General features: G+C 30.8%; 61 protein-coding genes and 1 other annotated feature (1 of these 62 running past the window's edge). Of the genes, 52 read left to right on the top strand and 9 right to left on the bottom strand.

The window, feature by feature from the left end; genetic code table 11:
• The 20 genes from ACZYT4_RS02625 to ACZYT4_RS02530 all read left to right on the top strand — a co-directional run.
• A protein-coding gene (locus ACZYT4_RS02625; RefSeq protein ID WP_463782102.1) for an ATP-dependent helicase crosses the window boundary here: on the top strand, window positions 1-1,958 show its 3' portion. The gene continues 190 nt to the left of window position 1, outside the view; only the last 1,958 of its 2,148 coding nucleotides appear in the window; the start codon falls outside the window, past its left edge; its stop codon occupies window positions 1,956-1,958.
• A gap of 138 nt (window positions 1,959-2,096) precedes the next feature.
• Complete coding sequence (gene ligA / locus ACZYT4_RS02620; RefSeq protein ID WP_463782101.1) at window positions 2,097-4,085, top strand: NAD-dependent DNA ligase LigA; 1,989 nt, start codon at window positions 2,097-2,099, stop codon at window positions 4,083-4,085.
• The gene (locus ACZYT4_RS02615; RefSeq protein ID WP_463782100.1) at window positions 4,082-5,152 is read left to right on the top strand and encodes a CamS family sex pheromone protein; all 1,071 of its coding nucleotides are present in this window, start codon (window positions 4,082-4,084) and stop codon (window positions 5,150-5,152) included. The genes ligA and ACZYT4_RS02615 overlap by 4 nt, the downstream gene beginning before the upstream one ends.
• Before the next feature lie 11 nt (window positions 5,153-5,163).
• Window positions 5,164-5,454 carry an Asp-tRNA(Asn)/Glu-tRNA(Gln) amidotransferase subunit GatC gene (gene gatC, locus ACZYT4_RS02610; RefSeq protein WP_463782099.1) on the top strand — a complete coding sequence of 97 codons (291 nt, stop codon included), beginning with the start codon at window positions 5,164-5,166 and terminating at the stop codon, window positions 5,452-5,454.
• Window positions 5,451-6,893, top strand: coding sequence for an amidase family protein (locus ACZYT4_RS02605; RefSeq protein ID WP_463782098.1), 1,443 nt, complete (start codon window positions 5,451-5,453; stop codon window positions 6,891-6,893). Before gatC ends, ACZYT4_RS02605 begins: the two co-directional genes overlap by 4 nt.
• Window positions 6,883-8,313, top strand: coding sequence for an Asp-tRNA(Asn)/Glu-tRNA(Gln) amidotransferase subunit GatB (gene gatB, locus ACZYT4_RS02600; RefSeq protein WP_463782097.1), 1,431 nt, complete (start codon window positions 6,883-6,885; stop codon window positions 8,311-8,313). The genes ACZYT4_RS02605 and gatB overlap by 11 nt, the downstream gene beginning before the upstream one ends.
• Before the next feature lie 57 nt (window positions 8,314-8,370).
• Window positions 8,371-9,081, top strand: coding sequence for a hypothetical protein (locus ACZYT4_RS02595; RefSeq protein WP_463782096.1), 711 nt, complete (start codon window positions 8,371-8,373; stop codon window positions 9,079-9,081).
• A gap of 35 nt (window positions 9,082-9,116) precedes the next feature.
• A complete protein-coding gene (gene rlmD, locus ACZYT4_RS02590; protein WP_463782095.1) occupies window positions 9,117-10,469 on the top strand; it encodes a 23S rRNA (uracil(1939)-C(5))-methyltransferase RlmD in 1,353 nt (450 codons plus the stop codon).
• A gap of 207 nt (window positions 10,470-10,676) precedes the next feature.
• Window positions 10,677-11,372, top strand: a complete 696-nt coding sequence (locus ACZYT4_RS02585) for a dihydrofolate reductase family protein (protein ID WP_463782094.1) — start codon at window positions 10,677-10,679, stop codon at window positions 11,370-11,372.
• 25 nt (window positions 11,373-11,397) lie between these two features.
• Complete coding sequence (locus ACZYT4_RS02580; protein ID WP_463782093.1) at window positions 11,398-11,820, top strand: VOC family protein; 423 nt, start codon at window positions 11,398-11,400, stop codon at window positions 11,818-11,820.
• Window positions 11,821-11,851: 31 nt separating this feature from the next.
• Window positions 11,852-12,409, top strand: coding sequence for a hypothetical protein (locus ACZYT4_RS02575; RefSeq protein WP_463782092.1), 558 nt, complete (start codon window positions 11,852-11,854; stop codon window positions 12,407-12,409).
• Between the two features lie 30 nt (window positions 12,410-12,439).
• A complete protein-coding gene (locus ACZYT4_RS02570; protein WP_463782091.1) occupies window positions 12,440-13,150 on the top strand; it encodes a YncE family protein in 711 nt (236 codons plus the stop codon).
• Window positions 13,151-13,189: 39 nt separating this feature from the next.
• Window positions 13,190-13,366, top strand: coding sequence for a hypothetical protein (locus ACZYT4_RS02565; protein WP_463782090.1), 177 nt, complete (start codon window positions 13,190-13,192; stop codon window positions 13,364-13,366).
• 21 nt (window positions 13,367-13,387) lie between these two features.
• The gene (locus tag ACZYT4_RS02560) at window positions 13,388-13,531 is read left to right on the top strand and encodes a hypothetical protein (protein ID WP_463782089.1); all 144 of its coding nucleotides are present in this window, start codon (window positions 13,388-13,390) and stop codon (window positions 13,529-13,531) included.
• A 755-nt stretch (window positions 13,532-14,286) separates the two neighbouring features.
• Window positions 14,287-15,687, top strand: a complete 1,401-nt coding sequence (locus tag ACZYT4_RS02555) for a TrkH family potassium uptake protein (RefSeq protein ID WP_463782088.1) — start codon at window positions 14,287-14,289, stop codon at window positions 15,685-15,687.
• Between the two features lie 6 nt (window positions 15,688-15,693).
• Window positions 15,694-16,359, top strand: coding sequence for a potassium channel family protein (locus ACZYT4_RS02550; RefSeq protein ID WP_463782087.1), 666 nt, complete (start codon window positions 15,694-15,696; stop codon window positions 16,357-16,359).
• A gap of 20 nt (window positions 16,360-16,379) precedes the next feature.
• Window positions 16,380-16,952, top strand: coding sequence for a TetR/AcrR family transcriptional regulator C-terminal domain-containing protein (locus ACZYT4_RS02545; RefSeq protein ID WP_463782086.1), 573 nt, complete (start codon window positions 16,380-16,382; stop codon window positions 16,950-16,952).
• Between the two features lie 105 nt (window positions 16,953-17,057).
• Complete coding sequence (locus tag ACZYT4_RS02540; RefSeq protein WP_463782085.1) at window positions 17,058-17,882, top strand: MBL fold metallo-hydrolase; 825 nt, start codon at window positions 17,058-17,060, stop codon at window positions 17,880-17,882.
• On the top strand, window positions 17,875-18,450 hold the full coding sequence (locus ACZYT4_RS02535) for a histidine phosphatase family protein (protein ID WP_463782084.1): 576 nt from the start codon (window positions 17,875-17,877) through the stop codon (window positions 18,448-18,450). Before ACZYT4_RS02540 ends, ACZYT4_RS02535 begins: the two co-directional genes overlap by 8 nt.
• Window position 18,451: 1 nt before the next feature.
• Complete coding sequence (locus tag ACZYT4_RS02530) at window positions 18,452-19,441, top strand: aldo/keto reductase (protein ID WP_463782083.1); 990 nt, start codon at window positions 18,452-18,454, stop codon at window positions 19,439-19,441.
• 66 nt (window positions 19,442-19,507) lie between these two features.
• Here the strand turns inward: ACZYT4_RS02530 and ACZYT4_RS02525 are convergent, their stop codons facing one another.
• Entirely contained in the window at window positions 19,508-20,203 is a 696-nt protein-coding gene (locus tag ACZYT4_RS02525) for a YoaK family protein (protein ID WP_463782082.1), read from the bottom strand.
• A 117-nt stretch (window positions 20,204-20,320) separates the two neighbouring features.
• On the opposite strand from ACZYT4_RS02525, the gene ACZYT4_RS02520 reads away from it, so the two are divergent.
• Window positions 20,321-20,629, top strand: a complete 309-nt coding sequence (locus ACZYT4_RS02520; protein WP_463782081.1) for a hypothetical protein — start codon at window positions 20,321-20,323, stop codon at window positions 20,627-20,629.
• 38 nt (window positions 20,630-20,667) lie between these two features.
• Here the strand turns inward: ACZYT4_RS02520 and ACZYT4_RS02515 are convergent, their stop codons facing one another.
• On the bottom strand, window positions 20,668-21,060 hold the full coding sequence (locus ACZYT4_RS02515; RefSeq protein ID WP_463782080.1) for a MerR family transcriptional regulator: 393 nt from the start codon (window positions 21,058-21,060) through the stop codon (window positions 20,668-20,670).
• A gap of 88 nt (window positions 21,061-21,148) precedes the next feature.
• Complete coding sequence (gene nrdI / locus ACZYT4_RS02510) at window positions 21,149-21,508, bottom strand: class Ib ribonucleoside-diphosphate reductase assembly flavoprotein NrdI (RefSeq protein WP_463782079.1); 360 nt, start codon at window positions 21,506-21,508, stop codon at window positions 21,149-21,151.
• A gap of 383 nt (window positions 21,509-21,891) precedes the next feature.
• Here nrdI and ACZYT4_RS02505 point away from each other — a divergent pair, with 383 nt between their 5' ends.
• A complete protein-coding gene (locus ACZYT4_RS02505; protein WP_463782078.1) occupies window positions 21,892-22,770 on the top strand; it encodes a LysR family transcriptional regulator in 879 nt (292 codons plus the stop codon).
• A gap of 98 nt (window positions 22,771-22,868) precedes the next feature.
• The gene (locus ACZYT4_RS02500; RefSeq protein ID WP_463782077.1) at window positions 22,869-23,615 is read left to right on the top strand and encodes a carboxymuconolactone decarboxylase family protein; all 747 of its coding nucleotides are present in this window, start codon (window positions 22,869-22,871) and stop codon (window positions 23,613-23,615) included.
• Window positions 23,616-23,620: 5 nt separating this feature from the next.
• Here ACZYT4_RS02500 and ACZYT4_RS02495 read toward each other — a convergent pair whose 3' ends face one another.
• Window positions 23,621-24,934 carry a replication-associated recombination protein A gene (locus ACZYT4_RS02495; protein ID WP_463782076.1) on the bottom strand — a complete coding sequence of 438 codons (1,314 nt, stop codon included), beginning with the start codon at window positions 24,932-24,934 and terminating at the stop codon, window positions 23,621-23,623.
• Window positions 24,935-25,050: 116 nt separating this feature from the next.
• On the opposite strand from ACZYT4_RS02495, the gene ACZYT4_RS02490 reads away from it, so the two are divergent.
• The 4 genes from ACZYT4_RS02490 to ACZYT4_RS02475 all read left to right on the top strand — a co-directional run bounded on the left by ACZYT4_RS02490 (window position 25,051) and on the right by ACZYT4_RS02475 (window position 29,251).
• Window positions 25,051-25,884, top strand: coding sequence for a DUF5685 family protein (locus ACZYT4_RS02490; protein WP_463782075.1), 834 nt, complete (start codon window positions 25,051-25,053; stop codon window positions 25,882-25,884).
• The gene (locus tag ACZYT4_RS02485) at window positions 25,885-26,487 is read left to right on the top strand and encodes a J domain-containing protein (protein WP_463782074.1); all 603 of its coding nucleotides are present in this window, start codon (window positions 25,885-25,887) and stop codon (window positions 26,485-26,487) included.
• Window positions 26,488-26,514: 27 nt separating this feature from the next.
• A complete protein-coding gene (dnaK, locus tag ACZYT4_RS02480) occupies window positions 26,515-28,278 on the top strand; it encodes a molecular chaperone DnaK (protein WP_463782073.1) in 1,764 nt (587 codons plus the stop codon).
• A 151-nt stretch (window positions 28,279-28,429) separates the two neighbouring features.
• Window positions 28,430-29,251, top strand: a complete 822-nt coding sequence (locus ACZYT4_RS02475; RefSeq protein ID WP_463782072.1) for a GNAT family N-acetyltransferase — start codon at window positions 28,430-28,432, stop codon at window positions 29,249-29,251.
• 81 nt (window positions 29,252-29,332) lie between these two features.
• Here ACZYT4_RS02475 and ACZYT4_RS02470 read toward each other — a convergent pair whose 3' ends face one another.
• Window positions 29,333-29,929 carry a LexA family protein gene (locus ACZYT4_RS02470; protein ID WP_463782071.1) on the bottom strand — a complete coding sequence of 199 codons (597 nt, stop codon included), beginning with the start codon at window positions 29,927-29,929 and terminating at the stop codon, window positions 29,333-29,335.
• Window positions 29,930-30,067: 138 nt separating this feature from the next.
• Between ACZYT4_RS02470 and ACZYT4_RS02465 the strand changes: the two genes are divergently transcribed.
• Together ACZYT4_RS02465 and ACZYT4_RS02460 are read left to right on the top strand one after the other, a co-directional pair.
• The gene (locus ACZYT4_RS02465) at window positions 30,068-30,964 is read left to right on the top strand and encodes a Y-family DNA polymerase (protein ID WP_463782070.1); all 897 of its coding nucleotides are present in this window, start codon (window positions 30,068-30,070) and stop codon (window positions 30,962-30,964) included.
• Window positions 30,965-30,995: 31 nt separating this feature from the next.
• On the top strand, window positions 30,996-31,268 hold the full coding sequence (locus ACZYT4_RS02460) for a hypothetical protein (RefSeq protein ID WP_463782069.1): 273 nt from the start codon (window positions 30,996-30,998) through the stop codon (window positions 31,266-31,268).
• Between the two features lie 88 nt (window positions 31,269-31,356).
• Here the strand turns inward: ACZYT4_RS02460 and ACZYT4_RS02455 are convergent, their stop codons facing one another.
• Complete coding sequence (locus tag ACZYT4_RS02455; RefSeq protein ID WP_463782068.1) at window positions 31,357-32,703, bottom strand: MATE family efflux transporter; 1,347 nt, start codon at window positions 32,701-32,703, stop codon at window positions 31,357-31,359.
• A gap of 213 nt (window positions 32,704-32,916) precedes the next feature.
• Here ACZYT4_RS02455 and ACZYT4_RS02450 point away from each other — a divergent pair, with 213 nt between their 5' ends.
• The 4 genes from ACZYT4_RS02450 to ACZYT4_RS02435 all read left to right on the top strand — a co-directional run bounded on the left by ACZYT4_RS02450 (window position 32,917) and on the right by ACZYT4_RS02435 (window position 36,758).
• Window positions 32,917-33,654: a prepilin peptidase gene (locus ACZYT4_RS02450; protein ID WP_463782067.1), complete on the top strand. Its 738-nt coding sequence runs from the start codon at window positions 32,917-32,919 to the stop codon at window positions 33,652-33,654.
• A gap of 89 nt (window positions 33,655-33,743) precedes the next feature.
• Window positions 33,744-33,979, top strand: a binding site (T-box leader).
• Window positions 33,980-34,107: 128 nt separating this feature from the next.
• A complete protein-coding gene (locus ACZYT4_RS02445) occupies window positions 34,108-35,085 on the top strand; it encodes an ABC transporter substrate-binding protein (protein ID WP_463782066.1) in 978 nt (325 codons plus the stop codon).
• A gap of 12 nt (window positions 35,086-35,097) precedes the next feature.
• On the top strand, window positions 35,098-35,964 hold the full coding sequence (locus ACZYT4_RS02440; protein ID WP_463782065.1) for an ABC transporter permease: 867 nt from the start codon (window positions 35,098-35,100) through the stop codon (window positions 35,962-35,964).
• On the top strand, window positions 35,958-36,758 hold the full coding sequence (locus ACZYT4_RS02435) for an ABC transporter ATP-binding protein (RefSeq protein ID WP_463782064.1): 801 nt from the start codon (window positions 35,958-35,960) through the stop codon (window positions 36,756-36,758). The genes ACZYT4_RS02440 and ACZYT4_RS02435 overlap by 7 nt, the downstream gene beginning before the upstream one ends.
• A gap of 52 nt (window positions 36,759-36,810) precedes the next feature.
• On the opposite strand, the gene ACZYT4_RS02430 is transcribed toward ACZYT4_RS02435, so the two are convergent.
• The gene (locus tag ACZYT4_RS02430; protein WP_463782063.1) at window positions 36,811-37,560 is read right to left on the bottom strand and encodes a MurR/RpiR family transcriptional regulator; all 750 of its coding nucleotides are present in this window, start codon (window positions 37,558-37,560) and stop codon (window positions 36,811-36,813) included.
• Between the two features lie 105 nt (window positions 37,561-37,665).
• Between ACZYT4_RS02430 and ACZYT4_RS02425 the strand changes: the two genes are divergently transcribed.
• From ACZYT4_RS02425 to trhA (ACZYT4_RS02390), 8 genes are all read left to right on the top strand, one after another.
• Window positions 37,666-37,950 (top strand): hypothetical protein, encoded by a 285-nt coding sequence (locus ACZYT4_RS02425; RefSeq protein ID WP_463782062.1) that lies wholly within the window; start codon window positions 37,666-37,668, stop codon window positions 37,948-37,950.
• On the top strand, window positions 37,919-38,641 hold the full coding sequence (locus ACZYT4_RS02420) for a 16S rRNA pseudouridine(516) synthase (RefSeq protein ID WP_463782061.1): 723 nt from the start codon (window positions 37,919-37,921) through the stop codon (window positions 38,639-38,641). Before ACZYT4_RS02425 ends, ACZYT4_RS02420 begins: the two co-directional genes overlap by 32 nt.
• 53 nt (window positions 38,642-38,694) lie before the next feature.
• On the top strand, window positions 38,695-40,128 hold the full coding sequence (gene pepD / locus ACZYT4_RS02415; RefSeq protein ID WP_463782060.1) for a beta-Ala-His dipeptidase: 1,434 nt from the start codon (window positions 38,695-38,697) through the stop codon (window positions 40,126-40,128).
• Between the two features lie 9 nt (window positions 40,129-40,137).
• A complete protein-coding gene (gene rlmD, locus ACZYT4_RS02410) occupies window positions 40,138-41,262 on the top strand; it encodes a 23S rRNA (uracil(1939)-C(5))-methyltransferase RlmD (protein ID WP_463782059.1) in 1,125 nt (374 codons plus the stop codon).
• 143 nt (window positions 41,263-41,405) lie between these two features.
• Window positions 41,406-42,257 carry an undecaprenyl-diphosphate phosphatase gene (locus ACZYT4_RS02405; RefSeq protein ID WP_463782058.1) on the top strand — a complete coding sequence of 284 codons (852 nt, stop codon included), beginning with the start codon at window positions 41,406-41,408 and terminating at the stop codon, window positions 42,255-42,257.
• Between the two features lie 40 nt (window positions 42,258-42,297).
• Window positions 42,298-42,786: a GNAT family N-acetyltransferase gene (locus tag ACZYT4_RS02400; protein ID WP_463782057.1), complete on the top strand. Its 489-nt coding sequence runs from the start codon at window positions 42,298-42,300 to the stop codon at window positions 42,784-42,786.
• Window positions 42,783-44,543 carry a MutS-related protein gene (locus ACZYT4_RS02395; RefSeq protein ID WP_463782056.1) on the top strand — a complete coding sequence of 587 codons (1,761 nt, stop codon included), beginning with the start codon at window positions 42,783-42,785 and terminating at the stop codon, window positions 44,541-44,543. Before ACZYT4_RS02400 ends, ACZYT4_RS02395 begins: the two co-directional genes overlap by 4 nt.
• Window positions 44,544-44,560: 17 nt before the next feature.
• Window positions 44,561-45,208, top strand: coding sequence for a PAQR family membrane homeostasis protein TrhA (gene trhA / locus ACZYT4_RS02390; protein ID WP_463782055.1), 648 nt, complete (start codon window positions 44,561-44,563; stop codon window positions 45,206-45,208).
• A gap of 38 nt (window positions 45,209-45,246) precedes the next feature.
• Here trhA (ACZYT4_RS02390) and ACZYT4_RS02385 read toward each other — a convergent pair whose 3' ends face one another.
• The gene (locus tag ACZYT4_RS02385; RefSeq protein ID WP_463782054.1) at window positions 45,247-45,801 is read right to left on the bottom strand and encodes a DUF1836 domain-containing protein; all 555 of its coding nucleotides are present in this window, start codon (window positions 45,799-45,801) and stop codon (window positions 45,247-45,249) included.
• A gap of 128 nt (window positions 45,802-45,929) precedes the next feature.
• On the opposite strand from ACZYT4_RS02385, the gene trhA (ACZYT4_RS02380) reads away from it, so the two are divergent.
• The 4 genes from trhA (ACZYT4_RS02380) to ACZYT4_RS02365 all read left to right on the top strand — a co-directional run bounded on the left by trhA (ACZYT4_RS02380) (window position 45,930) and on the right by ACZYT4_RS02365 (window position 48,523).
• Window positions 45,930-46,580, top strand: a complete 651-nt coding sequence (trhA, locus tag ACZYT4_RS02380) for a PAQR family membrane homeostasis protein TrhA (protein ID WP_463782053.1) — start codon at window positions 45,930-45,932, stop codon at window positions 46,578-46,580.
• A gap of 72 nt (window positions 46,581-46,652) precedes the next feature.
• The gene (gene lspA / locus ACZYT4_RS02375) at window positions 46,653-47,159 is read left to right on the top strand and encodes a signal peptidase II (RefSeq protein ID WP_463782052.1); all 507 of its coding nucleotides are present in this window, start codon (window positions 46,653-46,655) and stop codon (window positions 47,157-47,159) included.
• A complete protein-coding gene (locus tag ACZYT4_RS02370) occupies window positions 47,135-48,055 on the top strand; it encodes an RluA family pseudouridine synthase (protein WP_463782051.1) in 921 nt (306 codons plus the stop codon). Before lspA ends, ACZYT4_RS02370 begins: the two co-directional genes overlap by 25 nt.
• A gap of 3 nt (window positions 48,056-48,058) precedes the next feature.
• Window positions 48,059-48,523, top strand: a complete 465-nt coding sequence (locus ACZYT4_RS02365) for a deoxycytidylate deaminase (RefSeq protein ID WP_463782050.1) — start codon at window positions 48,059-48,061, stop codon at window positions 48,521-48,523.
• A gap of 56 nt (window positions 48,524-48,579) precedes the next feature.
• Here the strand turns inward: ACZYT4_RS02365 and rnhC are convergent, their stop codons facing one another.
• Window positions 48,580-49,488 carry a ribonuclease HIII gene (rnhC, locus tag ACZYT4_RS02360; protein WP_463782049.1) on the bottom strand — a complete coding sequence of 303 codons (909 nt, stop codon included), beginning with the start codon at window positions 49,486-49,488 and terminating at the stop codon, window positions 48,580-48,582.
• 96 nt (window positions 49,489-49,584) lie between these two features.
• Between rnhC and ACZYT4_RS02355 the strand changes: the two genes are divergently transcribed.
• The 7 genes from ACZYT4_RS02355 (at window position 49,585) to ACZYT4_RS02325 (ending at window position 57,647) form a co-directional block, all read left to right on the top strand.
• Complete coding sequence (locus ACZYT4_RS02355) at window positions 49,585-50,364, top strand: CvpA family protein (protein WP_463782048.1); 780 nt, start codon at window positions 49,585-49,587, stop codon at window positions 50,362-50,364.
• A gap of 9 nt (window positions 50,365-50,373) precedes the next feature.
• Window positions 50,374-52,683 carry an endonuclease MutS2 gene (locus ACZYT4_RS02350; protein WP_463782047.1) on the top strand — a complete coding sequence of 770 codons (2,310 nt, stop codon included), beginning with the start codon at window positions 50,374-50,376 and terminating at the stop codon, window positions 52,681-52,683.
• On the top strand, window positions 52,683-54,455 hold the full coding sequence (uvrC, locus tag ACZYT4_RS02345) for an excinuclease ABC subunit UvrC (RefSeq protein WP_463782046.1): 1,773 nt from the start codon (window positions 52,683-52,685) through the stop codon (window positions 54,453-54,455). Before ACZYT4_RS02350 ends, uvrC begins: the two co-directional genes overlap by 1 nt.
• A gap of 33 nt (window positions 54,456-54,488) precedes the next feature.
• Window positions 54,489-54,692, top strand: a complete 204-nt coding sequence (locus ACZYT4_RS02340) for a helix-turn-helix domain-containing protein (protein ID WP_463782045.1) — start codon at window positions 54,489-54,491, stop codon at window positions 54,690-54,692.
• A 65-nt stretch (window positions 54,693-54,757) separates the two neighbouring features.
• On the top strand, window positions 54,758-55,906 hold the full coding sequence (locus ACZYT4_RS02335; protein ID WP_463782044.1) for a M15 family metallopeptidase: 1,149 nt from the start codon (window positions 54,758-54,760) through the stop codon (window positions 55,904-55,906).
• 2 nt (window positions 55,907-55,908) lie between these two features.
• The gene (gene murI, locus ACZYT4_RS02330; protein ID WP_463782043.1) at window positions 55,909-56,709 is read left to right on the top strand and encodes a glutamate racemase; all 801 of its coding nucleotides are present in this window, start codon (window positions 55,909-55,911) and stop codon (window positions 56,707-56,709) included.
• Window positions 56,710-56,762: 53 nt separating this feature from the next.
• Entirely contained in the window at window positions 56,763-57,647 is an 885-nt protein-coding gene (locus ACZYT4_RS02325) for a GerMN domain-containing protein (RefSeq protein WP_463782042.1), read from the top strand.
• Window positions 57,648-57,671 lie beyond the last annotated feature (24 nt).

The raw sequence follows: 57,671 nt of genomic DNA, 5'->3' as shown, positions 1-57,671 counted from the left end.
CTAATGAAATGCGAGAAAGAGTTGTGGATTTATTAGGTGAGTATGCTTCAGGAGCGTTACTGTGCACAATCCATTCTCTATGTGTAAGGATATTAAGGCAGCATATTCATGCTCTTCATTATCCTCATCATTTTGTTATTATGGATGAAGAAGATCAAAAATCTTTATTGAAAAAGATTTTTAAAGAAAAAAATATCGATAGTAAAGCTGTTAGTGTTAAAAGTTGTATTCATTATATTTCAGCTTGTAAGATGGCTGAAGTTTCACCACAAAAAGCATATCAAATGGCTGATGGCTTTGTTGGTGAAGAAAAAAAAGCATTAGCTTATGGTGAATATGAAAAATATAAAGAAGAACATTTTATGCTGGATTTTGATGATCTTTTGTTGAAGACAGTAGAACTGTTTGAAAAATATCCTGATATTTTACAGATATGGCAACAGAAATTCCAATATATTCATGTTGATGAATTTCAGGATGTAGGAAGTATTGATTATAAACTTATTCATCTTTTATCACAACAGTCTCTTTTATGTGTGGTTGGTGATCCAGATCAAACAATTTATTCTTTTAGAGGATCAGATGTCAATTATATCATGAATTTTGATAAGGATTATCCTCATGTCAAAACTGTCATTTTGGATCAAAATTATCGTTCAACCAAAACGATTCTAGATATTTCAAATAATTTAATTAGAAAAAATAAAAATCGTTTAGAAAAAGATTTATTTACACAATTAGAAGAAGGAGATAAAGTTGTCCATTATTCGGCTGCTGATGAAGAATCAGAAGCAGAATATGTTTGTCAGACAATAGAAGATATTATTCATCATGTTGATGGAGTTAATTATCATGATTTTGCGATTCTTTATCGAGCAAACTATCTTTCTAGACCTTTTGAACAAAAGTTGATTCAGCATCAGATTGATTATAAAATCTTTGGTGGATTAAAATTCTTTAATCGTAAGGAAATCAAAGATGCTTTAAGTTATTTACGTTTAATGGTCAATATGGATGATTTATCTTTTGAGCGTATTATTAATGTACCAAGTCGTGGTATTGGACAAAAAACATTAGAGAAAATTCAATTAAAAGCTATTGAATATGGTATCAGCTGTTATGAAGCCGTATGTTTATATAGTGAGGAGATTGGATTAAAAGGAAAAGTGAAGAAGGCTATTGCTGAATTTGTATCATCTATAGAAAAGGCCAGACAATCTCGTCAAGCTTTAGCTGATGTTTTTGAAAGTCTTATGAAAGATGTTGGATATTTTCAAATGTTAAGACATGATGAAGATGAAAATCGTATTCAAAATATTATGGAATTAAAGAATTCCATTGCTGGATATATGAATACGCATCCAGATACTGCAACATTTGAAAGTTATCTGCAAGATATTGCTTTATATACTTCTCAGGATGATATGACACATGATGAATATGTCTCATTAATGAGTATTCATATGGCCAAAGGTCTGGAATTTAACTATGTTTTTGTTGTTGGGCTTTCTCAAGATGTTTTTCCAAGTTTTAGAAGTGTTTCAGAAGAAGGAGAAGATGGCATGGAGGAAGAACGCAGATTAGCATATGTTGCTTTTACCCGAGCAAAGAAACGTTTATATCTAACAGATAGTCAGGGATTTAACTATATGACGAATTCTCCTAAAATGTCATCACAATTTATTGATGAAATTGGGACAGATCATGTCGAACATATAGGGAAACCATCACCTTTTAAAACTAAAAAATTTGTACGTATGGGTCCATCAGTGGATGAAATGATTGGTGATAATGAAATTCATGATTGGAAACAGGGGGACCTTGTTGAACATGATGTTTTTGGTAAAGGTGTGATAGTGAAAGTTCAGGGACAAACTTTGGATATTGCATTTTCAATGCCTTATGGTATCAAAACTTTAATGGCGCAACACAAATCTTTAAAACGTTTATCATCATAACAATCAGAAATTTTCTGATTGTTTTTTTGTTTTGAAATGATGTGAAAAATGGGTATATTTTGGGTGATGATTTTTGATGTTTTTATTTTATTCATGATTATTTTTTGATATAATGAGCTGGTGAATGGAGTGTGTAAAATGACATTGGAAAGATTGAATGAAATTAAACAATTATTAAATGAATATAATTATCAATACTATGTTTTGGATAATCCAACAGTTTCAGATCAAGAGTATGATCGTTTAATGCAGGAGCTACAGAGTATTGAGGCCAAACATCCTGAATGGATAACGCCTGATTCTCCTAGTCAAAGGGTAGGCGGAGAAGTTTTAGAAGGATTTCAGAAAGTTACACATCAAAGAATGATGTTATCATTAGGAAATATTTTTAATGAAGATGAACTGAGAGAGTTTGATGATCGTATTCGAGATGTTTTCCCACAGGTTGAATATGTTTGTGAATTAAAAATAGACGGACTGGCTGTTTCACTGGTTTATGAAAATGGCCATTTAAGTTATGGTGCTACTCGCGGTGATGGTACTGTTGGAGAAGACATTACACATAATGTTAAAACAATTAAATCTATCCCTTTGTCTATTGATTATAAAGGAGATTTTGAAGTGCGTGGAGAGATATACATGCCAAAAAAATCTTTTGAACAGTTGAATAAACAAAGAAAGGATGCTGGAGAAGCTTTATTTGCAAATCCACGTAATGCAGCAGCTGGAAGTGTTCGACAATTGGATTCAAGTATTGCTGCAAAGAGAGGATTAGATGCGTTTTTGTATATGGTTCCTACAGCTTCAGAAGTGGGTTGTCAGACGCATAAGGAAGCATTGGATTATATTGCTAAACTTGGTTTTAAAGTGAATCCTATGACATGTGTCTGTGCCAATATTGAAGAAGTCTGGAGCTTCATTACAGAAATGACAGAGAAACGTCAATCATTGCCTTATGAAATTGATGGTATTGTCATTAAAGTCAATAATCTAGCCTGGCAGGAAAGATTAGGATATACGGCCAAAGTTCCAAAGTGGGCGATTGCTTATAAGTTCCCAGCTGAAGAAGTGGTCACAAAACTTAAGGATATTATTTTTACAATTGGAAGAACTGGTCAAATTACACCAAATGCTGTTTTGGAGCCTGTACGTGTTGCAGGAAGTACAGTCCAACGAGCAACTTTACATAATGAAGATAATGTGGTTCATAAAGATATTCGTGTTGGAGATTATGTTGTGATTCGCAAAGCGGGTGATGTCATTCCAGAGGTTGTGCGTTCTTTAAAAGAAAGACGTAATGGCACAGAAAAAGAATTTCAAATGATTCACGAATGTCCATATTGTGGTTCACCACTTGTTAGAAAAGATAATGAAGCAGCTTATTATTGTATGAATGATCATTGTGATTCTAAAAAAATAGAACGTATTATTCATTTTGCTTCTCGTGATGCTATGAATATCGAAGGCTTGGGAGAAAAAATAATTGAACAGTTTTATAATTTAGGATTTGTGCGTTCTATTGAAGATATATATAGCTTGGCAGAACATGAACAAGAAATTATTGAAATTGAGGGCTTTGGGAAAAAGTCGATGGATAATTTATTAGAAGCTATAGAAAAAAGTAAAAAGAATTCAATGGAAAAATTGTTATTTGGTTTAGGAATTAAAGGTATTGGTGCAAAAATGGCGGATAATCTTTCTAAAGAATTTAAAAGTATGGATGCACTTTTAAATGCCTCAACTGCAAAGCTTTTGTCTATTCGTGATGTTGGTGAGACAATTGTTCAGTCCATTAATCGTTTCCGTAGTCAACCAGAATCTTTAGAATTATTGGAACATTTAAAGACAATTGGTTTGAATATGAATTATTTAAAAGAAACATCTTTATTACAAGAAAGTATTTTTAATGGAAAAACAGTATGTGTTACAGGAACTTTAGAATTAATGACGCGAAAAGAAATTAAAGAATATTTAGCTCGTTTAGGTGCAAATGTAACAGGAAGTGTATCAAAGAAAACAGATTACCTCATTTGTGGTAAAGATGCCGGAAGTAAATTAGAAAAAGCAAGAGAACTTGGGGTCACAGTCTTAAGTGAAGCTGAGTTTAAAGAGGAGGTAGATCTATGAAAAAGTTCATATGTATATTGATGGTCGCTTTGTTACTGGTAGGATGTCAATCTTCACAGGAAACTGTCCAAGAAGAAACAAGCAATAATACTGCCTCTATGGATTCTTTTGATGATACATACTATAATATTGTGAAATTTGAAGATAGTGAATTAAGAGAAGATTTTTATTTGGATTATGGTTCAACATCGGACTTTACAACAATTGGTAGAGATTTACAAATTTTATCATCACAATATTTTTCAACTTCTGATTATTATATGAGTGAAGGTCAATATTTGAAGTTATCTTTAAAACAAGAAATGGTTAAACGTAATAATGATAATTCATTGCAACCAGCTTCTGGAACAACAATTAATGATGTGAAAGATCCTGTTATGGTTCAAAATATTCAAGAACAGGATTTCTGGGAAAAATCAGGTGATAAATATACATTAAGAGGTGCTTCTTTTGCGATAGTGATTGATCCTCGTGATGCAGACAATAATCGTTTAGATACACAGATGGATGATCAATCTATTTTGAATTATGGACGTGAATGTAGTCAAAAATTATATGAAATTATTCAATCTCATGAAGATTTTAAAAATCTCAAAGGTTTACCTGTTTTGATTGCTATTTATCAGGCAACGGATTTAACGACAAGTACGGTTAATGGTCATTATGTTTTAAAAACATATTGTAATGGTTCTTATGGACAAAGTGAAGAAGTCAATTTTGAAACTGTTCTTTTTGAAAGTGATCGTGCTCAGGAAATAGATGCAACAACTGCTAATGAATTTAATATTATTAAAACGAATTTAAAAGATGCAGCGACTGAAGCAGCAGGACTAGTTGGAACAGCCAGATATCAAAATGGTAATATTCAGTCAATGGTTATAGAGGCAAATCTTAATGTGAAGACTGCAACTGAGTTAATGTATTTGTCTTCTATTATTGCTGATGGAGTCAATACTCGTTTTTCAGCAGATTTTGATATTAAAGTTTTGGTTTATTCTCAAGATGACTTAAATGCAGTTATCATCAAAGATAGTGGTCAAGATGTGAAGAGTTACTATTTATATTAGAGGATGACAATATGAAAGATATTGAATTTTTAAAACAGTTGGCTTATGATGCCAGATTATCTATAAGTGATGAAGATATGCCATCTTTGATAGATGCATATAAAGATTTTATGGATCAAATTCAAATTTTAGAGGATATTGAAACTGAAGGTGTTGAGCCTTTGGTTTTTCCTTTTGAGAGTCAAAATTATTATTTAAGATTAGATGATGTAGAAGATATTATGGAAGTTGATGATGTTTTAAAAAATGCAAAAGAAGTTCAAGAGCAACAGGTGAAAGTTCCTAAGGTGGTGAATTCATGAAAGTTTATAGTATTGAATCATTACATGATGCTTTTCAATCAGGAAAAGTTGAACCTAAAGATTATTATCAACAAATTTATAAAGAAGCTCAATTTCAGCAAAAACGTTTAAATGCATTTGCTTATACGACATTTGGGAAAGCTGAAAAAGATTTAAAAAATGCTGATTTTCAAAATATTTTAAGTGGAATACCTTATGTTCTTAAAGATAATTTATGTACTCAAAATATATATACAACCGCATCTAGTCGAATGCTAGAAGATTATATTCCAACATATAATGCCCATGTGGTGGATTTATTGGAAAGACAAGGATGCTGTCTGATTGGGAAGTCTTCCATGGATGAATTAGGTATGGGTTTTACAAATATGACTGCTCTTACTGGACCAGTCTACAATCCATGGGATGTATCTAGAATTGCTGGTGGATCTTCTGGAGGGTCAGCTGCGCTTGTTGCAAGTGGCCTGATTCCTTTTGCTTTGGGAAGTGATACAGGGGATTCTATTCGCCGACCTGCTGGATATTGTGGTGTTGTTGGCATGAAACCTACTTGGGGAAGAGTTTCACGTTATGGACTCATTCCTTATGCTTCTAGCTTAGATACAATAGGAGCCTTAACACGTAATGTACGAGATATGGCAATAGTGATGGAAAATATTTCAGGACATGATCATCGCGATATGACATCTTCTTTTCAATCTGTACCACGATATTTTCATCATCTTTCTTTGGATATTTCACATTTAAAAATCGCTTTTTTCAAAAATATCTATGATTCATTAACAGATTTACAAATGAAAAAGATTTTTGATGATATGGTTGTCTTGTTAAAACAGCAGGGAGCTAAAGTTGATGAAATTGATTTTCCTGAAAGATATTTAAAATCATTAGTTCCTGTCTATAATATTATTGCCAATGGTGAATCTACAAGCAATCATGCTTGTCTTGATGGAATTAAGTATGGAATGCGAGAAGATGAAAAGAGTATTGAAGATATAGTGATTCAATCACGCAGTCGTGGATTTACCAAAAGTACACAACAACGTTTTATTTTAGGAATGCTTGTTTTAAAAGAAGAAAATCAAGAAAAAATGTTTAGGAAATCTCAAAAAGTGAGAAGATTGATTGTAGAAGAACTGAATCATATTTTTCAACACTATGATTTAATCATATCATTAAATAGTGATAGCATTGCGCCACATATCCAAGATGCTATGAAAAAATCTTCATCACTTGTTGATGCACAGCTGCTTCTCGCTAATCTAGCGGGATTGCCTAGTTTGACTTTGCCTTGTGGTTTTGTTGATGATATGCCAGTTGCTATCAATTTGACTGGACGATTATTTGAAGAACAGACTGTACTGAACTGTGCTTATGCTTTGGAAAATGTTTTGCCATTTAAAAATCAGTATGTGCGAGGTGATCATTTTGAAATTTGAAACAGTCATTGGTATTGAGGTTCATTGTGAGTTGAAAACAAAATCTAAAATGTTCTCTTCAGCACCAGTTAGTTTTGGCAAAAAGCCCAATACACAAGTTCATGCTATTGATTTGGCAATGCCAGGAACTTTGCCATCAGTGAATCAAAAAGCCGTGGAAATGGCAATAAGAGTCTGTCACGCCTTACATATGGATATTCAAGATTTGTTATCTTTTGATCGCAAAAATTATTTTTATGCTGATTTACCTAAAGGTTATCAGATAACTCAACACTATCATCCAATTGGAAGTCATGGTTATATTGAAATTGATGTCAATCAAGAGAATATGCGCATCGATATTGAACGTCTACATCTTGAAGAGGATACTGCAAAACTAACGCATCTTTCTGATGAATCTTTAATAGATTACAATCGTGCTGGTATACCACTTATTGAAATTGTGTCGAAACCTCAAATAAAAAATAGTTTACAGGCTTGTGCCTATTTAGAAGCGTTGAGATATCTTTTTATATATACGGATGTTTCAGATGCTGTTATGGCGCAAGGATCTATGCGATGTGATATCAATATTTCTTTAAAACCTGAAACAAGCCAACAATATGGTGTGAAAGTTGAAATTAAAAATTTGAATTCATTATCTAATGTTCAAAAAGCTATTGATTATGAAATTCAACGCCAAACTGCATTATTGTTGGATGGAAAACCTATATTACAACAAACACGACGTTTTGATGAAAAAACACAAACAACGGTTGCTATGCGTAATAAAGAAACAACAGCTGATTATCGTTATTATCCTGAACCTAATATTTTACCGATAAAGCTTGACTCCAAATGGATTCAACAAATCAAAGATAAATTACCATTGTTACCAAAACAAAGAAAAGATATATATATCAATCAATATCAACTTTCTTATAATGATGCGCGTATTTTAATTGATCATAAAGAGTTATCTGATTTTTATAATCAGACTGTACAAATTTGTCCTCATTATCAATTGGTTTGTCATTGGCTTATTGGAGATGTCTTATCTTATTTAAATAAAAGCCATCAATCCATACATGCTATTTTGCATGTAGAGGATTTCGCAAAACTGATGCATTTTGTAGCAGATAAGACACTCTCAACAAAACAAGCTAAACAGGTTTTAGAACTTATGATGACAAAACACAAAGATCCTGTTTCAGTGATAGAAGAATATCATTTTCAACAAATTAATGATGACCATATATTGATGAAAGTTATTGATGAAATTCTTGATTATCAACCTGATTTAATTAAAGAATATAGTCAGGGAAAGACAAAAATTGTCGGTTTTTTAGTAGGACAGGTTATGCAAAAAACAAATGGACAAGCGAATCCACAAAAGACAAATCAATTGTTGATGAAGGAATTAGAAAAAAGAAAACAATAATATTCTATACATTACTCATGAATTTTGTTACAATAGAGAAAAGTAGGTGAAAAAATCATGGTAAAAAAATTTCATTTTGATGATGAAGATGATATTCAGGATGATTATCAACCTTCATCATATCTTGAAGATTTAGAAATAAAAAAAGAAAATCAAACTTTAACATCTATAGATGAAGAAGAGTATGATGAGGAAGATTTGCCAATGAAAAAAAAGAAGAAAAAGTTTGTCATGAAGTGGTGGCATTATTTATTAATTTTATTTGGAGCATTAATTGTGGCATTTGGTATTTATATTTTGATTCTTTCTTTTAATAATGGTCCTGTTTATGGTGATCGTTGCAAAGGAATGCAGACCATTTCTAAAGATCAGAGAGATTCTACTGTTTCTACAATGGAAGAAAAATACGATGAAATTGAATCAATGACACTTTCGACTGAATGTCGTCAATTAAAGCTGGATATTGTGTTTAAAGCAGGTATGGATACAGAAGATGCAGAAAAAATTGCTGAAGAAACTGTACAGACTTTGGATGGGATGGTAGGATTAGAAAAAGCCGATGATGAGAAATATAGTGGCTTATTTGGAACTATTGATGGAGTCACACAATATGAAGTTAATGTTTTTATGACTTCTACTGATAGTGAAGACTTTCCAATTTATGGAACAAAAAATGTTCAAAGTGATGATTTCTCATACACATTAGCTTCAGTAAAAGATGAAGAAACTGCCAAACAGGCACAAGAAACATTAACGGATGAAGAATAAAACGAGCTTTGCTCGTTTTTTTATAGGAGGCGTCTATGCAAAAAAATGAATATATTGAAGCCAAATGTGTAGATTATACACATGATGGACAAGGAATTGTTAAATATCAGAATGTTCCAATTTTTGTCAAGAACATGCTTTTAGATGAAGTAGGAAAAGTCAAAATTATAAAAGTTCTAAAAAATTATGCGGTAGGACGATTGATTGAATTATATCAGGAAAGTCCACTTCGTCAAACACCAAGATGTCCTATTTTCAAACAATGTGGAGGATGTCATTTGCAGCATTTTAATGCTTTGGCACAACAACAATTTAAAACGAAAAGAGTTGCTGATACACTATTGAAGATTGGTCATTGTCATGTTGAAGTACAACCATGTCTGATGATGGATGATCCATGGTTTTATCGTAATAAGGTACAAGTCCCAGTTGGAAATGCGGATGGACATTTGGTTACTGGATTTTATAAGCAGCATAGTAATGAAATTGTTCCAATGGATCACTGTTATATTCAAAATCAATTATCTAATCAGATAGTGCAATATACACGAAAGTTATTAGAGGAAGTTCATGAAGTTGCCTACGATAAAGAAAAACATACAGGAAATATGAAACATATTCTTGTTAAATATGCATATCATACACAACAGGCTATGCTTGTTCTTATTACATATCATCGCAAAATTCATCAAAAAGAATATCTTGTCTCATCTTTAAAGAAGGCTTTTCCAGAGTTAAAAACAATTGTACAAAATTATAATCCTCGTCATGATAATGTGATTCTTGGAGATGAGGTTTCTATTTTAGATGGTGAAGGATATATTGAGGATGTCCTATTAGGAAATACTTATCGCATATCACTTAAATCTTTTTATCAGATCAATCCAATGCAAGTAGAAGTTTTGTATCAAAAGGCGATTGATTTTGCGAATCTTCAACCAACAGATGAAGTGATTGATGCCTATTGTGGGATTGGAACGATATCATTATCTTTAGCAAAGCATGTTCATCGCGTTTATGGTGTAGAAATCATTGATCAGGCAATTATTGATGCTAAAGAAAATGCCAAAAGAAATCACATTGACAATGTTGAATTTTATTGTCAGGATGCCGGTGAATTTATGGTTGACTTTGCGAAAAAAGGAAAGCCTATTGATGTGGTTTTCGTAGATCCACCAAGAAAAGGATGTTCTGAATTATTTTTAAATCAGTTGTTATTGCTTGCACCAAAAAAAGTTGTATACATATCATGTGATGTCGCAACGCAGGCTCGTGACATTGATTTTCTTCAAAAGAATGGTTATCATGCAGTTCAATGTCAACCTGTTGATATGTTCCCACAAAGTTTTCATATAGAAAACATAGTTTTGCTTCAAAAAAATGATTAAATTATTTTCTTGCTGTATTTGTACAATAAACATTTAAATATTTATGATTTCATAACTGTCATTATCAAAATGGCAGTTTTTTATTGGATTCTATTATGATTTTTTTGAGAAATGAAGGGAATATGAAAGGCATATATGAATTGAAATAGAAATATGTTATGATTTATAAAAAGAGAAATATATAATTTTTAGGAGAAATAGTATAAAATGAAAACAAGACCAATAACAACTTTATTTATGTTAGAATCTCTTGATGGTAAGATCAGTAGTGGAAATACTGATGAATTAGACGCAGATAAAGATTGGTGTCAAATCGATGGTGTTAGAGAGGGATTGCATCAGTATTATGAAATAGAAGCTACTACTGATTATTTTTCATTAAATACGGGTAGAGTTATGGCTAAAATTGGTGTTAATCATAGAAAAGAATATCATAAAAAAGTAAAAGTTAATTTTGTCATTATTGATAATAAGCCACATTTGAATGAAAATGGAATTGATTATATTTGTAATTGGGTAGAAAAGTTAATATTAGCGACAACAAATCAAAAACATATCGCATATTCTTTGACCAAAAAATATAACAATTTAGATATTTTATATTATGATGAATTGAACCTAACAAAATTATTAGAAGATTTATATAGTCAATATAATGTTGAAAGATTAACAATTCAATCTGGTGGAAGTCTTAACGGGTTATTTTTACGAAGCAATTTAATTGATTACGTTAATATAGTCATTGCCCCTTTATTAGTTGGTGGTAAAGATGTATCTACTCTCATTGATGGAGAAGCTATTAGTCGTTTAGATGAATTAAATAAATTAAAAGCATTGGAACTGATTGAATGTAATCAACTATATAATTCTTATGTTCAACTAAAATACAAAGTAAAGGGATAAATTGGAATTTATGGAGATAATGAAAATGAAATTAGCTACTACTTATATATGTGTTAGTGATATGGAAAAGTCTTTAAAATTTTATAGATTACTTTTGCAAAAAGAGCCATTATATTGTAATGATGACCGATGGATTGCATTTGACTGTGGAAATCAAATTGCACTTTATAAGAAAAAATATGATGAAAAGTTATTAGAGGAATCTAAAGATATTCATTTCAATAAAGCATATATTGATGACTTCTATAAAGAAGATGGGTGCAGAAAAAATAATATAGTCATCTTTAATTTTGAAGTGGAAGATTTAAAAAGTGAATATGAGAGGGTCAAAGATTTAAATATCGGAGAAATCTCAGATATTATGTATGTAAATATCCATATGCCATATTATTATTTTAACGTTATAGATCCTGATGGCAATATTTTAGAAACAACAGGAAATTACTAAATCCTAATTTTATGCGGAGGGGCTGAACAATGTGATATTACAGAATGATATTTGTAATGTAAATATTTCTATAGATACAACATACACTGTTGAATCGACAGACAATAAACCATATGATTTGGTGATAAATCCAAGGTACTTAAGACGCAATGATATGTATAAGACTTTCTCTGTACAAATAAATTTGTTTAGCAAAACAATTAGCATTGCATTAATAGGTGATTTTTATAGCTATGACATAGATTGTGCTGTTCTTGAATATAAAACTTTAACTATCTTACAAAATAATGCTGTTGTTCAGTTGGATATAAGTAACGGCGCCATGATAAATTTCAAGGAATTTGATTGTTTTGGATGTAATTACGGAATATACAGGGTACAGAATGGTTATATCATTTATGGGGAAATTGAAATAACCATGTTGGACTTTAATTTTAATAAGAAATGGTCCTTTTCGGGTAAAGATATATTTGTATCTATGTCAGAGAAAAAGTCATTTGAATTATGTGAGAACTCAATTAAGCTACATGATTTTGAAGGAAATTTTTATGAAATTGATTTTTCAGGAAAGTTGATAAGTAAAATGTAATAAATAAATCGTAATTTAAGGAGAAAGGTTATGAAGAAATTTTGGGGAATTTGTAATAATGATAAATATACTGTGGGCTGTAATGGAGCAAGTCTTTATATTTATGATCATAATGGTAAACAGTTACAAGTTTTTAAAGATGCACCTTATACTTATCGAGCAAAATTCAAGCCTGATACAAATATACTAGTTGCGAAATCTACAGCAGGTTATTTGCTTATTTATGATTTAGATGAGTTAAAGCTACTAAAAAAGATAAAAACTGCACAAATTGGTTCACAAGATGATGGTTTTGCATTTAACAACGATGGAAATTACTTATATAATATTGAAAGACCTATTTATTCTACAAAAACGAGATTAACTATTTACGATATGAAAGAGTACAGTGTTATCAGAACATTGTTTGAAAACGATGAAAAAATAGTTCTTAAAAATTTGGAGTTTGATAAAAATAATATTTGTTATCTATTAGGATTTATGAGAGATGATGCAGGAATATTTGATTATGGATTTATTGCAAAATTAGTTTCTCATAATTTAAAAGATATAAAAACTTTAGATAAAGATAAATATGAATATTTGTGTGCTTTTAAAAATTGGGAAGATCATGGCTTTTCGAATAAAGCATTGGAATTGTCTTCTCAGCTGAAAAATCTAGAAACAATAGAAAAAACAACAATTATAGATACATATAATGATTTGGAAAATAAGTCGAAATCTATATTTTCAAAATTATAAAAAAGTAATAAATAAATGAGAATTTGAGAGGTTTATATAATGAAGAATGCGAGTAATTTAATTATTGTAGGATTTGCTATCTACATTATTATGTCAGGCATAGATAAGTTTGTTTATTCTATTCCTAATACAATTTATATACCAGTTGGAATTTTGAGTGTTGTTTTCGTTTGTATGGGTTCTTTTAAAAGAAAAAGAAAAAATAAAAAAAATTAAATTTTTAGAAGGTGAAATTTTATGTATAAAACAGAATTGATTGAAGGTATTACAGTTAATAATGCAGTCGATAAAATAGAAAAAAATAATAGAAATGGAAAAGCAAGGCTATCACTTTGTGACTATGTCATTTTTAGGAACTCAAAGGGCTGTGCTTGTTTTTAAAAAAGAATTAAAAGGGAGTTTGTTGTAAACATATAATTCTTAATAAGAAAAGCTCATGAAGGAAAAATACACAAAATAAAAATGATTGTATTTGGTGTGAAGTTTATTTGTATATGTATTTTTGTTATTGAGATTTTTATGTTTTGAGATTGCTTTGAGGTATAATGGTCATGTTTCAAATGTTTTTTAAAACATCTAACTTAGTAAATAATGAAATTTATATGAACCTACTAATTATAGTCATGTTATATAATTAAATAATGGAATGATATTATGAAAAATAAGATAATTGTTAAGAATTTCAAAGGCAGTGATGTACTGAAATGTATGTTTGTTTTTCGGGATATTCATTCTCTTATTTGTGATTGCTCACATTGATAAGGGAAAATATATTCATAAAGTATGTTTGAATTCCACTATTAATATTTCATCCTAATAAAGGGAATTTTGAGAAGCCTTCTCTAAAAATTATATAAAACATAGTGTTTTGATTGACAAAAGATTATAGTATGATACAATGTGTCTCGAATAAGTGGTGGAGTCTGTCATAAAGCAAATATGCTTTATTTATTCAATGTTGTTTTGTACTATAAAAACATATACTGTGACAGATTCTTACAGAATCTGTTTTTTTATAAACAGATTTGAAAGGAGTTGTCTTAGGGAAAGTTATAAGAGTTGATAATAAATCATGGAAATGATGTTCTTTATTAAGAAAAGAGTATACTGAAATATTAGAGTTATGGAGGAAAAAGATGGAAGCAGTTGATTTTCATAAATCAAAGAAAAAGAAAACTTTTTCACCTATGCGACGTATTGCCTTTAGTTTTTTTATGGTTATATTGGTAGGTTCTTTATTATTGACTTGTCCGTTTTCTAATCAAGGAGCAATAGCCCCTTATATTGATCATTTATTTATTGCAACTTCTGCAACTTGTGTGACTGGTTTGGTTCCTGTTGTTGTGGCAGATCAATATACAGTTATTGGACAACTTATTATTATTTTGCTCATTCAAATTGGTGGGCTTGGTTTTTTGACTTTGTTAAATATGTTTATTTATGCTTTAAGAAAGAAATTAACATATACAAATAAAATGATTATGCAAGAAGCATTAAATCAAAATTCAATGGCTGCAATTGGAATATATATAAAAAGAGTTATTAAATATACAGCTTTTTTTGAAATGCTAGGAGCAGTTTTGTTGTGTATTGTTTTTATTCCTGAATATGGAATAATTAAAGGAATTTATTATGGAATCTGGCATTCTATTTCTGCTTTTTGTAATGCAGGATTTGATATTATGGGGCCAAATTCATTAATTCCTTATCAAACAAATATTTTATTGAATTTTACAATTGCTGGACTCATTATTGCTGGTGGTTTAGGGTTTGTAGTGTGGATTGATTTGAGAATGTCTTGGCAGCATTATAAAGAAAACTTCAAATTTTTTAGAATAAAAAAATTCTTTTCTTCACTATCACTTCATACAAAGATTGTTTTATTGGCAACAATTGTTTTATTGCTTGGAGGAACATTAGTTATTTTATTTTTAGAATATAATAATCCAGGGACTCTTGGTTCTTTACCATGGGGAGATAAAATTTTAGTTAGTTTCTTCCAATCAACAACAACCAGAACGGCTGGATTTGCATCAGTAGATATGGCATCTTTATATGATTCAACAAAATTATTTATGTCTATACTGATGTTTATTGGTGGTTCTCCAGCTGGAACGGCAGGTGGAATTAAAACAGTAACTTTAGTTATTGCATTATTATATATTCATTCTTTATCATCAGGAGATGAGAATGTAAAACTGTTTAAACGTCGTATTGCCGATCAAGTTGTAAAACGTTCATTAACAATTGCAATTTTAAGTTTCTTTATTTGTACATTTGGATTATTTATTCTATCGATGAATGAAGGAGCTGACTTCATTGATTTAATTTTTGAAGTCTTTTCTGCCTTTGGAACGGTTGGATTGTCTGCAGCTTTAACGCCAACCTTAACAGTTCTTGGTAAAATTGTAATTATTATTCTGATGTATATTGGACGTATTGGACCTTTAACAATGGTCTTGGTTTTTGCAAAAAAATATAATCAAAAGAAAGGAAAGGACATTGTCTATCCAGTTTCAGATGTCCTGATAGGTTAAAATAAAATGAAAAGTAAACAAGTTGTTGTTTTAGGATTAGGTGTTTTTGGCTCTACAATTACAAAAACATTGTCACAATATGGTTGTGAGGTTGTGGCTGTAGATAAAAATGATGAATGTGTTCAAAGAGTATCTGAATATGCAACGAAAGCTGTTATTGGTGATATTACTGATCAGCAATTCTTAATTGATTTAGGAATTGAAGGCTTTGATGTTGGTATTGTAGCAATCGGGAACCATTTAGAAGAAAGTCTTTTAGGTGTTTTGAATTTAAAGGAAATTGGCATTCCTTATATTATTGCGAAAGCAAAAAATAAAAGATTTAAAGCTGTTTTAGAAAAAATTGGTGCAGATCGTATTATTCGTCCTGAAAAAGAAATGGGAGAAAGATTAGCGCGTGGATTATTGAGAAAGAATATTACTGATTTGGTTGAACTTGATGAAAATTATAGTCTTGTTGAAATGAAAGTACCACAAGCTTGGGTAGGACATACTTTGTCTTCTTTGGATTTAAGACGTAAATATGGAATAAATATATTAGGACAAAGAGATATGGAAACTCAAAAATTAGAACTTTCTGTTGATCCAGATTATGTTTTGAAAATGAATGATCATTTCTTAATGGTAGCTGAAACAGAAAAAATTGAAAAATTTGATTATTTAATTGTATAATTGAAATAGTAGGTGAGAATATGTCTATTGATGTAAAAAAGATTTTGGCAGATGCATTGCTTGAGTTATGTGAAAAAACACCTTTAGAATCTTTAACTGTTTCTCAAATTTTAAAGACAACAGGTGTAAGCAGACAAACTTTTTATAATCATTTTAAAGATAAGAATGATCTGATTTGTTATGTATATGATCGATACATTGTTCCTGATTTCAAGGATGATAACATGTCTATTGATTTTTATAAATCTCTTTTAGAAACATATGAAAATATAAAGACATATCATCATTTTATGAAGCAGGCTTGTCAGATGGATGGTCAAAATTGTTTGAAAGATTATATGACTCAACATTGTCAAGATTTTGATTTGAAATGGCATCAAAATTTATATGGAACAAAACCTATGCCAGATACATTAAAGTTTGCAACAATATATCATGCTAATGCTTCAAGCAGTATGACTTTATCTTGGATTTTATCTGATATGCCAGTACCATGTGAAGAGATTGCAGATATGGTTGTTCGTATGAGAAGTATTGGTATGGATAAATTATTTCAAGATAGTGAAAACAAAATGAATCCATATGAAAAATAGACAAATTGATGAAAATGTCCATTTGTGGACAAAAAATGAAATATATAAATAGAAAACTCCTTTCTTTTACGATAAAATAAAAATGTAAAAGAAAGGAGCTTTTTTATGAGAAAAATATTAAAAAATGAAAAAGGGCAAGCTGTAGCCCCAAAAAGTATTCCTATGTCAGCAGATGCGTTTCATCAAGATCAGCAAACAAGAATTTATTGGCTTGGTGGAGCAGGTATTATGATTCATAGTCATGGAACTGATATTATGATTGATCCAGTTTTAGAAGGATTTGATTTACCTTTATTATATGAAGTTCCAATCCAATCTAAAGACGTAAAAAAACTTGATGGTGTATTCATCACACATATTGATAATGATCATTTTTCTCGTTTGACATGTCAACATGTATCAGATGTATGTCAACATTATTATGCCCCTAATTATGTCGCAGATGTCATGAATGAAGAAGGTTATCCAACTATGAAACAGGATATTTATGATAAAATTCAGCTTCATGATATGACTGTTCAATTGACTCCGGCCAAACATAATTGGCAAAATGGTTCAAAGAAATGGCAATATCGTTATTGGGAAGAAAAGGATTATTGTGGTTATTGGTTCAATACTCCAGATGGTGATATTTGGTTACCAGGTGATTCACAGTTATTAGAAGAACATTTACATATGCCTCAACCTGATGTCATTTTATTTGATTTTGCTGATAATGAATGGCATATTACTTTAGATGGAGCAATCAAGCTGGCTAATACTTACCCAGAAGCTGATTTGATTTGCATCCATTGGGGAAGTGTTGATGCTCCTGATATGACACCATTTAATGGAAATCCTGAAGATTTATATCAAAAAGTTGTCAATCCCGAAAGAATTCAGGTTCTTGCACCTGGAGAAGCATATGTATTAGGTCAAAACAATGGCTAAAACACTTTATTTGATGCGTCATGGTGAAACTTTATTTAATGCCTTGCATAAAATTCAGGGATGGTGTGATTCCCCTTTAACACCATTAGGCATTAAACAGGCACAACATGCTAAAAAATGGTTTGAGGATCATCGTATTACTTTTGATCATGCTTATTCTTCGACAAGCGAAAGGTGTTGTGATACTTTAGAAATCATCACATCCATGCCTTATGTTAGATGTAAAGGATTAAAAGAAAATCATTATGGAGTATTAGAAGGCGAAAATGATTATTTAGCTGAGAATGATCCACAAAAGTGTAAAACTTATTATTTACAATTTGGTGGGGAATCTAATGATACAGTCAAAGAGAGAATGAAGAGGACATTAACAGAAATTATGGAAAAAGATGATCATCATTCAGTACTAGCTATGAGTCATGGTGGAGCATGTTTTAACTTTTTAAGAGCTTATCAGGATCCAACAGAAGAATTAAAAAAAGGATTTGGAAATTGTTGTATATTTATATATGAATTTGAAAATCATAATTTTGTTCTAAAAAAAGTTATAAGACAGGAGGATATGTAACATGAAATATGTACAATTAGGTAATAGTGATTTAAATGTTTCAAGAGTATGTTTAGGATGTATGGGATTTGGCGATGCGAGTCAGGGGATGCATAGCTGGACTTTACCATATGAACCTTCAAAGGAGATTATTGAATATGCTGTTAATCAAGGTATTAATTTTTTTGATACGGCTATGGCATATCAGGGTGGAACAAGTGAAGAATATTTAGGAAAAGCAATTAAGGAATGCGCAAGAAGAGAAGATGTTGTGATTGCTACAAAATTTCATGGTCGTACAAAAGAACAGATTCAACAAGGTATAACTGCTAAAGAACATATTGAAACATGTTTAGATAATAGCTTAAAAAGATTACAGATGGATTATGTTGATTTGTATATTTTACATGCTTGGGATCAATTGACACCTATTGAAGAAACTTTAGAAGCTTTAAATGAAATGATTCAAAAAGGAAAAGTGAGATATATTGGGGTTTCTAATTGTTATGCATGGCAAATCGCTAAGGCTAATGAAATTGCTAAGGCACATCAATGGCAACCATTCATTTCAGTACAAGGGCATTATAATTTAATTTTTAGAGAAGAAGAAAGAGAAATGAAGCCATACTGTGATTTACATCATGTTGCAATGACACCTTATAGTGCTTTGGCTTCAGGACGATTGGCCAAACATCCAGGAGAACAATCTAAAAGATTAATAGAAGATACTTATGCAAAAGGAAAGTATGATGCCAGTGCTCAAAAAGATCTTGAAATCATTAAAAGGGTGGAAGAACTTGCTTTAAAACATCAAGTTTCTATGAGTGAAATTTCTTTATCATGGCTTATGCATCAAGTCACATCTCCAATTGTTGGAGCAACAAAATTACATCATGTTGATACCATGGTTAAAGCTACAGATTTACAGTTGAATGATGAAGAAATGGCATATTTAGAAGAATTATATGAGCCACATCGTCTTGTTGGGGTTATGGCTGAACAAAGAAAATAGAAAAAGATGATTGTTTTTGAAATGAATCTCCATTATTTGGATATCCAAATAACAGGATCCACTTCATTAGGCAATCATCTTTTTTTCTATAGAATTCTTTTTTATAAATAAATTGTCGCTTATTTTCAAATATATATAAATTACGCAAAGGAATAATAACAAAAATAAGATTGATTTTTCTAAGAATAGTGTCCAAAGAAGATACGCTAAAACCACACCAGTATGAAAGAAAATTAAAGTTCCGGCAAAAAAGCAACCTTTTCTGAGACATTCTTGTTGGATATCTTGTTGATCTGCTAAAAAATATTCTGTAAATGCTATAACAGTTTGTTTGATATTGTTGGTTGAAAAAATAGTTGAACATGTATAACCAATTGCGCCTTTAAAAATACTCCATTGAAAAGCTGTTGCAAAGAAACATGGATATAAGGCCATAATAGGGTTAACATTCATAGGAATAAACCCTAAAAGTATCACACAGAATATCTCTATTTTTAAAACAAGATACTTTAAATTCCAATCGGTTCTATGAGTAAAGTATGTTCCCAGAATAAGAGCAAGAACATATATAAAGAGTGCACCAATCCTCAATATTCCTTCAAAATAATTTGCTCCTAAGATATTTTTAATTAATTCAATTAAATTAGCAGTTTGAGCTGATCCAAAAACATTCATACGTGCAAATATTGCATATCCACCAAAGAAACCACCAACTATGGCCATTAGGTAATGGGTAATGACATCATGATAATTTTTTTTCATATTTCATATTCTCCCTCAAATGTATTTAATTATAGCATTGAATAATCATTTGGCAATATTTGTTGAAGAAAAAAATAAAAAAACATGTGATTAATATTGTTGAAAGGGGTTTAAATATTGTATAATGGAATTATGAAAAGAGGCGATGGCTCATTGTATTATATTTCACCATATGCTTTATATGAGCTTGTGAAACAATTGTTTCATGATGTGAAAGATGTGGATGATATGACGTTATATGCTTATCGAGAAAATAAATGCTGGAAAATAGGTTTTTCAAATGAAAGCATTAAAGATATTCCCGAAGATTCAATAAATCTTTGTTATGAATTTAAGGATGGCTTTTTAAAAAATAGTCCTCAAAAAGCGACAGAAGAAATGATTGAAAGTATAAAACGCTATGAGAAGAATTTGACCCATATTTAAAGACTGATGAATAATCAGTCTAAAAAACTCACAATCATCTATAAATGATTGTGAGTTTCATTTTTATCATCATTCTGTAATGCAGCATAATAATATTCGCATTTATAATTAATTAAATCCAACTGTTTTTGTAAATCTTCCATTTGTTTTTCTACTGTCTTTTTTCTCTCTAAAAACAAATTATAACGTTCTTGTAAAGACGAATTTCCCTGTTTAACCAATTCTATAAAATGTTTGATTTCCTTAATAGACATACCAGTATTTTTGAAACATTCAATAATTTCTAACATTCGAATATCATCATCTTTAAAAACACGATACCCAGAAGCTTTTCTTTCAATATAGGGAAGTAAACCTTCTTTGTCATAATATCTTAAGGTTGAAATAGGTAAATTTGTCATTTTTGAAACGTCGCTAATCGAATAATTCATAGCTTTCATCTCCTTAGTCATTATCATAATGTTTTTAGTTGAAAAAAGCAATATCATCCTTTATGAATATAAGAATGGTTTTATGAATTTAGTGATATTTTTGGATGATTTCAGTAATAATTCTGATATCATTATCGTTACCATCATTTTCGACTTTATAAAGACAAGGTATATTATATTCTTTGCTAATTTGATCACCAGCTTTGCAATAAGCTTCGCCATAATTTTGATCGCCACTAACAATGACTCCTTGAAGGTATTGTCCATTAAGAGATAAAAAATCTTCAACTTCTATTGGGACATCACCGTATCCATCTGTATAGGTGAATAAAAGAAAATCTTCTTCTATTTTTTCTTGACCTAATTCAATTTTCAATGCTTCACGAATATTTAATTTGTTTATAAGACTTTCTACATTTCCTGTTCTTGTTGCATATACAAATTTCATAGTTTTCCTCCTTGGTTAGCTATAGCTAACATATATATCATAACTGTTATTGACAAAAAATCAAGTATTTTAATAATTATATTATATAACTCAATGTAAAATAAGATGATTTTAAAATAGATAAAAAACGATCTGTTTGAAGAGAAAGTTAGGGCATAATAGAAAATTATTTTGAGGTGTTGAATAGAATTGATTTATTGTTTTTATACCATAAAGTATGATTTAAAAGGTAAAAATGATTCTGTTATTTTGGTTTTCATTATAATTCTTGAATGGTTTCTAATTAAGAATAGACGATAGTATATAATTCATCATAAGAAAATGGTATCAAAATTACTTCTTTTTTAGTACAATAAAGGAAAGAATGAGAAAAGAGGGTGTTTATGGAAATACGCATATTAAGATATTTTTTAACAGTTGCAAGAGAAGAAAATATTACAAGGGCTGCAGCAGTTTTGCATATTACACAACCAACATTATCAAGACAGCTCATGCAATTAGAAGAAGAATTGAATACAAAACTTTTAATCAGAGGGAAAAATAAAGTTGTTTTAACGGATGCAGGTATGTTATTACGCAGACGAGCAGAAGAAATCATTGATTTAACTGATAAAACAGAAAAAGAATTCTTGGAGGCAGATGAATTGATAGCTGGAGAAATTTTTGTGGGAGCAGGGGAAATTCATGCAATGCATCAATTGGGAGAATTTATGATCAAATTTCAGCAGCATTATCCTCATATTCAATATCATCTATATAGTGGAAATGCTGATGATGTAAAACAGAAAATTGACCAGGGATTTATTGATGTAGGATTATTAACTGAACCAGTAGATATTGAAAAATATGATTATGTACGTCTGAATTATAAGGAAGCTTGGGGAATTTTAGCTCCCAAAGATAGTGAAATAGCTCAAAAAGAATATGTCACACCTGATGATATTTTAAATCTGCCACTGTTAATTGGACATCGTCTGATTGTTCAAAATGAAATTGCTCATTGGATGGGTATTGATGTCAGTGAATTAAACATTGTTGCAACTTATGATTTGATTTATAATGCAGCAATTTTAGTAGAAAAAGGGTTAGGATATGCCCTGTGTTTAGATAAAATTGTTTATATGCATGATGAATCCTTAGTTCGCTTTATTCCTCTTAGACCAGTTTTTGAAACAGGAGCTGTTCTAGTTTGGAAAAAACATCAAGTATTTTCAGCAACAGCAACACGTTTTATTCAGGAACTTTGTCAGTTTTTTTTTTAGTTAGTATAAATGCTTGAAAAGCATTTTATATAATAGATAATAAGTATTAGACATACTTCTTGAAAAATCATAAAATAAGTTTATCAGGAGGTATATATATGAGAGATATTCAAAAGGCAAATGAATTATTTAATCAATTACAAAAAGAACATATTTGTCCTCATGATTTAGAATTTGAGGACATAATGATTCATTATATTTATGGTGATGTTTATCAGCATGGCAATCTTGAATTAGGTTTAAGAGAATTGATACTGATTGTTGTTAATACTACGAATATGTGTTTAAAAGCTTTAGAAGAACACGTATATAGTGCATTGAAAGCAGAGGTTAGATCTGTTGAAATCAAAGAAGCAGTGTACCAATGTACACCATATATTGGATTAGGAAAAGTAGAAGAAGCTTTAGATGTTGTTCATAAAGTTTTTAAGGAAAATCAAATATCTTTACCATTAGAAAGTCAATCAACAGTTGATGAAAATACAAGATTTCAAGCTGGTTTTGATGTTCAAAGTGAGGCTTTTGGTAGAGAAAATATTCAAGCTAACCATGATCATGCACCACAGGAATTAAAACATATCCAGGATTATTTATCAGCTTATTGTTTTGGAGATTTTTATACAAGAAAAGGATTGGATTTAAAAACAAGAGAGTTATTGACTTTCGTTATTTTAGCAACTTTAGGAGGATGTGAAAATCAATTACGTGCTCATACTGCTGCAAATATAACAGTGGGAAATACTAGAAATTTATTAATAGATGTCATTACTCAATGCCAACCATATATTGGTTTTCCAAGAACACTGAATGCTATTAATATTATTAATGAAATTATAAAAGAATAAAGTTTTTACGCTTTATTCTTTTCTTTTTTCCATTTCTTTATTTGTTGAAGGCGTAATGCAACCTTTTTTTCATGACCTTGCAAAGTTGGATGATAGTACTCTTTATTTAAAAGAGAATCAGGTAGGCAAGTCATAGTTGTCAGCTTGTCTGCAAAATCATGTGCATACTGATAGCCTTGACCATAATGAAGATCTTTCATTAATTTTGTTGGGGCATTACGTAAGTGTAGTGGAACGGGTTCAGAGATTGTTTCTAATGCATCTTTTTTAGCACTTTCGTAGGCTACATATAATGCGTTAGATTTCACTGATAAGGATAAATAGGTCACTACATGTGTTAAATGGACACTACATTCAGGCATGCCTATGAAATGACAAGCCTGATATCCTGCAATTGCAATTTCAAGAGCACGGCTATCTGCCATTCCAATGTCTTCGCTTGCAAAACGGACAAGTCTTCGAGCAATATAAAGTGGATCTTCACCAGCTTCTAGCATTCTTGCTAACCAGTATATAGCAGCATCAACATCACTATTGCGCATCGATTTATGAAGAGCAGAAATCAGATTATAATGTTCTTCACCATTTTTATCATAGAGTAAAGATTTTTGAGATGTTATTTGTTCAATGATTTCAGGTGTAATCATTATTTGATCATCGTCCTGATAGGCATTTAAAACGGCCATCTCTAAAGTGTTTAAAGCAATTCTTGCATCTCCATTAGAAAAATGAGCTATCATCATTAAACTCTGTTTATCCACATGTATATCGATGTTTCCAAAACCTTTTGGACTTTCTAATGCATGATTTAAAAGCTCTAAAATGTCTTCTGTATTTAAAGCATGAAGTACAAACACTTTGCAACGTGAAAGGAGGGCCGAATTGATTTCAAAAGATGGATTTTCTGTTGTGGCACCAATTAAAATGATACTGCCTTTTTCAACATATGGAAGAAAAACATCTTGTTGTGCTTTATTGAAACGATGTATTTCATCAATGAAGACAATTGTTTTCATACCTTCTTTTTGAATGGTTTCTGCATCTTTTAGGATTTTTTTGATCTCTTTGACACCACTATTCACTGCACTCAAATCAATAAAATGGGCCTTTGTGGTTCTGGCAATGATACGTGCTAAGGTTGTTTTGCCAACTCCTGGCGGACCCCAGAAAATCATTGATGGAATTTGATCATTTTCAATAAAACGATATAAAATTTTTCCTTTACCTACCAAATGTTTTTGACCGACATAATCAGATAAGTTTTGTGGACGCAAACGATTGGCTAGGGGTTCTAGAAAGAATTGATTTTGATTGTCCATTATCATAACCTCCCTTTGATATTTCCTTCTTTTCAAAGAAAAACAATCTTGAGTTCATGTCATGTTCATATCTTCATTTTATACTATGACTAATGAATTTTAAAGAGGAGATTGTCATGTTTGGATATATCGTTATAAATAAACCTGAAATGAAGTTCAAAGACTTTGATACATACCAATCCTATTATTGTGGATTATGTCGAACAATGCAGGAACATTATAGCATAAAAGGTCGTGTTGCTTTAAATTATGATATGACATTTTTGGCAATTTTACTCACAGGACTCTATGAACCTCTGAATCATAGGGAATATCGAAGATGCTTCTTACATCCGATGAAAAAACATCTTGAAGTGAGAAATGAATTAATAGATTATGCAGCAAAAATGACGATTGCCTTGACTTATTTAAAATGCGAGGATGATTGGCTTGATGAAAGAAAAATAACGAAAAATGTTTATAAAAATATTTTAAATCAAAGCTACCAATCGATAAAAAAAGAATTCCCTCAAAAATTATCTTTGATAGAACAGCAGCTTATTAAAATACATGAATATGAAAAGATGGAAGATATTCATATTGATGATATTTCTGGATGTTTTGGCAGAGTTATGGCTGAGATATGTTGTTATAAAGATGATTTATGGAAAGATTATCTTTATGAATTTGGTTTTTATTTAGGTAAATTTATTTATTTGTTAGATGCTTATGATGATATTGAAAAAGATATAAAGGATCACAATTATAATCCGTTTATAAAAAAGTTTCAGCAGAACCATTTTGAAGAGCAGACGCATGCACTTTTAGAGATGATGATTTCACGTGCTGCTGAAGCTTTTGAATATTTACCAATAGAGGAAAATATTGAAATTTTAAGAAATATCATATATAGTGGTGTTTGGAGTCAATATGAATTACGTTATAAAAAAAGAATGGAGGATAAGAAATAAATGGATCCATATCAAATTTTAGGAATATCTCCTAATGCATCAGATGATGAAGTCAAACATGCTTATCGAACTTTGAGTAAAAAATATCATCCTGATGCCAATATTAATAGTGAACACCAAGCTGAATATACTGAAAAATTTAAACAAGTACAAAATGCATATAAGACAATTATGGATAATCGAAAAAAAGGATTTACGAACCAGACATATGGGCAAAATTCACAAACGAGCTATCAATATCATGGTAATGAACAGGAAGCTTTTCAGGATGTAGGTGCCTATATCAATGCGGGTAGATATCAGGATGCTTTAAATATTCTTGAACAAATTCGTACACGTAACTCTTTATGGTTTTATTATAGTGCCCTTGCAATGAATGGTATTGGAAACAATGCAACTGCTTTAGAATATGCACAAACAGCAGCACAAATGGAGCCAGGAAATCTTCAATATATTTTCTTAGTTCAGCAGTTGCAGGCAGGAAGTGGTCAATATCGTCAAACGCAACAAACATATACATCACCATATGCTAATATGGCCAATTGTTGTTATTCATTATTGATGTTAAATATTTTTATGAATTGTTGTTGTAGATGTTATTAATAAATTGTCGTTAAAGGAGAATGTCTTATGAGTAAAATTATTGGTATTGATTTAGGAACAACAAATAGTTGTATGTCCTTTATTGAAAATGGGAAAACAACCATTATTCCTAATAGTGAAGGTGCAAAAACAACACCAAGTGTTGTTGCTTTTACAAGTGATGGACAAAGATTGGTGGGGGAAAGTGCAAAGAGACAAGCTGTTACAAATCCAACTGGAACTATTTCATCTATAAAAAGAGAAATGGGAACTGATTACAAGAAAAAAATAGGACAAAAATCATATACCCCACAAGAAATATCAGCAATGATTTTACAGAAATTAAAAATTGATGCTGAAAATTATTTAGGTGAAGAAGTGAAACAAGCTGTTATTACTGTTCCTGCCTATTTTAATGATGCCCAACGTCAAGCTACAAAAGATGCAGGGAAAATTGCAGGTTTGGAAGTTTTAAGAATTATCAATGAACCAACAGCAGCTGCACTTGCTTATGGCTTAGAGAACAGCTATGGTCAAAAAATGATGGTTTTTGATTTGGGTGGAGGAACTTTTGACGTTTCTATTATTGAAATAGGAAATGGTGTTATTGAAGTCCTTTCAACATCAGGAGATAACCATTTAGGAGGCGATGATTTTAATGACAAAGTCGCACAATATATTTTCACTGAATTTGAAAAAAGTTCGGGAATTTCATTGAAAAATGATCTGATGGCTATTCAACGTGTTAAAGAAGCTGCTGAAAAGGCAAAAATTGAATTATCTTCTATGATTTCAACAGTTGTTTCCTTGCCTTTTATTACAACAACTTCGGCTGGGCCACAAAATCTTGAAATGACAATAACAAGAGAGACTTTTAATCGTATTACTAAAGATCTGGTAGAAAGAACAATTTTACCAATACAAAATGCTTTAAATGATGCACGTTTGTTACCTGCTGAATTAAATAAAATTATTCTTGTTGGTGGATCATCACGTATTCCAGCTGTACAAGAAAAAATCAAAGAAATTACAGGAATTGTTCCTAGTAAATCATTGAATCCAGATGAATGTGTCGCAATGGGAGCTGGTATTCAAGCTGGAAAATTATCTGGTGATGTCTCAGCAATGGGAAATTACGATGTTTTGTTGTTGGATGTAACACCTTTAACGCTTTCTATTGAAACAGTAGGCGGTGTTGCAACACCATTAATTGATCGTAATACACCTATCCCTACAAGTCATAGCCAAATCTTTACAACATCATCTAACTTTCAGACACAGGTTGAAATCAATGTTTTGCAAGGTGAAAGACCTCTAGCAAAAGATAATAAAAGTTTGGGAAAATTTAAATTGAAGAAAATTAAACGTGCAATGCGTGGTGTTCCTCAAATCGAAGTTACTTTTGATATTGACGTTAATGGTATTGTCAGTGTTTCAGCAAAAGATTTGGCTAGTGGAAATATGCAGAGCATTACGATTGAAAATGGTTCTCATATGTCAGATGAAGATATAGAAAGAGCTATCCGTGAAGCTAAGGAGTTTGAAAAACAGGATGCTATGACGAAAGAACGACTTGTTTTTAAAAATGATTTAGAGTCATTAATGAATCGTGTTGAAGCTGGTTTGGCTAAACATAATAAAGAAATTGATAAAACAGTGAAATCACAAATAAAAAATGAATTAAATCAATTAAAGAAAATGACAAAAAAGATTCATTTTGAAACATGTTCTGATGCTGAATTTCAAAACATTAAAGAAGCAAAACAAAAATTGGAAGGTAGTGCAGCATTTTTACTAGCGATGGGAGAATAAGACATTGAGGATTTTCAATGTCTTTTTATCAGAAAAGAGGTTATATGGAAATTAGGTATGTAGAAAATAGAGATCTGAAGCAAATTGCATTGATTGAAAAAAATGTTTTCCTATCAAAGAAGCAGCAACCGAGAGACAATTCCAGCAAAGAATGCAAGTTTTTCAAAAAAGTTTCTTAGTCGCTACTATAGAAGGACAAATTGTTGGATTTATTAATGGAGCATGTATAGATACGCAAACATTGAATGATCAACATTATGAAGATACAACATTACATCATAATGATTATCCTTATCAAAGTGTTTTTGGCTTAGATGTATTACCACAGTATCAACATAGAGGTATTGCGCAAAAGCTCATGAATGCTTTTATAGAATTAGCTTATTGCCGTGGAAAGAAAGGGATGGTTTTAACTTGTAAAAAAGAACTGATATCTTTTTATCAGCAATTTGGTTATACATGTCTAGGGAAATCAAATTCACAACATGGTGGAGCTATATGGTATGATATGTATCTTGATTTGGAAAGAAAAGACATTTCATTATTGAAAATGTATGATTTTCATTTGTCAGAATGTGCCAGTTTATTTCAAAAATGCTTCCAACAGGAACCTTGGTGTGAATCATGGACTTATGATCAGTCGTATCAACGTTTAAAAGAAATGCTGCATTCGCCTTATGTATTTGGATTTGTATTATATCAAGATAATCACTTGTCTGGATTGGTCTTAGGAAGACAAATGACTTATTTATCAAGAAAAGAGTTATGGATTGATGAACTATGTATTGCACCTCAATATCAAGGGCAAAGTTTAGGAACGGAACTTTTAAATATGGTTAAAAAAGAATGCCAAAAAAATCATATTGAAAGAATAGTTCTCAATACAGTTCGTGGCTTTTTAAGTCAACATTTTTATAAGAAAAATGCTTTTCAGGAAGTAGATAACATTGTTTGTATGGCATGTGAAATATAAAAAATCTCAAAACAAAATGTAGTGAACAGATAAAGCTATAAAGACTTAGGAAGTTCACTACATAAAATGAGATTTTTTTGTTTAGAAATAAGTTTTTGTATAGATGACTTTACCGATAATACGAACAGGAAGTGATTCAACTTCTTCACTTGAAAAATATCTGTTTTCTACAAGAGGATTAGTAGCTTCTAAAATGAGCATATCTGGTTTTTTGATAATCCTTTTGACAGTGACCTCTTCACCAGCAATCATAACAACAGCGATATCTCCTGTTGCAACAGTGGAGCATTGCTTAATGAGAGCCAAATCACCATCCATGATTCCTGAACCAATCATTGAATCTCCTTCAATCTGTAAAAAATAGTCACCTTTATAAAAGTCTTCTTCAGTGACTTCTTCATCACCTAAATAATTATTTTCTCCATACATATTATAACCAGCTTTTGCATATCCCAAAATAGGACGCTTTAAATGAATAGACTGTCCTTTGATAATTGGTTCTATATCATAACCTAAAAGATCATTTAAACGCTTGAGTGTTTCATCTTGAATTCTTTTCACATCTCCAGAAATCCAACGACTAACAGTTGATTTGGTTACGCCAAGTTTTTGAGCAATTTCATCATTGGTGAGTTGATTTCTGTATTTATAATCTTTGATAATATCCTTGAGTTCCATATGTTTCCTCCTTGTGCATATTATACAATAAAATACATCTAAAATAAATAAAAAATAATAAATAAATTAAAAAAAGTTGCATAAAATAGTTGAAATATGCAACAATGTCATATATAATAAAGTTGAGGAGTGAGAAATATGTGGAATGCTTTTGTTGGATATATTTATTTTGAGCAATGTATGGAACAAATAAAAGAGAAAAAAATACAATGGATTGATAAGGTTTTTCAATCTCATAAACAAAACTTTTCATTGCAAGAATATGATTTTTATAAACAGAAAATAAAAAATATTTTATATGAATACTGTGATGATGTCTTTGATGAAGATAACGATATTTATTTTGATTTAACAAAATCACAATATTTATATGGTATGGATTCAAGGGAACTCCTTGAAGAAATCGCTTCAAAAATAGATAAGGAGTTAGATATCCATCTCTATCTAGGAGTCAGTTTTCATAAAGATTTAGCCAAATGGATATATTATCATTCGCCAGACAGATATAAAATATTAACTTATAGACAAGCAAAATCTATTTTTGGAAAAGACATACGTCAAAAAATGTTGGAAGAAACTTTAAAGACACAGAGAAATCATGTTGTCCTTCCTAAAATGTATGGAGAAGAAAAGCTGTTACAGTTTACGAATTTTAATGAAGCTTTTCAGATTGCAGAAAAATTAAGTTTAAAATTGGTTCATCAGTTAAAAGAAAAAGATTATGGAATGAGAACAATTCAAATCCAATTTTATGATTCTCATTATCATTGTTATTTGTTAGAAGAAAAACTTAGAAATTTTACAAACGTAAATAATGAAATTCAAAATATTATATGGCGACTTCTGAAAGATTTTTCATTTCAAAATATATATTTTGATTTAAAAGTTATATTTTCTGATTTTGTTGATTTACAAGACAATCAAATTTTATGTTCTCACAAAAGAACTTCCACAATTCAGGAAAAATGGAGCTTGTTTAAAAATAATAATCCAACATTTCTTAAAAATCATTTTTTCTTTGAGAAGACAGTTTAGTGGATGAAAGCCTTATTTTAAGGAGAAAATCATGCGAGAAAATGAAAATATTTTAAGGGATATTTATAATTCTGATATTATTTTAAATCAGGAAGAAGAAGATATGTTAGAAAAAATACATATTCGTTATTTTGATTTAATAGATCAGTTCCAGGAACGAATGAAAGATCAACAACTGACATTGAATCAAAAAGATATTGAAGATTTGGATAGTTGCGTCAATGAGTTCGTTTATGAATATGGTTTTATTCAGTTTAAAAGAGGAATTCATCTTGCTGTGGCGATTTCTCAAGGCTGTTATTAGTATGATTCAAATCATATTATAGATAAAAAAATAAGAATTCTCATTTTATGTGGTAAAATGAGAATTCTTATTCATACAATCATTCAAATCAATTGAGAAGTAGATTTTTAAATACTTTTTTATATAAAATGAATGCGAGAATGGAAGCAATTAATTCTGATAATGGGAATGTCCACCAAATCCCTGTCAATCCCAAAATAGGTAACAAAATAAATGATAAAGGAATAATGAAAATAAATTGACGAGTGAGTGTAATCATTAAGGAAAGTGCACCTTGACTTAATGATTCAAAAACGCCAGACATAACAACTGCAAAAGTTGACAATAAGAAACTTAAGGATAAAATGCGTAATCCATTGATACCGATTGTTAACATTTCTGCGTTAGCATTGAATAATTGAAGAATTGGAACTGGAAAAATAGAAAATAGACAAGTTCCAATGAAAAGGATGGTCCCAATTGTGATTGTTGATATTTTTAATGTTTGATTCATACGTTGCTTTTGATGAGCACCATAATTGTAACTCATAATAGGGCGCATACCTTGGATAACGCCAGAAGTAGGCATATTCACAAAAGTTTGTAATTTATAGTATACGCCAAAAAAGGCAACTGCACTTTGTGATATGGAAGAAAGTATGCCATTTAGAATGGATACCAGAAGAGAAGGCAGGCACATCATAACACCAGAAGGAATAGCAATTGCATATAGACTTTTAAATGTTACCCAGTCAATTTGAAAATGATGAAAAGATATTTGAATATGGGAATTATAACGTAAAAATAAAAATATGGATAAAAAACAAGCAGCGAATTGTCCAATGATGGTTGCAAGAGCTGCACCACTTACGCCTAGAGCTGGAAAACCAAAATATCCAAATATCATAATTGGATCTAAAATAATATTGACTATAGCGCCCACCATCTGCATGATCATTGGAATGACCATATTTCCACAAGCCTGAAACATTTTTTCAATGGCGAGATGAATGAAAGTTGAAAAAGTTAATGTAATCACAATCATTCCATATTCATTACCATATTGAATAACCTTTGGATTATTGGTGAATAGTGTTAAAAATGGTTGAATAAAAAATAAACCTAGAATGACAAATAATAATGAGTGTAATAAAGTCATGACGATACCTTGACTGGCTATATAAGAGGCTTTTTTATATTCACTTGCACCTAAGTGTCTTGCTATTAATGCATTCATTGCAATACCAACACCACATGAAAAAGCTAGTGATAGATTCTGAAGTGGATATATTAATGAAACAGCAGTTAGTGCTTCTTCTCCAAGTTGTGCAACAAATATACTATCTACAATGTTATATAATGATTGAATCAACATGGAAATCATTGGCGGAAAAGCCATTGTCATTAAAAGAGGAAATATAGGTTTATAACTCATGGGATTTCTTTTTTCTGTCATCTAAAAACTCCTTTCATAAAAAAAGCTATAGATTTCTATTTATAATCAGAAATAGAGAAATCTATAGCTCACAGCAAAACATATTTTATAGATATTTAAAAAAATGTCAATTGTTTTTTTCTTGAAGTCAAAATATTAATTATGATAAAATGGCAATATCCTCAATATGAAAAGAAACCAACTATAAAAATATCTATGAAAGGGGAGATTTTGATGTTTTTATATGTTTGGTTTTTTATTTTAGGGACTATTGTTGGAAGTTTTGTTTGTTTATGTATTGATCGTTTACCATTAGGAATTAGCATTGCGAAGGGGAGAAGTTTTTGTTTTGAATGTTTTCATCCCTTAGACTGGAAAGATCTAATACCCATTGTCAGTTTTGTGCTATTAAAGGGACGTTGTCGATATTGTCAAAAACGTATTTCAATATTTTATCCTTTTTTTGAAATTTTCAGTGGATGTTTGTTGGTTTTTCTTGTTTACTATGAGACACAGATTTTGAAAGCTTTGCTATTATTTTTGTTGATCATGGATTTTATTGTGATTTCAATAATTGATCATAAATGGATGATAATTCCTGATATATGTTTAATTTGGGAAATTGTGATGATAATTTGTCTTTGTTCGTTTTATCAGATACCATTGATAGAACGTTTGATAGGTCTGTTTATTATTAGTGGTCCAATTCTCTTGTTGAATTGTTTTTTACCTGATAGTTTTGGTGGAGGAGATATAAAATTACTGTGTATTAACGGTTTTTTACTAGGTTATAGAAAGATTGTTGTTGCTTTTGTTTTGGCTGTTTTATTTGGTGGAGGATATGCATCTTATCTTATGGTTCAAAAAGGTGTCAATAGAAAAGAACATATGGCATTTGGTATATATTTATGTATCGGTATCTTAATTGCTTTATTTTGGGGTGAACAAATTCTGTCTTTATATGGTTTATAATTGTTGTTTTCATAAATTTATTATATATATTTGTATTTAATCAAAAAATAGTGTTGACATCGATATGGATATATGATAGATTGATAATAACAAAACCGATGAGTGGGAGATAAAACTTAAAGATGTATTTTCAGAGAGTCTAGGGTGGTGGAAGCTAGATAATGGCAGTTAAGTAAATGGACCCACGAGGGCAATGGGGAAAGGCAACGAGTATCCGGCGACGTGAGCTTACGTTATAAAGCAAAAATGTGTTGGCATTTTAGAGAGTGGGTTATTTTATTAACCAATAAAGGTGGTACCGCAGGTGATAACATCTGTCCTTTGATGGACAGGTGTTTTTTGTTTATATGCCAATAAGAAAGGAGATTTCTTATGACGACAAAACGATGGTGTCTAATTTTCTAGATTGTAAATGAATATAAAATATTAGAATGAAAAAAGGAGATTAGACATATGAAAAAAATTTTAATTCAATTATTAACATGTATTTTACTATTATTTGTAGTGACAGGATGTCAGAGTGTGACAGATTCAGGGATGAAGAAAGTTGCTATTGTTCAATATGTTGAACATACATCCTTAGATACGATTAAAGCGGCTTTTGATCAAGAAATGGAAGAATTAGGTTATGTTGATGGAGAAAATGTAGAGTATATTTTTAGAAATGCTCAAGGGGATAATTCTATTGCTGCGAGTATTACACAAACATTTGCAGCTGAAGAACCAGATGTTATTATGGCTATTGCAACGCCTGTAGCTCAATCAGTTGCCTCTCTTTCCGATACAACACCTATTGTTTTTGCGGCTGTTACTGATCCTATTGCTTCTCAGTTAACATCTTCATTGGAACATCCAGATAAAAATATCACAGGCACAAGTGATGAAATACAAGTTGATTTAATTCTAGATAAAGCAATGGAGATTGATCCGGATTTAAAGACACTTGGTGTTATTTATAATAAGGGAGAAACAAATTCAGTAACAAATATCGAGAAAGCAAAAACATATGCTCAAGAACATGATTTAGACATTGTTGAAGCGACAGTTACAAATGTGAATGAAGTACAAAGTGCTATTGATGTTTTAGCAAGTCAATGTGATGCTGTTTTTGCTCCTAACGATAATACAGTTGCAAGTGCTATGAATGTTGTCGGTAATGCTTGTGTGAAGGCTGATATTCCTTTGTATGTTGGAGCTGATTCTATGGTACAAGATGGTGGCTTTTTGAGTGTGGGTATTAATTATGAAGAATTAGGTCGAGAAACTGCACGTACGGTTGATCAGATTTTAAAAGGTACAAGTGTTTCTGATATTCCTGTCAAAGTTTTTAAAGAAGATTTAAATATTTATGTGAATCAAGATGTTTTAAATGATTTAAAAATTCAATTGCCTGAAAGTATTTTAAATGATAAGTCTTTAGAAATGATATAGGAGAGATGTTTTATGAGTATGACGGTTATTATAGGTGCTTTAGAGTTGGGTGGAATATTTGCTATTATGTCTTTAGGTCTTTATATCAGTTATAAAGTGTTAAATTTACCTGATTTGACAGTTGATGGTAGTTTTACATTAGGCTGTGCAGTCAGTGCTGTATTGACAATCAATGGTCATCCCTATTTAGGATTATTGGTAGGTATGATTTGTGGAATGATTGCAGGGCTTGTCACAGGATTATTAACAACAAAATTGCGTATTGCCTCTTTGCTGGCTGGAATTTTGACAATGACAGGTTTGTATTCTATTAATCTGAAAGTTATGAATGATTCACCAAATATTTCATTATTTGGTTTTCCTACTATTTTTTCTTCACTTTCTTTCTTAGGAACTTATACACGATTCATTTTGATTATAATGATACTTGTCGTGATTTGTTTGCTTCTGTGTTATTTTTTAAAAACCTATTTAGGTTTAGCGTTACGTGCTTGTGGAAATAATGAAGCGATGGTCAAAGCTTCTTCCATTGATGCCGATCAGATGAAAATTCTAGGCCTTTCATTGGCTAATGGTCTTGTTGCTTTGTCAGGAGCTATTTATGCACAGCATCAGTCTTTTGCGGATAGCCAAAGTGGAACAGGAATGATGGTTATTGGTTTAGCAAGCATTATTATTGGGATGGCTTTTATAAAAAAAGATAAAATTTCCTATCAGTTGATAGCTGTTGTTGTTGGTGCAATGATTTATCGTGGCATTTTAACAATAGCTTTATTATTAGGTCTGCCTTCGACAGATTTAAAGTTATTATCTGCATTGTTGGTTATTGTTGCTTTGATTTTAACAAAAATAAAGATGAGGAGGCATAGAGTATGTTAGAAATTCAAGATGTTTCAGTTGTTTTTCATCAAGGAACTATTCATGAAAAAATGGCTTTATCACATGTGAATGTCAAAATCAATCAGGGGGATTTTGTGACGATTATCGGTAGCAATGGCGCAGGAAAGTCTACTTTATTTCAAACAATCAGTGGAGCTGTTTCTCCAACCAGTGGTAAAATCTTTTTAAAAAATCAGGACATAACACATCTTAAAGAGTACAAACGTTCGCGTTTTATTGGTCGACTTTTTCAAAATCCTCTTATGGGAACAGCACCCTCTATGACAATTGAAGAAAATTTAGCTCTCTCAGCGTGTCAAGGACATTACTTTCGTTTAAAACCTATAACACATCAACAACGACAGCAAATGAGAGAGGCTTTAAAAGAACTGAATTTAAATTTAGAAGATCGTCTAGAAACAAAAGTAGGTGTTTTATCAGGCGGTCAGCGACAAGCTTTGTCTTTATTGATGGCCACATATGCAAAACCACAATTATTATTGCTTGATGAACATACAGCAGCTTTGGATCCTCAAACAGCCTCTAAAGTTCTTAAGCTTACTGATGATATTGTCAAACGTCATCAAATGACAACGTTAATGATTACACATAATATGGAAGATGCACTACGTTATGGTCAAAAAATAATGATTATGAAAGATGGAAAAATCTTAGATTTGATTGATGAAGAAAAAAAGAAAAATTTAACGGTAGAAGGATTAATTGAACTCTATACTTCACAAACTCATGAATATAATGATCGTATCTTACTAAGAAATGAAGCAGTTTTATAACTGCTTTTCATATTATATTATAAAATATAAAAAGCCCGTCTTGGGCTTATGATTATAAATAATATTGTTGGAAATAATGTAAACGAATCAAATCACATATTGTCATAATCTGATAATTAAAATTAATACTATCAAATTTACCAGGAACATAAATAACCTTACAATTTGGGGTTGTTTCTGTCTTAAGATATTTTTTGTTTTGAGTAATTAAAATTTGTTGAGCTTTATCAATATGAACATCAGCTTTTGACTTCTTGAAACCTTCTAAATAACGGCCAGTAGCACTAATAACAATAGCAACATCATTTTCATCCATGACAATAGGATCATAATTATGATATTGAATAAAAGGTTTTCCAAAAGTAATCATATCAGTTTGTAACTCAATGGCTATAGAAATAGGGTAGAGAGCACCAAAAATAACAATTCTTTTTGAACGATAAAGTTTTTGACAAATATCACTGATAATTTTTTCCATTTCTTCATCACTGCAATCCTTATCCATTTTTTGAATAAAATCACGACTATCAACGCCAAGCATTCTGACACGGATTTGATTTAATCGTGTTTGATGATGATTCACCAATGTTTCTTTAAATTCTTCATATTCTTGAAAACCTAGTAATGAAATGAAAGCATAAAGTTCTTCTTTTTTGAAACATCCTTTCTTTAAGAACTTCTCTTCACTCATATCTTCCATTTCTAAATAATGAAATATAATGAACGTACAGATTTTATAATTATAGTCATGGAATAGTGTACCATTTAAATACGTTAAAATACGGCTTAATAAAATGTTCATAGTATCCCTCCTAAAAATTATTATATCATGTTTAATAAGAAATAGATAAATATTTTGATTTTTTAGGAAAAATGATATAATCATAAAACAAAGGAGGATTTCATCATGCGTATTCAAAAAATAGATATTTCTGAAATTGATTTTATGAAAAAAGATTATTCTGAGGAATTGTTTCAATCTGTATTAAGAATTGGTTTTTCATTTCCTATTTCTGTTAAACAGATTGGTCATCATTACATATGTGTTGATGGTCATAAGCGTTTGTCAGTCTTAGAAGATATACTTACTATTAAACCTGATTATCATCGTGGTCGTCTTGTGCCTGTAATTATTAAGAATAATGGTGATGCACGTTCTAATGATTGCTGGAGAGGAAGGAATTCTCATTAAATATTTATATCTTATTCTTATGAAAAATCAATTAGGAAATGCGAAACAATGTAAAAATCTGATCAAAAAGGGACATGTATTTATTCATGAGCAGTGTATATATGATCCGTATTATCTGATCAAAAAGGAAGATAAAATTTATGTTGACGGAAATTCAATCAAGGCGCATCCTTTTCAATACTTTATGATGAATAAACCTCAAGGTTATATATGTGCATCTTATGATAAGGAAAATCCTTATTTATTACAACTCATGAAAGAGAAAGATTGTTATTGTGTTGGAAGATTAGATAAAGATACAACAGGTTTTGTTTTATTAACAAATGATGCATCTTTGTCAAAAAAACTTTTATTACCTCAAAATCATGTAGAAAAAGTTTATCAAGTTAAAACAAAATATCCTATTTTTAAGAATTATAAAACTTTATTTGAGCAAGGAATTATTATTGATAAGACATATCTTTGCCAACCAGCAAAATTGGAAATGATTGATTCATATCAATGTCATGTGACACTTCATGAAGGAAAATATCATCAAGTGAAAAAGATGTTTATGTCACTATCAAATGAAGTTGTTTCATTAAAACGAATATCTTTTGCTGGTATTTTATTAGATGAATCTTTACAACCAGGGGAATATCGTCATTTAAATGAGGAAGAAATGACTATTTTAGAAAAATGTTTAAGATAGACATCTGTTTGGGTAATTGTTATAATTGAAAAAAGAAATGGAGGAATATAAATATGGCTGTTTTAGATGAAAATATTTTAATATATCGTTATTTTGAAGACATTGCACAAATTCCACATGGTTCATATAATGAAGAAGGAATTGCTGATTATATTGAGTCAGTTGCCAAACAACACAATCTTCGTTATGAAAGAGATGAGATGAATAATGTTATTGTGTTTAAGGAGGCAAGTCCAGGATATGAAAATCATGAGCCTGTTATGTTGCAGGCGCATACAGATATGGTGAATGAAAAAAATAAAGATAGTCAACATGATTTTGAACATGATCCATTAAAACTCTATGTAGAAGATGGTTTTTTGCATGCTGAAGGAACAACATTAGGAGCGGATGATGGATGTGGTGTATGCTATATGTTAGCTTTATTGACAGATGATAGCTTAGTGCATCCGGCATTAGAGTGTGTTTTCACTGTACAGGAAGAAGTAGGACTTTATGGTGCTGCAGGTTTAGATACGTCAGTGTTAAAAGCTAAGCGTCTGATTAATTTAGATAATGAGGAAGAAGGCGAAACATGTGTCTCATCTTCTGGTGGTAATGATTTACTTATTACGAAGGAAATCATGGGAGAAGATAATGAGTCACCTGTTTATGTTTTAGAAGTGAAAGGTCTTCTTGGAGGACATTCTGGTGGTTGTATTGATCAAGGAAGAGGAAATGCTAATAAAATTGCAGGGCGTATTTTATATCAATTGTTGAAAAATGGTATGGATATCCGTTTGATTGATATAACAGGTGGATTGAAAAACAATGCAATTCCTCGCGAATGCAGTGTTGCTTTCGCCAGTCAGCAATCCTATGAAGAATTAGCTCAGATTATTGGACAATGTGAAGAGGAAATCAAAAAAGAATTAGAAATCAGTGATTCTCATTTTTATGTTGAATTATTACAAGATGAATGCGATGTTTGTGTTTGTGCTAAAGACAGCGAAGCGATGATATCTATCATGTATTTATGTCCAAATGGATTATTAGAGATATCACCTGTTATTGAACATTTGCCTACTTTGTCGTTGAATATGGGTGTTATTCGCACACATGATAACAGTTTTACTATTGATTATTCACTGCGTTCACCATTAAAGAGTGCTCGTCAGCAATTGTGTATGCAAATTGAAGCTATTGCATCACTATATGGAGCTTTTGTACAGGTTTCAGGTGATTATCCAGGATGGGATTATGATCCGAATTCTTCTTTAAGAAATCAAGTAAAAGCGTTTTATCAGCAATATACAGGGACTCCTTTAAAAGAAGTGGCAACACATGGTGGTTTAGAAACAGGAGTTTTTAAACAGAAAATTCCAGATTTAGATATCGTGACTTATGGACCACATATGGAAGATATACATACACCGGATGAAAAACTAGATTTAGACTCTTATTTAAGAACTTATCAATGTTTAGTCGCTTTTTTGGAAACATTATAAGAGGGAATTATGGACTGTTCGTTAAAAAAACAATGTGGAAGTTGCCAGTATATAGGAATGGATTATTCCAAGCAACTTCTCATCAAAAAAGAAAAATGTCAAAGTTTGTTTCCTGATCATCATATCCATGAAGTTCACGGCATGCAACATCCTTATGATTATCGAAATAAAGTGATTGTTGCTTTTAATCAAAAATATGAATATGGTTTATACGAGGAAACATCTCATCGTATTGTTCCTATGACAAAATGCTTGCTTCATGATCAAGAGACGCATCATGTATTATCCCAAATTCAGAAAATACTCAAAAAATATCGTGTTTCTATTTATGATGAAAAGAGAAATAAAGGCTTTTTAAAGCATGTATTGATACGTCGTGCTGTTACAACAAATCAGACATTGGTTGTTTTGGTAGGTAGAGAGAATGTTATGAAAGGAAGTAAAAACTTTTGTCAGGAGCTTGTTCACGCTTGTCCATCAGTCAAATCTGTTGTTCTCAATATAAATCCTCGAAAAACAAGTGTTGTTTTATCAAAACAGGAAAAAGTCTTATATGGTAAAGGCTTCATTGTTGATCAATTGTGTCAGCTGACATTTAAAATATCAGCTCAATCGTTTTATCAGATTAATCATGAACAATGTACATACATGTATCACAAAATTTTAGAATTATTGAATCCTAGAAAGGAAGATGTGATTTTAGATGCTTATTGTGGTATTGGAACGATAGGTATGTTTTTATCAAAGTCTGTTGATAATGTTATAGGGGTAGAACTTAATCATGAGGCTTATAAAGATGCTAAGAATAACGCGAAAATGAATCACATAAACAATATTCAGTTTTATCATGATGATGCTTCAAAGTTTATTCAAACTTTAGCAGCTCAAAATGATCATGTTGATTGTGTGGTTATGGATCCACCGCGCTCAGGGAGTACAGAAGTGTTTGTGGAATCCATACGTGTTTTAAAACCTCGTCAAGTTATATATGTCTCTTGTAATCCTGTTACACTTGCAAGAGATTTACACTGGTTTTCGAATATAGGCTATGATAGTCAAGACATATATCCTATTGATATGTTTCCACATACTGAACATATAGAATGTATAACAGTTCTATCGCAAAAAAAATAGTCAATGATTCATTTTTTCTATATTTCAAAACTAAAAATTTCTAATAACCGAAATTTATAAAAAATTTCATAAAAATGATATACAAAATATGTCAATTCATATATAGTATTACAAGTATAAATAATCAATCAGGAGGGTTAATAATGATTGAAATATTAAAAGCAATTTTGTTTGGACTTGTAGAAGGTATTACAGAATGGCTTCCAATTAGCAGTACTGGACATATGATTCTACTTGACGAATTTATTAAATTGGATGTCACTTCAGAATTTTATAGTATGTTTCAGGTTGTGATTCAGCTAGGGGCTATTTTAGCAGTTGTGATTTTATTCTGGAATCAAATTTTCCCTTTTGGGAAAAAGGATAATCAGTATCCATTAGCACAGGATGGCATCTTATCATATGTCAAAGTTGATAAGATTGTGTTATGGGTTAAAATACTGGTAGCTTGTATACCGGCTGCTGTTGTTGGTGTATTATTTGATCAGCAGTTAGAAGCGCTGTTTTATAATTATCAGACTGTATCCATTGCTTTGATTGTTTTTGGTATTGCGTTTATTGTCATTGAAAACCGTAATGCACATCAGCGTAGTCGTGTCAATTCATTACGTAATATTACAATTCAGACTGCATTAATTATTGGTATTTTTCAGTTGGTTGCCGCTATTTTTCCAGGAACATCTCGTTCAGGTGCTACAATTGTAGGAGCTTTGTTATTGGGGGTTTCAAGAACTGTTGCTGCTGAGTTTACATTCTTTTTGGCGATTCCAGTGATGTTTGGAGCTTCATTGTTAAAATTGGTAAGATTTGGACTTCAATTTACTATGCAGGAAGCAACGATACTGATAGTAGGTATGGTTGTCGCATTTGTTGTTTCTATATTAGTCATTAAATTTTTAATGAACTATATTCAAAAACATGACTTTAAGGTTTTTGGATGGTATCGTATCATTTTAGGAATTATAGTCTTATTATATTTTATGTTTATGGGATAACACGATCATCATCGTGTTTTTCTTTATAAAAGGAGAATTTATGGAATACCGTATTGTCAATACATGTGATGAAGAACTCTATCAATTTTATTTGCGTCAAAAAAAGTATTTTTCTTTGTTTTCAGAAGATATCACATATGAATATATCCAACAAGATATGTTGGGTCCAAAAGGATTTGATGAAAAGAATCACTTTCATTATAAAATATATGATCAAAATCAAATGGTGGCATATATAGATTATTGTCTTGGATATCGTTATTCCATGGTTCATGATGAATCTTATATATGGATTGGATTATTTTTGGTTGATGAAAAGTTTTGGCGTCAACATTACGGAGAAAAAATAATCACTCAGTTTTGTCATCATTATCAAAATTATCAGGCCATACAATTAGCTTGTCTTTTGCAAAATAGGCAGGGGCAACAATTTTGGGAAGCCATGGGGTTTCATCGTATTGATTGTTCATATTCTGGTCATGAAGAAGTTATAGTATTTGAGAAGTGTTTAACAAAGGAGAAGTTATGAATTTAATTGATTTTTATAAAAGATATGATTCAACACAAAAAGAAAGTCTTTCTATTCATCGTATTTGCAATCTGTTCTCTTTATTGAGATTTATCTTTTTTTGTCTTACGATTTTATTCCTTTTATTAGGGTATTTTTCAAACAATATAGGATATGGATTTGCGATAGTCTGTCTGATTGCTTTTCTATGTATGATTTTCTTTCATAGTCGTTATAAAAAAAGAGACATTTATGCCCATGCTCTGTTAGAAACATATGCCAAACATGTGAAAAGAATGGAAGGAAAATGGAAAGATTTTTCATGTACAGGTGAGGAATTTTTAGATGAAAAAGATTATAAAAGTATAGATTTAGATATATTAGGAAGAAACTCTTTATATCAATTGATTTGTACTGCATTTACTCAACTAGGGAAAAAGAAACTGGCTCATCTATTAATAGAGGATCATACTTATGATGAAATACAACAAAGACAGCAGGCTGTCAAAGAATTGGCCAATAATCCTGAATTTGTTTTAAAACTGGAAACACTTGGAGCTATGATTCCCTCACAGAAAGCCAACTGGATTGATCAATGGATGGATTATATGAAAACACATCAAGTCTCATCTCTCACACCTTTTCTATTTGTATTACCTGTAATTGTATGTTTAAGTCTTATTTGTGTTATATTTCACTGGTATATGCCTTATAGTCAGGTTGTTTTAGAGATTGGAGTTGTTTTGCAGCTTTGTTTTGCTTTTTTGCGATATTTTCAACATCAGGAAATGTTTCAACCAATTGCATATCTTTCTTCAGGATTAGAAAGTTATGCACATATTTATGCACAAATTGTGAATAACTCTTTTGATTCATCATATTTGAAGTCGCTCCAATCTTGTCTATGTGAAAAAGACGATGCCGTTACAGCCATTCATCGCTTAGCAAATATAAGTCAGAAAATGATTTATCGTCAAAATATTTTTGCTTTTATTTTATTGAATGCATTGGGTATTTTTGATTTTTATATTCATTATCAATATGCCAAGTGGCTGAAAAAATATCAACAGCGAATACCAGAATGGTTTGATGCCTTAGCAGAAATAGAAGCTTTAATGAGTTTATCTATTTTAAAGATAGATCATTTTGATGTGGTATTACCAGAAATTCAGGAAGAAAAAGTCCTTTCTTTTCAAGATTTAAGGCATCCATTGATAGACCCTAAACAGGTTGTTGGTAATGATTTTTCTATGCAGGAATCTTTATGTATCATCACTGGTTCTAATATGTCTGGTAAGACAACTTTTATGCGTACAATTGCCCTCAATCTTGTTTTGGCTTATGCAGGAGGATATGTTTTTGGAAAACAAATGCTATGTTCACCTATGCATATGATGACATCAATGCGTGTCAAAGATAATGTTGAGGAAGGAATTTCAACATTTTATGGAGAATTACTGCGTATTAAAGATATGATTGATTTTTCTAAAAATCAAAAACCAATGATTTGTTTTATTGATGAGATTTTTAAAGGGACTAATTCATTAGATCGTATTGCTGGGGCAAAAGCAACTATTGAAAAGTTATCTTTACCTTATGCCTATGTTTTTTTAACAACACATGATTTAGAACTTGGTCAATTGAAAAGGCAAAATTATCATTTTGATGAATACTATCAGGATCAACACATATATTTTGATTATCGAATAAAAAAGGGACCATCTCAAAGTTCTAATGGACAATTTTTATTAAAACAAGTAGGAATCCTTGATGAATAGAGGAGGGAGAATTGTATATGAAAGAAAAAACAATGAGAGATATGTTTAAATTAACTTTTGGAGAAGAAGTAGGGAATGCTGTGAGTCATGGTGTTATGGCACTGATTTATTTATTATTATTGCCATTTGTTGCAGTTTATTCCTATATTCAAGGTGGTATTATTCGTAGTGTAGGCGTTTCTATCTTTATGATTTGTATGTTTTTAATGTTCTTGATTTCTACAATATATCATAGTATGGCTTATGAATCACAACAGAAATATATTTTTAGAAAATTAGACCATATTTGTATATATTTAGCTATTGCTGGAAGTTATACACCAGTCGCATTATGTGTTGTTAAAGGTTGGGTTGGAATTTTGATTTTGGTAATACAATGGTCTGCTGTTTTAGCGGGAATACTATTAAAAGCCATCTCAAAAAAATCATATCCGATTTTGTCTACTGCAATTTATTTAATCATGGGATGGGTTGCTATCTTATTTATTCCATTCCTGATTCATTCATCTTTTTGGTTTTTATTCTTCATTGTTTTAGGTGGAGTTATGTATTCAGTGGGTGTATTCTTTTATGCAAAACATAAAAAATTCTTTCATTTTGTTTGGCATCTTTTTATTAACTGTGCCAGTATTCTTCATTTTATTGCGATTGTATTCTTTATGTAAAAAAGCCTGGAGATTGGATTAGGTCCCATCTCTAGGCTTTATTTGTCTTCTGAATCAGGATAGAAAGTATCTAATATTTTTTCAGCAATCATTTTATATTGATTGCTTAAGAAACAAATCAACAACAATAAGATAACCATATGATCTGGATTATCTAAATTCATATGATGTTCTTCAACGACATTACAAGTAGAAACTGTAATATCATGAGATAACTGTTCTTTAATTTCTAGAAATTTATTGTAAATAGGTTCTATTTCTTCGATGTGTTCATGATAAGGTTGAAGAACTTTTTTGATTTCCTGAATGGAGATAGTGTTTTTTAATGAATATATAAGTAACATCTGTAAAATATGGTCTTTTGAATATTTTTTTCCTTTGATAGGTTTGATTAAACCTTCCTTAGAATAATTATTAATCATTGTTTTGGTAAGAAGTTTATCATCTTCGTGACGTTTGTTATTTGCAAGATTGATATCAAACAATGTCATAATCTGATCCATATATAAATCAAGAGAAGGAATATCCTCGGATTTTAATGAGCTCATATTTTCAATTTGTTTAAGAATATTGTCAAATGTTTCATTGTTCATAAAATCACCTCATAGATAATATACATGATTTTATAAAAAATAACAATATCTCGTTGACAAATGCTATAAATAAAATATAATAAATATATAAAGTAGTATTGAAAACTACATAAAAAGGAGTTGAAAATATGAATAAGTTGTTTCAAAAAGCAAAAGATCCTATTAGTAGTGAAACACATTTTATAGGTGCCTGTTTATCGTTATTGGGTTTATTCATTATGATTTTTGTAGGAGTTCATAAAGAAACGACGCCATCAATCTTATGGGCTGGAATTATTTTTGGAATCTCTTTGATTGCATTATATAGTGCAAGTTCAATTTATCACTTTTTTAATGGAAGTCAGAAAATAAATACAATTTTAAGAAAATTGGATCATTCTATGATTTATGTTTTGATTGTAGGAACATATACTCCAGTGGTGATATCATGTATGCCAGCACCACATTCTTATTATTTTTTAGCTGTTTTGTGGAGTGTTGCGATTATAGGAATTCTATTAAAAATATGTTGGCTAAATGCCCCACGTGCTATCGCAACAGCTATCTATTTAATATTGGGTTGGTCCATTGTCTTTGATTTTCAATCTTTCAGTGGCATTTCTTTACCATGTTTAGCATTGATTGCTTGTGGTGGAATTGCCTATTCTATTGGAGCATTTATATATATATTTAAGAAGCCAAATTTGAGTGAAAGATTTGGATTTCATGAACTTTTCCATATTTTTGTCATTATGGGGTCTGTTTTTCATTATTTAGCTATCGTTATTTTTATTCTATAAAAAGCATATCTATGCTTTTTTTCTTTGCTTTATATTATATTTTTGCTTATAATAGGAAATGGTGATAAAAGGATGAAAAAAATGAAATTAACATATCAAGCAATATTGCTATATATTATGACTTTTCTTGTAATCGTTATTGGCGATCAAATGACAAAGGTTATTATCAATCATACTCTTTCATATGGTGCAAGTTATGCAATTATAGATAACTTTTTTTACTTTACCTCTACTCATAACACAGGAGCAGCGTGGGGGATTTTAGCAGGAAGAATGAGTCTGTTTTTTATTGTCTCTTTGGTAGCGGCAGTAGGCATTATTTATTATTTTATTAAATCTGAACCTTATCAAAAATTAACACGTTTTGGACTGGTGCTTGTATTTGGAGGATTGGTTGGTAATTTAATTGATCGTCTTGTTTTTGGATATGTCAGAGACTTTATTGATTTTATTATTTTTGGTTACAATTTTCCTGTCTTTAATGTTGCTGATATTGCTATCACAGTAGGTGTTGCTTTGGCCATTTTAGAATTTGGAATAGAGGAGTATAAAGCATGGAAACTATCAAAATTACAGTAGAAATAGAAAATGTAGGTCAAAGACTTGATAAATTTTTAACTCTTAATTTGAAAAAAATGTCAAGAACTCAAATTCAACAATTGATTCATAACAAGAATGTTATGATAAATGATAAAGTTGTGAAAGCAAGTTATAAAGTGGAAGCTGGAGATATTTGTTGTATTATGATTCCTGAACCTGAAAACACAGATATTTTACCAGAAGATATTCCATTGGATATAGTTTATGAAGATCAGGATGTCATTGTTGTTAATAAACCAACAGGAATGATTGTGCATCCATCAGCGGGAATTTATTCAGGAACATTAGTCAATGCGTTATTGTATCATTGTCATGATTTATCAGGCATAAATGGTGTGATGCGACCAGGTATTGTTCATCGTATTGATAAAGAAACAAGTGGATTACTGATGGTAGCCAAAAATGATATGGCTCATCAAAGTTTAAGTCAGCAATTACAGGAACATACTGTGGTAAGACGATATATCGCTTTGGTTCATGGTTTAATTCCTCATGAATTTGGACGTATCGAAGCTCCTATTGGTCGTGACCCTCATGATAGACAAAAGATGACATGTACAGATAAAAATGCGAAAGAAGCCATTACCAATTTTAAAGTTATCGAACGTTTTAAAGATATGAGTTTAGTGGAATGTCGATTAGAAACAGGAAGAACACATCAAATTCGTGTCCATATGCAATACATTGGTTATCCTGTTTATGGAGATCCTCAATATGGTTTAAGACGTGATGATACAACTTATGGTCAATATCTTCATGCTAAAGTTTTAGGTTTTATTCATCCAAGAACGCATGAAGAAATGTATTTTGAAAGTGACTTGCCAGATTTCTTTGTAAAAAAAATAAGTGAGTTACGTCGTGAAATGGAGGAATAACAAATGTCAAAAGTGATTAGCTGGGATCAGTATTTTATGGGAATTGCAAAGTTGTCAGCATATCGATCAAAAGATCCAAACACACAAGTCGGAGCATGTATAGTAAGTCCAGAAAATAAAATTGTAGGTGTTGGCTACAACGGATTACCTTGGGGATGTGAAGATGATGAATTTCCTTGGGATAATCGCGAAGGGGAGATGTATAATACCAAATATCCTTATGTTGTGCATGCTGAATTGAATGCTATTTTAAATAGTATTCAAAATTTAAAGGGTTGTCGTATATATGTATCCTTATTTCCTTGTCATGAATGCGTGAAAGCTATTATTCAAAGTGGTATTCAAAAAATTATCTATGAAGATGATAAATATAATGATACACCAAGTGATCGTGCTGCAAAACGCATGTTAGATGCTGCCGGTGTTGTTTATCAGAAAATGGAGCGTTTTGATATTTCTATTATGTAAAAAATCCTAAAATAGGATTTTTTTGTTTATAATAAAAAAAGAATGGTTAGCCATTCTTACTGTTCTTTCAATAATGCTTTTACACGTTTTGTATTAGTGAAATTCAACTTAACAACTTTTGTTAAAATATTTTCACCATATTTAGAAGCAATTTTTGCTGCAACAACATCAACTTGAGAACTTGTTCCACGAAGTAAATTCATCTTTAAGCTTTTTGTCATATTAGCAAAATATTGTAAATATGCATATTGAGACAAAATTTCTGCTGCTAATACTGCCATGTATTTCTTTTCAGCATCTGAAACAAACATGAGATCTTTAACAACAATAACTTCATTTTTTAAATAATTAAAATATGTCTTTGGAGAAACAAATTGATTAATCACTTTTACCTTTACATTTTGTTTGACTTTCTGCATAACATTCACTGTTGCCTGATTGTAGAGTTTTGATTTTATATTAGCTTGGTTAAATCCATCATGAATCATTTTATTGTAATGTGAATTATCAAGAATCAAAAGGCTATAAATCAATTTATCCTTTATTAATTTTGCACATTGAACAATTTCACGATTACTTAAAGCGGTTATATCATCGATTTTGAGTTCTTTTAAAAGCTCTATATCTTTTTCCGTGACATAACAAGACACAACACATATAGGACCTAAATAATCAGCTGAACCAGTTTCAGCACATCCAATATGATGATACGGAAAAATATCTTTATCATTTATTGTTATATTAGCTAATTCTTTTGCAATTTTCTTTGACCAGTGTTTGGCTTCCTGCAAAGCATTGTTCCCTGAAAACTCAACAGTATTATTATCTCTAGCGATAATATCGCAACCGATAGCATGTGCTTTAAATATAAGGTTTGTGACATCAACTGGAACCATTTGACTATCGTAATATTTTTTCATTTTCTCCAATGTATTTTGATTGACTTTAAGTATAATTGGTTCCACGTTTATCACCTCATTCTTATTTTAACATAATTTTGTCAATTTTGACAGAACATTTTTCAAATGTTATAATAACGGCGTTTATAAGGAGGGTTTTTCTTGAATTTTTTTTCTATAGATTTGATTTGTATCGTCTTTTTGATGATTATGGCGATTTTTGGCTATATAAAAGGCTTTATTACAAGGCTTTATGATGTTATCAGTTTTTTGATTGTATTATTTCTTGTGTATTTATTATCAGATCCTCTTGCTTCCGTTTGGAAAGTCTATCAGTATCAAGAAACTGATTTGATATCATCCATGTTTGGTGCAATGATAAACAAAATAATAATTGCATTGATTTTATTTATCGTTTTAATGATTATAAAAAAGATAGTTGGTCATTTCATAAAACCACTTTTAAAAGGTTTGATGCATACTTTTTCTTTAACAACTTTTGTAGATCGTTTTTTAGGTATAATCTTAAGTGTTATAGAAGGTGTAATTTATATATATCTGATTTTGGTGTTTATCTATATTCCTTTTTTTGAAAACAGTAAGCAGCAGATTGAAAATTCACAAATTGCTCATGCTATTACACAATTAGTGCCAGAAGTCAGTCAATCAGTTATGGATATTCAAGTTCTTCAGCATCAGGATGAAAATTTAGATCAATATTCTTTAGATGTTTTGACACGTTTAACGTTCAATGCGCTGGATTTAAATTTAATTAATGAAGAAGACGCTTTGAAAATTTTTGAAGAATATATTCTTAATCAAGAACAGACAAATTCACTTCAATTGACAGATTCACAGGCTCAGAAATTAAGAGAATTATTAGAAAATTCAAATTATTCAACACAACAAATCCAGAATATTTTATCTGAAATGAAAGGATGAGATAGGATAATGAAAACAATATATGAAACGTTAGAAATGAATGTGATTCAACAAAAATTAAAAACTTTTTGTGCATCATCTATGGGAAAAAAACAAATCGATGATTTAGCTGTGTTTTCGGATGAAGATGATCTCAATGAGGCATTGGATAAAGTAGATGAAGCTATGAAGCTCATTAATATTCAAGGGAGAATGCCTTTGGGTGGCTTAAGTGATATCTCATTAAGTTTAAAAAAAGCGAATCGAGATGGTTCTTTAAATGGTGAAGAATTGTTGCAGATACAGGCGCATTTAGAATGTATTGTCAATGTTCAAAACTATTTCAATGCTAGTGATATTTCAACTCATTATTTAACTGAATTGGCCGATGGTTTAGAACCACATACACATTTGTTGGATGAAATCAGAAGATGTATTGCTGCTGATGGAACAATGAATGATCATGCCAGTCCTCAACTTTATCATATTCGTAAACAAATCAAAAGTTTACAGTCACAAGTCAGATCAAGGATGGAACATCTCGTGAAAGAAAATCAGGACTTTTTGTCTATTGATCAAATGACTTCAAGAAATGATCGTCTGGTCTTACCAGTATCTATTTCTTATAAAAATCAGGTTCAGGGATTGGTTCATGCCCAAAGTGCAACAGGACAAACTGTTTATATTGAACCTGCTGATGTTGTCAATATGAATAATCAAATCAGCCTTTATGAGGCACAAGAAAAAGAAGAAATCCAAAAGATTCTTTATCAACTTTCTCAAATTGTCAAAGGTCATTATCATCAATTTCAATTTAATTTGGAGATATTGGCTGAATTAGATTTTATTTTTGCAAAAGCACAACTAGGTGTTTCCTTTCATTGTACACGCCCAATCATTGAAAAAGATGGTGATGTTTTATCCTTTATTGAAGCTAGACATCCATGCATTGATCAAAATAAAGTGATTGCCAATGACATTATATTAAAAAAACAGAGAGTTTTACTGATTACAGGTAGCAATACAGGTGGGAAAACAGTGACATTAAAAACCGCAGGACTATTGTCTTTTATGGCGTTATGTGGTTTGCCTGTCCCTGCAAGCGAAGCTACTGTTCCATTATTTGATCATATTTTTGTAGATTTGGGAGATGAACAGTCTATCGAACAGTCTTTATCTACATTTTCCAGTCATATGATGAAAATCATTGATATTCTCAAATATGCAAGTTCTTCAAGTTTAGTTATTTTAGATGAAATTGGTTCGGGAACTGATCCTCAAGAGGGAGAAAGTCTTGCGGAAGCTATTTTATCTCGCTTTATTGATATGAAATCTTTTGTGCTGGCAACAACACATTATGGAAGACTCAAAACATTTGCTCAAGAACATCCTGAGATTCTTATGGCATCAGTCACTTTTGATATGGAATCTATGAAACCGACATATCATCTTCAGCTGGGAAGTATTGGGCAATCTTATGCTATTGAAATTGCAGAGCTTTTAGGAATGGATCAACACATTGTTGAGAGTGCTCGTCTTATTAAAGAAAGCTCTATGAGTGAACATGAAAAACTGATGGAATCACTGCAAAAGCAAGAAGACATTCTCCAACAGAAGGATGAACAGCTAAAGCTAGCACAACAAGAAACTCAGCTGCTGAAACAAAAATATGAAAAACAATTGAAACAGTTAGAAAATCAAAAAATGCAATTGATTGAGAAAGCTAAGGATGAAGCCAATCAAATTGTTGAAAAAGCAAAAGAAGATGTTCAAGATATTTTGGATACAATGAAACAATCTTCTCTTAAACAGCATGAAGTGATTCAGACAAAACATGATTTAGATAAACTTAAATTTGTAAAAGAAGAAGTTTCTTTTAAACAGGATCATGAATTACATGTTGGTGATCATGTTCGTGTCATCAAAATGAATAGAGAGGGAGATATTGTTGAGATTTTAAAAAATCATATGATTATGGTATCTTTATCAGGATTAAATATTAAACTTCATGAAGATGAAGTGGTCTATTTACATCCTCCAACAAAAGTCAAAAAAGTGAAAAAGGCATCTGTTAAGAAATCTTCTGTCCAAAAAACGGGAACTTATGAACTCAATATTATTGGAAAAAGATATGAGGAAGCTATGGATATGGTAGATAAATTTTTAGATGATGCCATCGTTCTAGGTTATCCACATGTTCGTATTATTCATGGAATGGGAACAGGCGCACTTAGAAAAGGAATAAGAAAAATTTTAGAAAAGAACAAAAATGTAGTCTCTTATCGTGACGGAGGACCTAATGAAGGCGGATTAGGTGCGACACTTGTTTATTTTGAATAATGAATACATTGATAAAAAATAAACTCTCTTTATTGCCATCTTCGCCTGGATGCTATCTTATGAAAAATAAAGAGGGTAAAGTTATATATGTTGGAAAAGCAAAAAAACTAAAAAATCGTGTTCATTCTTATTTTGTGGGGGCTCATAATTATAAAACAACAAAACTTGTGAGTGAGATAGAGGATTTTGATTATATTGTCACTGATAGCGAAAAAGAAGCACTGCTTTTAGAAATTAATCTTATTAAGGATTATGCACCACAATACAATATTATGTTTATGGATAATACGTATTATCCATATATTCAAATGACAAATGAAAAACATCCTCGCTTACGTATCGTGCGTAATGCTAAAGAAAAAAAGGCTAAGCATTTTGGTCCGTTTCCAGATGCAACAGCGGCTAGAGAAACCTTTAAATTGTTAAATCGTCTTTATCCTTTAAGAAAATGCAATCACATTCCTAAAAAACCATGTTTATACTATTCTTTAGGACAGTGTCTGGCTCCATGTATTCAGGATGTTGATGAAAATATATATGTTGATATCAAAAAATCCATTACGAAACTATTGAATGGTGATATTAAAGAAAAGGTTAATGAACTTACAGACAAAATGAGTAAAGCGAGTGAGGAATTGAATTTTGAACAGGCCAAAGAATATAGAGATCTGATTTCTCATATTCGTTATGTGACTGCTAAACAGCATGTCCAGTTTAATGATCAGATCGATCGAGATATTTTAGGTTATTATATAGATCATGGTTATTTAAGTATTCAATTGTTTTTTATGCGTCATGGAAAATTATTATCTCGTGATTTGAATTTAATTCCAATTGAAGATAATGTTCAAGATAGTTTACAGCAATTTATGGTCACTTTTTATCAAAACAATACGTTACCTAAAGAAATTCTAGTGCCACAGGATATGGATGTTGATTTGCTTGTGGAAATTCTTGACTGTAAAATATTAAAACCACAAAAAGGAAATAAAGCATCACTTGTTCAAATGGCTATTGAAAATGCGAAAGAATCTTTAGAAAAAAAGTTTCAGCTTATGGAAAAAAACGAAGCAGCAACTATCGGTGCCATTCAGCAATTGGGAGAAATTTTGCATATTCAGCCACCACATATTATAGAATTGTTTGACAATTCTAATATACAGGGGGCTTATGCTGTGGCGGGAATGGTTTGCTTTAAAGATGGTGTGCCTTCTAAAAAGGACTATCGCAAATTTAAAATCAAAACTGTTGAAGGGCCTGATGATTATGGTAGTATGCGAGAAGTTATTTATCGTCGCTATTATCGTGTTTTAATGGAAAAGCTAACACCACCTGATATGATTATAGTGGATGGGGGATTGGGACAAATTCATGCGGCACAGGAAGTTATTGATTCTTTAGGAATGAATATTCCAGTGTGTGGACTCGCCAAAGATGATAAGCATTCAACAGCTATGCTTTTAGACACAGAAGGCAAGCCTGTTTCTATTCATCCAAAAAGTGAATTGTTTTTTCTCTTAACACGTATGCAAGATGAGGTCCATCGTTATGCTATTAGTTTCCATAAAAATGTACGTTCTAAGTCTTTATTTTCATCAACTTTAGATCAAATTGAAGGAATTGGTCCAAAAAGAAAAAAACAATTATTACAACATTTTAAAAGTGTTAAAAGAATGAAGGAGGCATCTTTGGAAGAACTTATGGAAGTTGTTCCAGAAAAAGTTGCAAAAGATCTTTATGAATCTTTGCATACAAATGAGCACAGCTCATGATATTCTCTCATATATTAATTTGGGAGGGTTACCATGCATTCCTTATTAACAAAACGTGAGAAAGAGATATTTACCCTTTTGGTAAAATCTTATACAACAAAAGAAATTGCACAACAATTATATATCAGTGAAAAGACAGTCCGTAATCATATTTCTAATGTGATTCAAAAGCTTGGTGTTGAATCTCGTATTCAAGCTGTCTTGGAACTTGTGAAGATGAAAGAGATTGATTTGTAGAAATCAATTTCTTTTCTTTAAAAATAAGACAATATGTATTATAATAACCAAGAAAGGGTGATGAGATGAAATTAAAGATTTGGCATTTATTTCTGGTGATTACCATTTTATTTAGTTGCTCTTTTTATATTGTTAATCTCCATTTTGATAAATTTTATAGAGTCAATGGTATTAACAATGATAATCGTTTTTTTATTGAAAAGTATTTAAGTAGTGAGGAACAAGAATATTTAATAGATAATCAGATATCGATTGATTTATTTATTGATTATATTGAGTATGATGATTTTCAATTAGTTAATTATCAATATTATAATTTATTAAAGGAAACAAATCGTTATCAGAAAGTTGAAGATATATTGGAAACCGGAAATTCATTAGCTACACGTTTGGAATATTTATATCGCCAGCAGGCATATAGTCAGGCTGAAATATTGGTACATAATGGATTGGAACTGGCTTTTTTAAATACTGAGAATTTTAATTTTGATTACATCAACATCTATACATTAGTGAAAAAATTATATGATGAAAATGATTATTCATATATTCAAGATAGTGAAAAGTATATTTTGAATTTACAGGATATGGGGTATGATTCTCTAAAGGATATTGAGAATATTATGACTATGTTAACACAGGCATATGATCAGTCATCATTAGATCATTTATTGTCGGCGACTTTACCGGCGGATACTCATATTGTTTTTGATCCATATGAATTAGATACATTAGTTAATGAGCAGAATTATATAGGTGAATATGAACCAGATGACTTGTTATTGGTACAAGATATTCCAAGAGTGAGATATACAATGTATTTACAAAAAGATGCATATAATGCGTTGTTGAAGATGTATGCGGATTTAAGTCAGGAATATAAAGGTTTTTTACTAAGAAGTGCCTATCAGTCAGCACAAATGTTATCAGATGATGAAGTGGGATATAATGAAGCACAACTTGGTTTGACTATTGAAGTGACACAATCTGAATTGTCATACCAAGATTTTGCAAAGACAGAGATGTCCAAATGGTTAGAAGAACATGCTCATGAGTATGGCTTTATTTTAAGGTATCCACAACGTAAAGGATCTATTACAAATCATGCTTATGATGCTCATATCTATAGATATGTTGGGAAATCTTTGGCACAGTCTTTATATGAATCTAATTTAACATTAGAAGAATATCAATTACAGAATAAGGGAGAATAATTATGAATAATCCAATTGGAATCTTTGATTCAGGAGTAGGGGGATTAACTGTTCTTGACTATATGCGAGAACAATTTCCTCATGAAAATATGATTTATATTGGGGATAATGCACATTGTCCTTATGGAGATAAAACGAAAGAACAGCTTTTATCATATACGCGTAAAATTTGTGAGTATTTTATTGCTCAAAAAGTGAAAATGATTGTTTTGGCCTGTAATACAACAAGTGCAAATGTACTAGATGAGTTACAGAAATTATATCCACAAACTCCTATTGTTGGTGTTATTCATTCTACTATTCATGAGTTTCTGGCACGTCATCATCAGAACGTTTTGGTGATTGCCACAACAGCAACAATCCAATCACATAAATATAGAGATCTGATTTTAGAATATGATTCTCAGGTTCAAGTTCATGAGCTGGCAACACCTAAACTTGTCCCCATTATAGAATCAGGGGCTTATAAACAGGGGGTTCAGTCACTTTTATCTGAATATTTATCTCCATATAGACAAAAGATAGATGCTTTAATTTTGGGGTGTACACATTATCCAATTTTGTTAGAACAAATTCAAGAAGTGATTCCTGATATTGATTATATTTCTAGTAGTGCTTCTATTTGTCAGGAAGTTGCCTCATATCTTAAAAACCATCAATTACAGAATCAATCTCTGGATGCTGGAAGTATCCACATTTATACAACTGGAAATGTCGATTCTTTTGTTCAATCTTCAATAGGTTTTTTTGAGTATCAGCACTTAAAAGCCAAACATCTTGATTTAAAAAAAGGTTCATTATGAATCTTTTTTTCATATTTTCGATTTTTTTACATATGTTATGATGAGGTGGCAACATGAATAAGAAAATAATCATGATCGCGATAGTCATAGCATGTTTAACATATGCTTCGTTTCTTTATTTAAAAAAGGATGATGATCAGCAGGTTGAAGAAACAAATATAGAAACCATTATTTATAAAGATGAAGAAGGAGATTTGATTCCTGTTAATGTGAATGTTCATAATCAAATGGAAATGGAAACTGATATAAGAAATAAACTGGATTTAATGAAATCTTCTCAAATGGAGTCCTATGGTTTATATCCGCTTTTTGATTCTCGATTAGAAATACAGTCTTTAGAATTGGAAGATGGTGTTTTATCAGTTAGTTTTAATGATTACTTATATTCCAATCAAGATGCACTTGATATTTTAGAGGCATTAACTTATGTTTTCACTGATTATGATGATGTACAGCAATTAAAATTACAAATAGATGGTCAAAATATAACTTACTTACCTAATAGTATAATACCTTTAAATCAATTAACAAAAAATCTTGGTTTAAACAATTTTGAAGAGGCTTCATTTCTCTTACATCAGAGTATACCCGTTATGATTTATCGTGAAAAAAATATCCATGATTATCTATACTATGTTCCCACGACTTTAAGAATTAATGAGAATGATTCATTAGAAGATCAAGTTCAAACAATCTTGAATCATTTGAATAGCCAAATCAATTTGTTAAGTGTATCGCAGGAAGATAATGTTTTAAATATTGAACTTGATTCTAATATCTTATTGGATAATGAGACTATTGATCATACTTTAGAAGAACTGATTGTTTTATCTTTAACCTCATTAGAGGGTGTTGAGGATGTACAAATTCTTATTAATGGAGAAAATGTAAGAAATCAGGAAACTTCACAAATTTTTTATAACTATATCAAAATGTAGAAGTTTTTGATATAATAATCTTTA

The sequence above is a fragment of the Massilimicrobiota sp. mt181 genome, assembly GCF_055420065.1.
Note: the sequence above shows the minus strand (reverse complement) of the source record. Positions and strands in the feature narration are given on the sequence as shown.

Bases quoted from the DNA above. Each gene is read 5' to 3' on its own strand.
- ACZYT4_RS02425 (WP_463782062.1), top strand. From the start codon at position 37,666: ATGCGTATTCAAAAAATAGATATTTCTGAAATTGATTTTATGAAAAAA.
- ACZYT4_RS02595 (WP_463782096.1), top strand. From the start codon at position 8,371: ATGGTAAAAAAATTTCATTTTGATGATGAAGATGATATTCAGGATGAT.
- ACZYT4_RS02460 (WP_463782069.1), top strand. From the start codon at position 30,996: ATGCGAGAAAATGAAAATATTTTAAGGGATATTTATAATTCTGATATT.
- ACZYT4_RS02560 (WP_463782089.1), top strand. From the start codon at position 13,388: ATGTATAAAACAGAATTGATTGAAGGTATTACAGTTAATAATGCAGTC.
- ACZYT4_RS02325 (WP_463782042.1), top strand. From the start codon at position 56,763: ATGAATAAGAAAATAATCATGATCGCGATAGTCATAGCATGTTTAACA.
- ACZYT4_RS02535 (WP_463782084.1), top strand. From the start codon at position 17,875: ATGGCTAAAACACTTTATTTGATGCGTCATGGTGAAACTTTATTTAAT.
- ACZYT4_RS02405 (WP_463782058.1), top strand. From the start codon at position 41,406: ATGATTGAAATATTAAAAGCAATTTTGTTTGGACTTGTAGAAGGTATT.
- ACZYT4_RS02495 (WP_463782076.1), bottom strand. From the start codon at position 24,934: ATGGACAATCAAAATCAATTCTTTCTAGAACCCCTAGCCAATCGTTTG.
- ACZYT4_RS02395 (WP_463782056.1), top strand. From the start codon at position 42,783: ATGAATTTAATTGATTTTTATAAAAGATATGATTCAACACAAAAAGAA.
- ACZYT4_RS02385 (WP_463782054.1), bottom strand. From the start codon at position 45,801: ATGAACAATGAAACATTTGACAATATTCTTAAACAAATTGAAAATATG.
- ACZYT4_RS02335 (WP_463782044.1), top strand. From the start codon at position 54,758: ATGAAATTAAAGATTTGGCATTTATTTCTGGTGATTACCATTTTATTT.
- ACZYT4_RS02365 (WP_463782050.1), top strand. From the start codon at position 48,059: ATGTCAAAAGTGATTAGCTGGGATCAGTATTTTATGGGAATTGCAAAG.
- ACZYT4_RS02400 (WP_463782057.1), top strand. From the start codon at position 42,298: ATGGAATACCGTATTGTCAATACATGTGATGAAGAACTCTATCAATTT.
- ACZYT4_RS02545 (WP_463782086.1), top strand. From the start codon at position 16,380: ATGTCTATTGATGTAAAAAAGATTTTGGCAGATGCATTGCTTGAGTTA.
- ACZYT4_RS02470 (WP_463782071.1), bottom strand. From the start codon at position 29,929: ATGGAACTCAAGGATATTATCAAAGATTATAAATACAGAAATCAACTC.
- ACZYT4_RS02615 (WP_463782100.1), top strand. From the start codon at position 4,082: ATGAAAAAGTTCATATGTATATTGATGGTCGCTTTGTTACTGGTAGGA.
- dnaK (WP_463782073.1), top strand. From the start codon at position 26,515: ATGAGTAAAATTATTGGTATTGATTTAGGAACAACAAATAGTTGTATG.
- lspA (WP_463782052.1), top strand. From the start codon at position 46,653: ATGAAAAAAATGAAATTAACATATCAAGCAATATTGCTATATATTATG.
- trhA (WP_463782053.1), top strand. From the start codon at position 45,930: ATGAATAAGTTGTTTCAAAAAGCAAAAGATCCTATTAGTAGTGAAACA.
- uvrC (WP_463782046.1), top strand. From the start codon at position 52,683: ATGAATACATTGATAAAAAATAAACTCTCTTTATTGCCATCTTCGCCT.
- ACZYT4_RS02565 (WP_463782090.1), top strand. From the start codon at position 13,190: ATGAAGAATGCGAGTAATTTAATTATTGTAGGATTTGCTATCTACATT.
- ACZYT4_RS02490 (WP_463782075.1), top strand. From the start codon at position 25,051: ATGTTTGGATATATCGTTATAAATAAACCTGAAATGAAGTTCAAAGAC.
- ACZYT4_RS02340 (WP_463782045.1), top strand. From the start codon at position 54,489: ATGCATTCCTTATTAACAAAACGTGAGAAAGAGATATTTACCCTTTTG.
- ACZYT4_RS02505 (WP_463782078.1), top strand. From the start codon at position 21,892: ATGGAAATACGCATATTAAGATATTTTTTAACAGTTGCAAGAGAAGAA.
- ligA (WP_463782101.1), top strand. From the start codon at position 2,097: ATGACATTGGAAAGATTGAATGAAATTAAACAATTATTAAATGAATAT.
- murI (WP_463782043.1), top strand. From the start codon at position 55,909: ATGAATAATCCAATTGGAATCTTTGATTCAGGAGTAGGGGGATTAACT.
- ACZYT4_RS02550 (WP_463782087.1), top strand. From the start codon at position 15,694: ATGAAAAGTAAACAAGTTGTTGTTTTAGGATTAGGTGTTTTTGGCTCT.
- rlmD (WP_463782095.1), top strand. From the start codon at position 9,117: ATGCAAAAAAATGAATATATTGAAGCCAAATGTGTAGATTATACACAT.
- pepD (WP_463782060.1), top strand. From the start codon at position 38,695: ATGGCTGTTTTAGATGAAAATATTTTAATATATCGTTATTTTGAAGAC.
- ACZYT4_RS02525 (WP_463782082.1), bottom strand. From the start codon at position 20,203: ATGAAAAAAAATTATCATGATGTCATTACCCATTACCTAATGGCCATA.
- trhA (WP_463782055.1), top strand. From the start codon at position 44,561: ATGAAAGAAAAAACAATGAGAGATATGTTTAAATTAACTTTTGGAGAA.
- gatC (WP_463782099.1), top strand. From the start codon at position 5,164: ATGAAAGATATTGAATTTTTAAAACAGTTGGCTTATGATGCCAGATTA.
- ACZYT4_RS02555 (WP_463782088.1), top strand. From the start codon at position 14,287: ATGGAAGCAGTTGATTTTCATAAATCAAAGAAAAAGAAAACTTTTTCA.
- ACZYT4_RS02580 (WP_463782093.1), top strand. From the start codon at position 11,398: ATGAAATTAGCTACTACTTATATATGTGTTAGTGATATGGAAAAGTCT.
- ACZYT4_RS02450 (WP_463782067.1), top strand. From the start codon at position 32,917: ATGTTTTTATATGTTTGGTTTTTTATTTTAGGGACTATTGTTGGAAGT.
- ACZYT4_RS02465 (WP_463782070.1), top strand. From the start codon at position 30,068: ATGTGGAATGCTTTTGTTGGATATATTTATTTTGAGCAATGTATGGAA.
- rlmD (WP_463782059.1), top strand. From the start codon at position 40,138: ATGGACTGTTCGTTAAAAAAACAATGTGGAAGTTGCCAGTATATAGGA.
- ACZYT4_RS02350 (WP_463782047.1), top strand. From the start codon at position 50,374: ATGAAAACAATATATGAAACGTTAGAAATGAATGTGATTCAACAAAAA.
- ACZYT4_RS02585 (WP_463782094.1), top strand. From the start codon at position 10,677: ATGAAAACAAGACCAATAACAACTTTATTTATGTTAGAATCTCTTGAT.
- ACZYT4_RS02570 (WP_463782091.1), top strand. From the start codon at position 12,440: ATGAAGAAATTTTGGGGAATTTGTAATAATGATAAATATACTGTGGGC.
- ACZYT4_RS02475 (WP_463782072.1), top strand. From the start codon at position 28,430: ATGCAAGTTTTTCAAAAAAGTTTCTTAGTCGCTACTATAGAAGGACAA.
- ACZYT4_RS02430 (WP_463782063.1), bottom strand. From the start codon at position 37,560: ATGAACATTTTATTAAGCCGTATTTTAACGTATTTAAATGGTACACTA.
- ACZYT4_RS02540 (WP_463782085.1), top strand. From the start codon at position 17,058: ATGAGAAAAATATTAAAAAATGAAAAAGGGCAAGCTGTAGCCCCAAAA.
- ACZYT4_RS02515 (WP_463782080.1), bottom strand. From the start codon at position 21,060: ATGAATTATTCGATTAGCGACGTTTCAAAAATGACAAATTTACCTATT.
- ACZYT4_RS02440 (WP_463782065.1), top strand. From the start codon at position 35,098: ATGAGTATGACGGTTATTATAGGTGCTTTAGAGTTGGGTGGAATATTT.
- nrdI (WP_463782079.1), bottom strand. From the start codon at position 21,508: ATGAAATTTGTATATGCAACAAGAACAGGAAATGTAGAAAGTCTTATA.
- ACZYT4_RS02530 (WP_463782083.1), top strand. From the start codon at position 18,452: ATGAAATATGTACAATTAGGTAATAGTGATTTAAATGTTTCAAGAGTA.
- ACZYT4_RS02605 (WP_463782098.1), top strand. From the start codon at position 5,451: ATGAAAGTTTATAGTATTGAATCATTACATGATGCTTTTCAATCAGGA.
- ACZYT4_RS02500 (WP_463782077.1), top strand. From the start codon at position 22,869: ATGAGAGATATTCAAAAGGCAAATGAATTATTTAATCAATTACAAAAA.
- ACZYT4_RS02455 (WP_463782068.1), bottom strand. From the start codon at position 32,703: ATGACAGAAAAAAGAAATCCCATGAGTTATAAACCTATATTTCCTCTT.
- ACZYT4_RS02445 (WP_463782066.1), top strand. From the start codon at position 34,108: ATGAAAAAAATTTTAATTCAATTATTAACATGTATTTTACTATTATTT.
- ACZYT4_RS02435 (WP_463782064.1), top strand. From the start codon at position 35,958: ATGTTAGAAATTCAAGATGTTTCAGTTGTTTTTCATCAAGGAACTATT.
- ACZYT4_RS02420 (WP_463782061.1), top strand. From the start codon at position 37,919: ATGATTGCTGGAGAGGAAGGAATTCTCATTAAATATTTATATCTTATT.
- ACZYT4_RS02485 (WP_463782074.1), top strand. From the start codon at position 25,885: ATGGATCCATATCAAATTTTAGGAATATCTCCTAATGCATCAGATGAT.
- ACZYT4_RS02370 (WP_463782051.1), top strand. From the start codon at position 47,135: ATGGAAACTATCAAAATTACAGTAGAAATAGAAAATGTAGGTCAAAGA.